We start from the raw sequence: 57,671 nt of genomic DNA on the forward strand, positions 1-57,671 counted from the left end.
GCAGGCCTCCTACCAGTCGAGCTCCTCGGACGAGGGCACCCTGGCCTCTGATGAGGCGCTGGCGGCCCTGCGCGCCAAGCTCACCGGCAACTGATCTGAGCGCCGACTGATCGCTCCCTGAGCATCCCGCTGCGGCCCGGCCCCCACCCAGGGGCCGGGCCGCAGAGCTGTCTTGGGGCGCCCCTCACTCACTCCCCTCTGCGCGTTCTGGCGCCCTGTGTACCAAAACTGGTCCGGAACACCAGAGAACGCGTCGTGGAGAGAAGCGCGTCGTGGAAAACAGCGCGTGGGAGAGCAAGCGCGGGGAGGACAGCGCGCTGTGGAGGACAGCGCGACGCGCACGTCACGGGGCGCGGGGCCCGCTGCGGGCACTGGTCACGTGGCGCAGGGCTCGGGGTGCGGGACGGGGCCGCAGGCCAGGGCGGGAGCGTGAGAGGATCGGGGGCATGTTGCGCTGGCTCACGGCCGGGGAATCCCACGGCCCCTCCCTCATCTCTCTGCTCGACGGCGTCCCCTCCGGCATCGAGCTGACCAGCGAGGACCTTCGACAGGCCCTCGCCCGTCGGCGCCTGGGGCACGGCCGCGGCAGCCGCCAGAAGTTCGAGCAGGACGTCATCGGCATCCACGGCGGCCTGCGCCACGGCAGGACCATCGGCTCCCCCCTCGCCATTGAGATCGCGAACTCGGAGTGGCCCAAATGGGAGAAGGTCATGAGCGCCGATCCGGTGCCGCCGGAGGACCTGCTGATCGACGCCGGTACCGGGGATGAGCGGGAGATCGCCCGTAACCGCCCGCTGACCCGCCCGCGCCCCGGCCATGCGGACCTCGCCGGGATGCTGAAGTACGACCTCACCGAGGCACGCCCCGTGCTGGAGCGGGCGAGCGCCCGCGAGACCGCCGCTCGCGTGGTCGCCGGACGCATCGCCGCCGCCCTGCTCGAGCAGGCCGCTGGGATTCGCCTGGTCTCCCACACCCTGTCCGTCGGCGCGGTGCGGGTGCCGGAGGATGCTGCGCTGCCCACCCCGGATGATGCTCCGCGCCTGGATGAGGACCCGCTGCGGTGCTTCGATGCCGCCACCTCCCCGGCCATGGTGCAGGAGGTCGACGCGGCGAAAGCCGACGGCGACACCCTCGGCGGCGTGGTCGAGGTCCTCGCGTACGGGGTGCCCGTGGGCCTGGGATCCCACACGCAGTGGGACCGGCGCCTGGACGGCCGTCTCGCCCAGGCGATCATGTCGATCCAGGCGATGAAGGGCGTGGAGATCGGCGACGGTTTCGCGACCGCGGCTCGACGCGGCTCTGTGGCGCACGATGAGATCCTTGCCGATCCGGCCGCGGAGCTCGGCACTGCCCGCGCAGCCAACCGAGCCGGGGGCATCGAAGGCGGCATCAGCAACGGGCAGGTGATCCGCGTGCGCGGCGCCTTGAAGCCGATCTCCACCGTGCCGCGCGCCCTGCGCACCATCGACGTCGCCACCGGTGAGCAGGCGAGCGCCAACCACCAGCGCTCGGACACCTGCGCCGTGGCTCCCGCTGCTGTGATCGCCGAGGCTGTCGTGGCCCTGACCCTGGCTGACGCGCTGCTGGAGAAGACCGGCGGTGACAGCGTCGCCGAGATCCGCGAGCACCTCGCCGCGACCGTCCAGCGCCAGCGCCGCATCGTCGGCCCCGGCGAAGCGCCCGCCTCGTGAACGGCCCCCAGATCATCCTGCTGGGGCTCATGGGAGCAGGGAAGACGAGCGTGGGCCGGGAGCTCTCCCGCCGCCTCCAGATCCCCTTCACGGACCTCGACCATCTCATCGAACAGCAGCAGGGCCGGCGCATCCCCGAGATCTTCGCGGTCGATGGAGAGCAGGCCTTCCGAGAGATCGAGCATGCTGCCTTGGAGCGTGCACTGCAGGAATGCCCCGGGGTGCTCGCCCTCGGCGGGGGAGCGGCCATGGACCCGCGCTCCCAGACACTGCTGGCCGGACACCCCGTGGTGTGGCTCGACGTCGACGAGCGCACTGCCCGCCGGCGGATCGGTCACGGCCGCGGCCGCCCCATGCTGACCGGCCCCGATCCCATGGCCCGCTGGCGCGAGCTCGCTGCCCAGCGCGACCCCGTGCACCGAAAGCTGGCCCGCTGGCGGGTCGATGCCGGCCACGGCGCGGCCTCCGCCGTGACCCGGGCGATCATCGAGACCATGGGCCGCAGCACCGCACCCGCTCAAAAGCACAGCGCCGACCACCGCCCCGAGCCCAACAGCGACCCCACGACCGGGCTCCGTATCACGCCCAGCCACGAGGAGGAGACATCGTGAGCATCACCACCATCCCCGTGACCACCCCCACCGGCGGCTATGACGTGCAGGTGGGCCGCGGCCTGCTGGGCCAGGTGCCTGCAGCCATTCCCGATCGCGCCCGCAAGATCCTGATCATCCACCAGCCGAGCCTGCGGGACGTCGCCGAGCAGGTGCGCGCCGCGATCGCGGACACCGGCCGGGAGGCCTTCGCCGCCGAGGTGCCCGATGGAGAGGAAGCCAAGACCGCGCAGGTCGCCGGGTTCCTGTGGGGTGTCTGCGGCCAGGCGGGCCTGGGCCGGCAGGATCTCGTCGTGGGCCTCGGCGGCGGCGCCGCCACGGACCTGGCCGGTTTCGTCGCGGCGACCTGGCTGCGCGGCGTGGACGTGCTGCAGATCCCCACCACCGTGGCGGCGATGGTCGATGCCGCGGTGGGTGGGAAGACCGGCATCAACACGGCCGAGGGCAAGAACCTGGTGGGTGCTTTCCACCCGCCGATCGCGGTTCTCGCGGATCTCGACGTCCTCGCCGGGCTCGGCGGGAACGACATCGCGGCGGGCCTCGCCGAGGCGGTCAAGACCGGTTTCATCGCCGATGAGCGGATTCTCGAGCTTGTCGAGGAGGACCCGGCAGCAGTCCTGGACGTCACCAGCGCGGCGTTCCGCGAGGTGATCGAGCGGGCGATCCGTGTAAAGGCCGAGGTGGTCTCCGCGGATCTCAAGGAGTCGGGGCAGCGCGAGATCCTCAACTACGGCCACACCCTCGCGCACGCGATCGAGCGCAATGAGCGCTACCAGTGGCGCCACGGCGCCGCCGTCGCGGTGGGCATGATGTTCGCCGCGGAGCTGTCCCACCTGGCCGGAAAGCTCTCCGAGACGGAGGTGGACCGGCACCGGGCGGTCCTCACCTCCCTAGGGCTGCCCACCACGTATCGGGATCGCCAGTGGCCCAAGCTCGAGGACGCCATGAAGCGGGACAAGAAAACACGCGCCGGACTGCTGCGCTTCGTGGTGCTGGACCGCATTGGAGCCGTCACGCGGCTCGAGGGACCGGATCCGGCGCTGCTGCTGGCCGCCTATGCCGCGGTCACCGCGGACTGATCGGAGCGCTATGACCGCCCGTTCCACTCCCACAGCGGCTGTGCCCACCGCCGCGGACCGCAGGAACACAGCCGTGAGCGTCCGCGGTCTCGAGCTCGGTGCCGGGCGCCCTCAGATCATCGTCCCGTTGGTGGGAGCCGACGACGACGCGCTGCGCGCGCAGGCTATTGCCACTTGTGCGAGCCCCGCGCGGATCCTGGAATGGCGGGTGGACTGCTTCGCACCGCAGGCCGATGCTGCGGAGCATCGAGAACGGGTGCTCGCGATGCTGCCGCAGCTGCGCGCACAGATGGGGGAGGAGCGGGCGCTGCTGGTCACGGTGCGCACCGCCGCGGAAGGCGGGCAGCGGGAGTTGCCCGACGGTGAGCTTTCCGCGCTGCTGTGCGCTCTCATTGAGGCCAGCACGGCGCAGGATGAGGCCCTCGTAGATCTGGTCGATATCGAGACGGCCCGCGGCGCTGAGACGGTTGCGCAGGTGATCGCGGCAGCGCATGCACGGCACATCCCCGTCGTCGGCTCCTTCCATGACTTCCACGCCACCCCGCCCCTCGGAGAGATCACGCGGATCCTGCGAGAGCAGCGGCGTCGCGGTGCGGACATCCCGAAGATCGCGGTGACGCCGCGCAGCCCGGAAGAGGTGCTGACCCTGCTCGCCGCAAGCAGTGAGATCGCCGCCGACGGGGAGGGCCCCCACATCGCGATCTCCATGGGGACGCTCGGAGCGGTCAGCCGCGTGGCTGCGGAGACCTTCGGCTCCGCCGCGACGTTCGCCCAGGTGGGGGAGGCATCCGCGCCCGGTCAGCTCGACGTCGCGGATGTGGCGCGAATGCTGGAGCTGCTGCGGCCCTGAGCAGGACCGTGGGGACTCAGCGGGGTGCCGTCTGCCCCGCCTCGGGGTCGTCCCCCTCCTCGCGCTCTGGGGACGGTTCCTCGTCCAGGCCCACCACCGGGTCATCCTCATGGAACACGCGGTCTTCGAAATCCATCGCGTCCTCATCCCAGGTCACGGTATCTTCGGCGAGGTCATCGACGGTCGCATCGACCACCGGGATCGCCCCGGTCTCCAGGGCCACACGGTGGCGCTCGTCCCGTCGGGTCCGACGCACCAGCCGTTTGAGCTGGGTGGCGGACATGGTGACCTGCCATTCGCTGTGGGCGGGCAGGCTCCAGCGCCGCCAGGCCGCCACCCCGGCGAGCAGCGAACCGGCCGCCACCGCGATGAGCACCGTGGCCGAGGGGAGCTGCAGCCCTAACACACCCCAGGTCAGCAGGGCGGTGATGAGGGCGCCCGTGGCGTACAGCGGCCCGCCGCCGAAGATCGCGGGGATCCGTCCCACGAGCACGTCGCGGATAACTCCGCCGCCGACGGCGCTGGTGACGCCCAGCAGCACTGCCGGCAGCACATCGAGGCCGAATCCGAAGGACTTCGCGGTGCCCGTCGCTGCCCACAGGCCCATCGCGAGGATGTCCAGGACGGTGATCATGCGTCGCCACCAGGAACTGTCGGCGTTGATGAAGAAGGTGAACATCGCCCCGCCGAGCGCGCAGGCGAGATACCAGGGCCCGGAGAACGCGGCCGGCACCCCATAGTCGAGGATCAGATCGCGCACCAGGCCGCCGCCGAGCCCCGCGGCGATGCCGATGACCGCAAAGCCCACGGCATCGAAGTTCAGGCGGGAGGCCAGCGCCCCCGCGGCCACGCCCATGATGAACACACCCAGCAGGTCCAGCACGCGCAGCAGGTCGTTGTTCACCAGCAGGTCGAGGGGATCCACCTCTTCACGGTAGTGGCTGCACGCCCCGCGGGCACACTGCGCGTCACGGACGTCACGGCAGGTCAGTCACAGGCCAAGGGCACGCACCAGCAGCAGGGCGAGCGCCGTGCAGCACGTGCTGCACCTCGCGGTTCCCTTCGGCTTCGCCCTCAGCGCCGGCATGCTCGCTCTGCGGATGCGCTCAGTGTGGGCGGCCGCCGGGATCCACGGCGGGCTGCACGTGGGCTACACCCTCGCCGCCATCCTCGGCCTGGTCCTTGAAGGGTCAACCATGTGGATCCTGCTCGGAGCCCTGCACGGCCTGCTCGCCCTCATCCTCGCGCTCACCACTCCCGCGGCGCGCTGGCAGGAGGTCTCCGAGTCCGGCCCCTACGCTCGCTGAACCCAGCGCCCACCCATCGACCCCACAAACACCCCGCTCACCCTGGGCACCCCGCGCACCCCATACATCCGGTGCCGGGGTGCCGGGCCGACGGGTACCCGTGGCCGACGGGCCGCGGGGACTACCGTGGACCTGCACCCCGCGATGTGCTTCCCGTGCCCGCATCGCCCGCCCCGAAAGGACCTCGATGGCATCGCCCCGCACCGCATCACCCGCATCCCTGCGGCGCATCGGCCTCACCGGCGGCATCGGGTCCGGGAAATCCACCGTCGCCGAGCTGTGGCGAGAGGCGGGGCTCACCGTCATCGACCTCGACGCATACTCCCGTCGCGTCCTGGATGAGCCCGGTGCGGGCATGGAGGAGGCGGTGGCCCGCTTCGGCGAGCAGTACCGCACGCAGGATGGCACGATCGACCGCCAGGCCCTCGCCCGGCTCGTCTTCGCCGATGCGCAGGCCCGCGCGGACCTCGAACAGATCGTGCTGGGGCGGGTGGACGAGGCCGTGCGCGCTGCCGAGGCCGCGGCGCTCGCCGCGGGGGAGCGGATCATCGTCCACGACAACCCGCTGCTGCTCGAGAAGCACCGCGAACGCGACTACGACCTCGTGGTCGCGGTTCTCGCTCGGCGCGAGGACCGCATCGCCCGCGTCGAGCAGAACCGCGGCCGCGACCGCACCTACACCGAATCTGTCATGGCAGCGCAGGTCACGGACCTGGAGCGGATCCGCCGCGCGGACCTGCTGCTGCACAACACCGGCACCCTGGAGGATCTGCGCCACCGCGCCGCCCGGGCGCTCGAGCGCATCGATGAGCTCACCGTCGGCCCCCGGACGTAGCATCGAGACCATGCGCCCTGTCACCGATCTTGTCCGTGCCGAGCACCCCTTCGAGGTGGTCTCCCAGTACCAACCCTCCGGGGACCAGCCGCAGGCGATCGCCGAGCTCGCCCAGCGTCTGAACGACGGCGAGCAGGACGTGGTGCTGCTGGGCGCCACCGGCACCGGCAAATCCGCCACCACCGCCTGGCTCATCGAACAGGTGCAGCGGCCCACGCTGATCATGGCGCACAACAAGACGCTCGCCGCCCAGCTGGCCGCCGAGTTCCGCGAGCTGCTGCCCCACAACGCGGTCGAATACTTCGTCTCCTACTACGACTACTACCAGCCGGAGGCGTACGTCCCGCAGTCGGATACGTACATCGAGAAGGACTCCTCGATCAACGCCGAGGTGGAGCGACTGCGCCACAGCGCCACCAACTCCCTGCTGACCCGCCGCGACGTCGTGGTGGTCTCCTCGGTCTCCTGTATCTACGGCCTGGGCACCCCGCAGGAGTACGTGGACCGCATGGTGCAGCTCAAGCGCGGTGACGAGCTGGACCGCGATGAGCTGCTCAGCCGCTTCGTCGATATGCAGTACGACCGCAACGACATCGCCTTCGAGCGCGGCACCTTCCGGGTGCGCGGCGACACCGTGGAGATCATCCCGATGTATGAGGAGCTCGCGCTGCGCATCGAGTTCTTCGGCGATGAGATCGATGCCCTGTACACCCTGCACCCGATGACGGGGGAGGTCATCCGGGAGGAGGACCACATCCACGTCTTCCCCGCCTCCCACTACGTGGCCGGCCCCGAACGGCTCGCCCGCGCGATCGGCACCATCGAGGACGAGCTCGCCGAGCGGCTTGCGGAGCTCGAAGGGCAGAACAAGCTGTTGGAGGCCCAGCGGCTGCGCATGCGCACCACGCACGATCTGGAGATGCTGCGCCAGATGGGTACCACCAACGGGGTGGAGAACTATTCCCTCCACCTCGACGGCCGCGGCCCCGGCACCCCGCCGAACACGCTGCTGGACTACTTCCCCGAAGACTTCCTGCTGGTGATCGACGAGTCCCATGTGACCGTCCCGCAGATCGGCGCGATGTACGAGGGAGACCGCTCGCGCAAACGCACCCTGGTGGACTTCGGATTCCGCCTGCCCAGCGCGCTCGACAACCGCCCGCTGACCTTCGAGGAGTTCACCCAGCGCACCGGCCAGACCGTCTACCTCTCGGCCACGCCCGCCCAATACGAGCTGGACCGCTCCCACGGCGTGGTCGAGCAGATCATCCGCCCGACGGGCCTGGTGGACCCCGAGGTGATCGTCAAGCCCGTGAAGGGCCAGATCGATGACCTGCGCGAAGAGATCGAGCAGCGCGTCCAGCGCGATGAACGTGTCCTGGTCACCACTCTCACCAAGCGCATGGCCGAGGACCTCACCGACTTCCTGCTGGAGAACGGGGTGCGCGTGCAGTACCTCCACTCCGATGTGGACACCCTGCGCCGCGTGGAGCTGCTGCGCTCCCTGCGGCTGGGGGAGTTCGACGTCCTGGTGGGCATCAACCTGCTGCGCGAGGGCCTGGACCTGCCGGAGGTGTCCCTCGTGTCGATCCTCGACGCCGACAAGGAAGGCTTCCTGCGCTCGCGCACCTCCCTCATCCAGACCATCGGCCGGGCGGCGCGTAACGTCTCCGGCCAGGTCCACATGTACGCCGACACGATCACCGACTCGATGCAGGAGGCGATCGACGAGACCAACCGCCGCCGCGAGAAGCAGATCGCGTACAACACCGAGCACGGCATCGACCCCACGCCGCTGCGCAAACGCATCGCGGACGTCACCGACATGCTGGCCCGCGAGGACATCGACACCGAAACGCTCATGGCCACCGACTACCGCGCCGGGAAGGAGGGGCGGGACCGGGTGCGCCGCGACGAGGCCCGCGCCCATGCGCTCGATGCGATCAGCGGCCGCGAAGTGGACCTCGGCGATGACCCCGTCGGTGCTCTCACCGGGATGATCGACGAGTTGACCGCCCAGATGCACCAGGCCGCCGAATCCCTGCAGTTCGAGGTTGCGGCGCGGCTGCGCGATGAGGTGCAGGAGCTGAAGAAGGAGCTGCGGGCGGTGCAGCGGTCCTGAGCCGATCACGACGAGGCGCGGGCGGGCTCTGGGCGCCGCGCTGACCGCCGGGCACCGGCTGCGCCGGGTCTGGTGGCGGGTGCGCTGGCCGCGCACCTTCGGAGTGAAGGTGCTGCTGCACCACCCCGAGCTGCGCGAGGCCCGGTGGCTGCGCACCGATCTCGCGGACGTCCCGGATGGGGCGCCCCTCTCGCGCTGGCTGCGGATCGCGCTCAGCCCTCCGGATCCGCCGCGCGCTCCCAGCTCTCGACCGGACCCGGCACCACGGTGAACAGCGGATGCACCGTCGGCGCGGAATGCGCTGCGGTGAGCGCCTCACTCCCGGGACTGCGCTGCGCGAGCTTGGCGAGCAGATGACGCCATTCCAGGTCGACCTGTCCCCGGGTCACGGGGATCCGTGGCACGCCGGCTGCGGCATCCGTCGGCGCGTAGCCGGTGAGCTCCTCGGGGCGGCGGTCGATCCGCGAGAGGTCGAAGCGGTAGCCGCGAGCGGTCGCCTCCCGGGCGAGCACCTCGAGGTAGGTGCCCACGGCATCGAGCGGGGCGGGCTGGGCCCGGAACCGTTCGAGCTGCGGGTGGGAGCGGTACCCGCGAGTGCGCCCGGCGAGCACGGCCTGCGCCAGCAGCGATTCCCGCCAGCAGCCCGTGAGGCCCTGGCGGTCGAGGTGGCGGGGGTGCAGTGACCAGAGGCGCATCGGTCCATCCTCCCTCATCTGCCGAGGCACGGTCGAAGGTCACCCCCGGGCACCGACGATCGTCGTCCGTCGCCCGATAGCGTAGAGGGCACGCCACGCCCCGTGGCGCGCGGCTGGGCCCGCGGCGAGAGAAGGAGGACCCCGTGACACAGTCCCAGCGCTCCCGCATCGTGTCCCTGGTCGTCGGCACGGCTGCCGCGTCCGGCCTCGGGATGATCCCTGTGCACCGTCTCCCGCGCCTGGTGCGCGCTGGCTATGTCGTGCTCCCTGCGGTGCTGACCACCGGCGTCAGCCTCCTGGCGCAGCAACGGCGCCTGGTCCTGTCGGCCGAGGACGAGCCGAGTGCTCACGCCCTGCGGCCGCCGACGGGGCTCGAGACCGCGCTCTCGCTCGCCCTCGGCGGCCTGATGGCCGGGGCGGGTGTGGCGGGTCTGCGACTGGACCGCGGGGCAGAGAGCTTCCTCCGGCGCCGCGGCGTACCCGCGCCGCGCGTCTGGATCGGCCTCGCCACCGGCGCGGTGACCCTGGCCTCGACCCTGCTCGACGAGCGAGGCTCCGCGCCGGGCACCACGTCGACGCAGGCGCGAGTCCTCGCCCTCCTGACCCGCGAGGATCCGATGGGCCTCGCCCCGGGCACGGACGGCATGCCCGAGGACGAGTACGAGCCTGAGGCGCAGTCGATCGCGGAGCTGCTGGACACCGGTGTCGCGCCCACGGCGGCACAGCTCGACGAGCTCTGGGAGCACTGGTTCTCCGAGCCGCTCAGCCCGCTGCTGGGCGCTCGACGCATGGACTCCCTGCTCGAGGAGCTCGCCGCGCTGGCCCCTGAGGATCCCGGCGCGTAGTACCCGCGGCGTCCCGGGGGAGCAGGTCCTCAGCGAAGAGCTCGACGAGGAGCAGATGGTCGAGCGTATCCTCGCAGACCTCGCACGGCACGCATCTCGATCCTGCCGTCATCCCGAGTACGCCGGCGCGCCTCGCGCACCGCGGGCACGTCCAGCGCCGTGACGGTGGGGATCAGCCCGATGGTGAGGGGCCCGCAGATCACCCCGACGGCGGCGGCCTCGGTGGCGGCACGTCCGCACCCGCGTGAAGTCTCCCGGGCAGAACGGTTCACGAGAACGCGGATTCGGATCCCTCAAGTACGAACGGCTCTACCGAGAAGAGATCCACGACGCCCTGGAGCTGACCTGCTACTCCGAGGAGTACAGGCTGGAGTACAACACGGTGCGGCCCCACGAGGCCATCGCCTGGAACCGGCCCCTGGACGTCCACCTCGGGCACGCCAGCCCCGACACCCCCAACTTTGCTGGCCCCATAATCCTGCCAACAACGTGACACGGGACAGCGCCATTGTGCACGGACCCTCACGCCTCGCCCGTGGGTTCGAGGGTGGACGCACCGCCGTGCTCGTGGGCGCTGGTAAGAGGATGCTGAGCATCGACCTCTTGACGTCATGGCGTACAATATTCTGTACGTATGTGATGTGTAGGTGACAGCTGGAAGGAGTCCCCGATGCAGACCATGAGCTATAGCGAGTCTCGGGCACGGTATGCCGAGGTGCTCGATCGAGTCGTCGATGACCGTGAGGAGGTCGTGATCACCCGGTCCGGTCGTGAGTCCGCGGTCATCGTGTCGCTCGAGGACTACCAGTCGCTGCGCGAGACGGCGTATCTCCTTCGCTCGCCCGCCAATGCCCGGCGGCTGCTCACGGCGATGGAGGAGCTCGAGCGCGGCGAGGGGACGGTCCGAGATCTGATCGACGAGGAGTGACATGCCTCTGGTGTGGAGCGAGGCTGCCTGGGAGGACTACCTGTGGTGGCAGGCGCAGGACCGCCGCGTGCTGAAAAGGATCAACCTCCTCCTGCGGGACATCAGCCGTAACGGCAACGAGGGCATCGGAAAGCCGGAACCCCTGAAGCACGACTTCGCCGGGTATTGGTCACGGCGTATTACCGACGAACATCGCCTCGTCTACAAGATCGCGGGCGAAGACATCCGCATCGCCGCCTGCCGCTATCACTACGGCTGAACCGCTCACACCTCGCCGGCGTGCTCGGTGACGGTGAGGTCCAGCGGGAAGTCGATCGCGCTACCGGGGAAGAGCAACCGTCCCGCGGCGTCGGCGCTCTCGCGGATCGCCGCGGCCGCAGCCTCGGCCTGTTCGGCGGGGGCGTGGACGATCACCTCGTCGTGCAGGAAGTACGCCAGGTGTGCGCGGGGGGCGAACACCGGTCCCGAGGCGCCGGCCCGCTCGTCGGGGGCGACCTCAGGGAGCTGCGCGAGCCGCAGCCGCAGCGCCGCCATCCAGGACAGCGCCCATTCCGCGGCGGTGCCCTGCACCACGAAATTGCGGGTGAACCGGCCGCGGTCGCGGGCCGAGCGACGAGCCCGCTCCTGCTCGCCGGCGCCCGCGTCGGGACCGTTCGCGGAGCGCTGCGCCTGCACCCAGCCGGGCTCGGGGGCGGGGGAGGAGCGGCCGAGCCAGGTCGTGACCGTCCCGCCGCGCTCCCCGGTCGCAGCCGCGCCGTCCACGAGCGCCATCGCCTCGGGGAAGGTGCGGCGGAGCCGGGGCACGACGCGACCGCTGTCCCCGGTGGTCCCGCCGTACAGGGCGCCGAGCACCCCGATCTTCGCCTCCTGTCGGCTCGCGACCACTCCCGCCTCGACGATGCCCGAGTAGAGGTCCTTCCCGGCCGCCGCCTCGATCATCGCCGCGTCGCGGGACATGGCGGCGAGCACCCGCGGCTCGAGCTGGGAGACGTCTGCGCTGACCAGCAGCCAGCCAGGATCGGCACGGAGCGCGGGCCGCAGCCGACGCGGGATCTGCAGCGCCCCACCGCCGCTGGAGGTCCAGCGCCCGGTGACCACGCCGCCCGGCACGTAGACGGGCCGGTAGCGGCCCTCCCGCACCCACTCGTCCAGCCACGTCCAGCCGTTGGCGGTCAGCAGGCGGGACATCTTCTTGTACCGCAGCAGCGGCGCGATCGCGGGATGCTCGTGCTCCTGCAGCTCCCACTGGGAGGTGGAGGAGACGTCGATGCCGGCGCGGTGCAGGGCGCGCAGCAGCTTCGGCGGCGAGTCCAGCGACACGGTCGGGTCCCCGAGGGCGGTGCGCACCTCGGCGGCGACCTGCACCATCTGCGCGGGGAGCGTCCCGGGGGAGGGGCGCGGCCCCAGGGCCTCGGTGAGGATCCGGTCGTGCTCGGCCACGTCCCAGGGGATCCCCGCCGCCTGCAGCTCGGCCGCGATCAGTGCCCCGGCGGATTCCGCCGCCAGCAGCAGGCGCAGCCGCGTCGGGTCCTCGGCGCTCGCGATCGCCGAGAGCTGCCGCTCGAGCTCCGCACAGGTCTCTTCGATCCCGTCGGGCACGCCGTGGGCGGCCGATGGCCGGGCGTCGAGGTCGAAGAGGGTCGCGCCGAGGTCGCGTCGCGTCTCCTCCGGCTCGAGCTGTGTGTCCCACCCCGTCGCCTCGCGCAGAGGACCGGGCTCCGTCACCAGCTCGGAATGGCGCAGGATCCGGTGCACCAGGCGCAGGTCGTGGCAGCGCTCGAGGGTGACCCCGGCCCCGAGCAGACGCGGGTACCAGGCGGTGGCGTCGCTCCAGACCCAGCGCGGCCGGTGCGCGGCCTCGAGCTCAGCGACGAGGGAGGGGAGCTCCTGGACGGCGCGGGTCCGCTCGCCGAGGGCGGAGCCGTCGGCCGCGTACTCGCGCAGCACGACCGCTCCGTCCGCCGCGCGGCCGAGCACGCACCGCGCCGGGGCGGGCGCGGCGGCGCCCGACGGGGGAGAGGTCACCATCCCCGCTCGCGCCACGCAGGCAGGGACCCGCGCTCCGCGCCGAGCGTCGTGTCATCCCCGTGCCCCGGATACACCCAGGTCGAGTCCTTCAGACGGTCGAAGATCCGCTGCTCCACATCATCGATGAGCTGCGCGAAGTCCTCGGGGCCGCTCGTCTTGCCCACGCCGCCGGGGAACAGCGAGTCCCCGGTGAACAGGTGATCGCCGTCGGCCCCGCCGCGGTAGAGCACGGCGACCGAGCCCGGGGTGTGGCCGCGCAGCGCGATGATCTCCAGCTCCACCTCGCCGACGCGCAGCACATCCCCGTCGGCCAGCTTTTCGTCGATCCGCACCCCCGTCTGCTCGGTGATCGCCGTCGCGTCCGCGGCGCCCGCTGCCGTGCGCGCCCGCGTCGCCTCCACGATCTCCGCGAGCGCCCCCACATGGTCGTGATGCTGATGCGTGGTCAGCACCATGTCCACGGCATTGTGCTCCGAGCCCGCAGCGATCATCCGCCGCAGTGCATCCGGATCCGCCGCCGCATCGATCAGCAGCTGCGCCCCGCTCGACCGGCAGGTCAGCACATAGGCGTTGTTGTCCATGCTCCCGACGGAGAGCTTGCGGATCTGCAGATGCTCGAGGTCGCGGGCGACGGGCTCGCCGCCCGGCTCAACATGTCCGGTGTACTCGTGATCAGCCATGACCCCAGTATGAGTCGCACCCCACGTCCGAACAACTGTTCGATGTGGGGGCGCGCCCCTAGGATGGCCCGGTGACTGATTCCCTGGTAGTGCGTGGTGCGCGTGAGCACAACCTGCAGAACATCGACATCGACATCCCCCGCGGAAAGCTCGTGGTGTTCTCCGGCCTGTCCGGCTCCGGCAAGAGCTCCCTGGCCTTCGACACCATCTTCGCCGAAGGTCAGCGTCGCTACGTCGAGTCCCTCTCCAGCTACGCCCGCCAGTTCCTGGGGCAGATGGACAAGCCCAGCGTGGACCTCATCGAAGGCCTGTCCCCAGCGGTGTCGATCGACCAGAAGTCCACCAACCGCAACCCGCGCTCCACCGTCGGCACCATCACCGAGATCTACGACTACCTGCGCCTGCTGTTCTCCCGCACCGGCCAGCAGCATTGCCCCACCTGTGGGGAAGCGGTCTCCTCCACCTCCGCTGAGCAGATCGTGGACATCCTCCTCGAAGAGAACGAGGGCACCCGCTTCCAGCTGCTCGCCCCCGTGGTGCAGGGCCGCAAGGGCGAGCACGCGGACCTGCTGAGCTCCCTGCGCTCCCAGGGCTACGCCCGCGCCCGCGTGGACGGCACCAACCGTCGCCTGGATGAGGACATCACCCTCGACAAGCGCTACAAGCACACCATCGAGGTGGTCGTGGATCGCCTGGCCGTCAAGCCCGATGCCCGCCGTCGCCTCACCGACTCCGTGGAGACCGCGCTGCGGCTCGCCGAGGGCATCCTCGTGGCGGACTTCGTGGACCTCGACTCCGAGGACCCCGGCCGGGAACGTCGCTTCTCCGAAAAGCGCGCCTGCCCGAACGGCCATACCCTCGCGATCGACGACATCGAACCGCGCACCTTCTCCTTCAACGCCCCCTACGGCGCCTGCCCGGAATGCACGGGCCTCGGCCAGCGCCTCGAAGTCGACCCCGAACTGGTCATCCCCGATGAGGACCTCTCGCTCGCCGACGGTGCGATCGTCCCCTGGACCATGGGGCACTCCGACCACCACCAGGAGGTCATGGCTGGCCTCGCCGAGGAGCTCAGCTTCTCGATGGACACCCCGTGGCGGGCCCTGCCGCAGCGCGCCCGGCACGCCCTGCTGCATGGCAAGGACTTCAAGGTCCACGTCAAGTACCGCAACCGCTTCGGCCGGGAGCGCACGTACTCCACCGGTTTCGAGGGCGTCATGCACTTCCTCGAGCGTCGCCACAGCGATACCGAGTCCGACTGGGCCAAGGAACGCTACGAACAGTTCATGCGCGAGGTCCCCTGCCCCGCCTGCCAGGGCGCCCGCCTGCGGCCCGAGGTGCTGGCCGTCACCGTCGGCGGGAAGTCCATCGCCGAAGTCTGCGAGATGTCCATCGCCGACGCCCTCGCCTTCGCCGAGAACCTCGAGCTGGGCGTGCGGGAGAAGGTGATCGCCGATGAGGTGCTGCGCGAGATCCGCTCGCGCCTGGGTTTCCTGCTCGACGTGGGCCTGGACTACCTGACGCTCGCGCGCGCCGCCGCGACCCTCTCCGGCGGCGAGGCACAGCGCATCCGGCTCGCCACCCAGATCGGATCGGGCCTGGTGGGCGTGCTGTACGTGCTCGATGAGCCCTCGATCGGCCTCCACCAGCGCGACAACGAACGCCTCATCGCCACTCTCGAGCGGCTGCGGGACCTGGGCAACACCCTCATCGTCGTCGAGCATGACGAGGACACCCTCGAAGCCGCCGACTGGATCGTGGACATCGGCCCCCTGGCCGGCGAGCACGGCGGCCGCGTGGTCCACTCCGGGCCCGTCGCCGAGCTCAAGCGCAACCCCGACTCCCTCACCGGGCGCTACCTCTCCGGGGAGCTCACGATCCCGCTGCCGAAGACGCGCCGCCCGGTCCAGAAGGACCGCATGCTCACCGTGGTGGGTCCGCGCGCCAACAACCTCACCGGACAGGACGTCTCCTTCCCCCTCGGCGTGCTGACGGCCGTCACCGGCGTCTCCGGCTCGGGGAAGTCGTCCCTGGTCAACGAGATCCTTTACAAGGTCCTCGCCAAGGAGCTGAACCGCGCCCGCATCCTCCCGGGCAAGCACAAGCGCGTCACAGGCCTCGAGCACCTGGACAAGGTGGTGCATGTGGACCAGTCGCCCATCGGCCGCACCCCCCGCTCCAACCCCGCCACCTACACCGGCGTGTGGGACCGGGTGCGCACCCTGTTCGCCCAGACCCACGAAGCGAAGGTGCGCGGCTACACCGCCGGACGCTTCTCCTTCAACGTCAAGGGCGGGCGCTGCGAGGCCTGCTCCGGTGACGGCACGTTGAAGATCGAGATGAACTTCCTGCCGGACGTGTACGTCCAGTGCGAGGTGTGCAAGGGACAGCGCTACAACCGCGAGACCCTCGAGGTGCACTTCAAGGACAAGAACGTCGCCCAGGTGCTGGCCATGTCCATCTCCGAGGCCCTCGAGTTCTTCGATGCCGTCCCCGCGATCCGCCGCCAGCTGCAGACCCTCGTGGATGTGGGGCTCGGCTACGTGAAGCTCGGCCAGTCCGCCACCACCCTCTCCGGCGGCGAAGCGCAGCGCGTGAAGCTCTCCTCCGAACTGCACAAGCGCTCGAACGGCCGCACCATCTATGTGCTCGATGAGCCCACCACGGGCCTGCACTTCGAGGACGTGCGCAAACTGCTCGAGGTCCTCGGCGGGCTCGTGGACAAGGGCAACTCTGTGATCGTCATCGAGCACAACCTCGATGTCATCAAATCCGCCGACCACGTCATCGACCTGGGCCCCGAGGGCGGCGCCGGCGGCGGGCAGATCGTCGCCACCGGCACCCCCGAGCAGGTGGCAGCGGTGGAGGGCTCCTACACCGGCCAGTTCCTGGCCCGTATGCTCGCCGGGCGCGGCGCTGAGGGCTGACCGCACCCATGGCAGATCCCGCGACCTACCGTCCCGCGACCGGCTCCATCCCCACCCGCCCGGGGGTGTACCGGTTCCGCGACGAGCACGGCCGCGTCATCTACGTGGGCAAAGCGAAGAGCCTTCGCCAGCGTCTGACCAGCTACTTCCAGGACCTCTCCGCGCTGCATGAGCGCACTCGGCGGATGGTCACCACGGCCGCGAGCGTGGAATGGACCGTGGTGAGCACCGAGGTGGAGGCCCTCACCCTCGAGTACACGTGGATCAAGGAGTACGACCCGCGGTTCAACGTCAAGTTCCGCGACGACAAGTCTTACCCGTACCTCGTGATCACGATGGGGGAGCGGGTGCCGCGGGTGCACATCACCCGTCGGCCCCGCGCCAAGGGTGACCGCACCTTCGGGCCCTACCCGCAGGTGGGCGCGATCCGCGAGACCCTGGACCTCATGCTGCGGGTGTTCCCCATCCGCTCCTGCAGCGCTGGCGTGTACCGCCGGGCCGAACGCTCCGGCCGCCCCTGCCTGCTGGGTTTCATCGGCAAATGCTCCGCTCCCTGCACCGGAGAGATCTCCGAGGACGAGCACCGCCAGCTCGCCGAGCAGTTCGGCGACTTCATGGCCGGGAACACCCAGAAGTACACCCGCCGCATCGAACAGCGCATGCGCGCGGCCGCCGCCGCCCTCGACTTCGAGACCGCCGCGACGCTGCGCGATGACCTGCAGGCCCTCACCACCGTCATGGAGAAGAACTCCGTGGTGCTCTCCGACGCCACGGACGCGGACCTGATTGCTCTCGCCCAGGACGAGCTGGAGGCCTCGATCCAGGTGTTCCACGTGCGCGGCGGCCGGATCCGCGGTCAGCGCGGTTGGACCGCGGAGATCCTCGATGAATCCACCGCCCCGGACCTCATCGAACGTGCCCTGACCGTGCTGTACACCGACGCCGACGCGCCCCGCGAAGTGCTCGTCCCGGTCCTGCCCAGCAACCGCGCACAGCTCCAGGAGCTGCTGGGCCCGCGCGTGGATCTGCGTGTCCCGCAGCGCGGCGAGAAACGAGACCTGCTGGCCACCGTGGGGGAGAACGCCCAGGAGGCACTGCGGCTGCACCGCCTGAAACGCACCGGCGACCTCACCGCCCGCACCAAGGCCCTCGAGGACCTGGGGGAGGCGCTGGGACTGGATGAGCCGCCGCTGCGCATCGAATGCTTCGACATCTCCCACTCCCACGGCACGAACGTCGTCGGCTCCCAGGTGGTGTTCGAGGACGGGCTGCCCAAGAAGAGCGAATACCGCCGCTACTCCGTGCGCGGCGAGGCGGCGCGCGATGACACCGCCTCGATGTACGACGTCATCTCGCGGCGCCTGCGCCACCATCTCGACCCGCCCGAGCAGACCGAAGAGGAATCGCGCCGCTTCGCCTACCCGCCCGCGCTGATCCTCGTCGACGGCGGGCCGCCCCAGGTCGCCGCCGCCCAGCGGGCCTTCGACGAGCTCGGCATCACCGACATCGCCCTGGCCGGGATCGCCAAGCGCCTCGAAGAGATCTGGCTGCCCGGCGAGGACTACCCGATCATCCTGCCGCGCACCAGCGAAGCCCTGTTCCTCGTGCAGCGCCTGCGCGATGAGGCCCACCGTTTCGCCATCACCTACCACCGCACCAAGCGCGGCCGCGCCATGCAGGCCAGCGCCCTGGACGGCATCCCGGGCCTGGGACCGGCCCGGCGCCGCGCCCTCCTGGACCGTTTCGTGACCGTCCGCGCGATCCGCGAGGCCGAGGTCGAAGAGCTCACCGACGTGCCGGGGATCGGGCCTGCGCTCGCCCAGCAGATCAGCACCGCGCTACGATCCCAGCAGGCCCCGGAGGCCACCACCTCCGCGGATACCGCCGCGGACGGGGCGCCCGAGGTCGCGGTCAACACCGCCACTGGCGAGATCCTCGATCCCTGAGCGACCGCACGAGCACCCCGCCATCGAGCCCGCCACCGAGAAGGAGCACACGTGTCCCACGGGAGCGAGAATTCCAGCGCACCGCCGCAGGGCGACGTCGTGATCATCACGGGCCTGGCCGGCGCCGGACGGGAGACCGCCGCGCACGCGCTGGAGGACATGGGCTGGTACGTCAGCTATAACATCGTCCCCCAGCTCATCCCCACCCTCTACGAGCTGCGCGCGAGCGCCGACGGGGAGGACACCCGATTCGCCGTCGTCGTGGACCCGCGCTCCGGACCGTTCTTCTCCGAACTGCCCGACGTCATCGCCGAGCTGCGGCAGGCCGAGGTGCGGCTGCGCGTGCTGTTCCTGACCGCCGATGAACCCACCCTGGTTCGCCGCTTCGACTCGGTGCGCCGCCCCCACCCTCTGCAGGGCGAGGAGGGGGTCCTCGAGGGCATCCGCCGCGAACGCGAGATGCTCGCCCCGTACCGGCGGATGGCAGACCTCGTGGTGGACACCTCCCCGCTGAACGTCCACGAGCTGACCATGAAGCTGCGCGCCGCCTTCGGCAGCCACGACGAGCAGCGCCTGACCGTCACCGTGCTGTCCTTCGGCTTCAAGTACGGCATCCCCCTGGAAGCCGACCACGTGAGCGATGTGCGCTTCATCCCCAACCCGTACTGGGTGCCCGAGCTGCGCCCCCAACGCGGCACCGACCCCGAGGTCGCCCAGTTCGTGCTGGCCGACGCCAACGGCGCGGAGTTCCTCGACCGTTACCTGGAGATGATCACACCCGTCCTGCGCGGCTACAGCGAGGAGAACAAGCACTTCACCACCCTTGCGATCGGCTGCACCGGTGGCAAGCACCGCTCCGTCGCGATCGCCGAACGCCTCGGGGAGGCGCTGCGTGCAGCCGGGCATCCGGTGCGGGTGCGTCACCGAGATCTGGGGCGCGAATGAGCATCGTGCCCCGCCCCCAGCGCCATCCCCGCCCCTCCGGTGAGCGGGCCATCGGCGGGCGCCGCAGCCGCCGGGACGACGCCCATCGGCCACCCCGCGTGGTTGCTCTGGGCGGCGGCCACGGCCTCGCCGCGAACCTGCGGGCCCTACGGCTGCTGACCGACGATCTCACCGCCATTGTCACCGTCGCCGACAACGGCGGCTCCTCCGGACGCATCCGCACCGAGATGCCCGTGCTGCCCCCGGGGGACCTGCGCATGGCCCTCGCGGCCCTGTGCGAAGACTCCGAGTGGGGCACCATCTGGGGCGAGGTCATCCAGCACCGCTTCCGCACCGACGGCCAGCTGAACGGTCACGCCCTCGGGAACCTCCTCATGGTTGCGCTGTGGCAGATCCTCGAGGACCCGGTGGAGGGCCTGGACCAGATGGCTGAGCTGTTGGGCGCCCGCGGACGCGTTCTGCCGATGGCGCTCGAGCCGCTGGACATCGAGGCCACCGTGCGCAATGCGGACGGCACCGAACGCACCGTGAGCGGCCAGTGGCAGGTCGCCACCGCCGATGGGGAGGTCCTCGACGTGCGCCTGGACCCGCCGCGGCCGCGCGTATCCGAGGAGGTCATCGAGGCGCTCGGCCGCGCGGACTGGATCATCGTCGGCCCCGGCTCCTGGTACACCTCCGTGCTGCCCCATCTCATGATCCCCGAGATCGCCGAGGCGATCCGCACCAGCCCTGCCCGGCGCTGCATCACCGCGAACCTGTCCGTCGGCATGCAGGAAGCAGAAGGCATGACCAGCACGGACCTGCTGCGAGTGCTGACCGAGTACGCGCCCGGCTGCCGCTTCGACGCCCTCGTCGCGGACCCCACCGTCCTGCACGACTCCCTGGAGCTCGTCGACTTTGCGACGGAGATGGGAATCCGCACCCTGCTGCGACAGGTCAGCGTCGGCGACGGCCAGCCGCTCCACGATCCGGTGCGCCTGGCCGCCGCGTACCGTGACCTGTTCGACGACGTCTACGGCGATGTCCCCTCCGTTGCCCCCGCCACGGAGGACCGTCCCGCCGGGACCACCGACCCCGCATCCGAGGAGGACACCCATGGCGCTGACCGGTGAGGCCAAGGAGGAGCTCAGCCATCTGGAGATCACCCGGCCCTCGGCCCGCAAGGCCGAGGCCGCTGCGATGCTGCGCTTCGCCGGCGGGCTGCAGCTGGTGGCGGGCAAGATCGTGGTGGAGGCCGAGCTGGACTCCGCGGCGGTGGCTCGGCGCCTGCACGCTGTGATCGCCGAGATGTACGGGCACCGCGCCGAGCTCGCGGTTATGCAGCCCTCCGGCATCCGCCGCACCACCCGCTACATCGTGCGGGTCGAGCGCGAAGGCGGAATGCTGGCCCGGCAGACCGGGCTGCTGGATGCCCGCGGCCGACCCGTGCGCGGCATGCCGCCCGTCGTCGTCGGCGGGGCGATGGTCGATGCGGAAGCCGCCTGGCGCGGCGCCTTCCTGGCCCGCGGCACGCTCACCGAACCGGGTCGCTCCTCCGCCCTTGAGCTGTCCTGCCCCGGCCCCGAGGTGGCGCTCGCGATGGTCGGCGCCGCCCGCCGACTGGGCGTCGCCTCCAAGGCCCGCGAGGCCCGCGGGGCGGACCGTGTGGTCCTGCGCGACGGCGATGCGATCTCCCTGCTGCTGACCCGGATGGGGGCGGTGCAGACGGCCCGCACCTGGGAAGAGCGCCGCTCCCGCCGCGAGGTCAAGGCCACTGCGCACCGGCTCGCGAACTTCGACGACGCGAACCTGCGCCGCTCCGCCCGAGCGGCGGTCGCCGCCGGACAGCGGGTCCAGCGGGCGCTGGAGATCCTCGGCGATGACGTGCCCGACCACCTGCGTGCCGCGGGGAATCTGCGCCTCGAGCACCGACAGGCCTCGCTCGAGGAGTTGGGGCGCCTGGCCGATCCGCCGCTGACCAAGGACGCTGTCGCAGGGCGGATCCGCCGCCTGCTCGCCATGGCGGACAAGCGCGCGGAGGAGATGGGGATCCCAGGCACCGAAGACGGGGTGGATGAGGACCATCTTCCTCCGTCGCCCGATCCGCATCATTGATAGGCTTTTGCAGGACGCCGGTCCGACCGGCGCCGTCCGAGCGTACGAGGGCGTGCGCGCCATATCCATAATTCCGCAACACCACTGCGGATCGAGGAGGAACTCGTGACCATCAAGGTCGGAATCAACGGATTCGGTCGTATCGGCCGTAACTTCCTGCGCGCCGCGCTCGAGCAGAAGGCTGACATCGAGATCGTCGGCGTCAATGACCTCACCGACAACAAGACCCTCGCGCACCTGCTGAAGTACGACTCCATCTCGGGTCGTCTGGCGGAGGAGGTCACCTACTCCGAGGACTCCATCACTGTCGGCGACATGACCTTCAAGGCCCTGGCCGAGAAGGATCCCGCCAAGCTGCCGTGGGGCGAGCTCGGTGCCGATGTCGTCGTGGAGTCCACCGGCCGCTTCACCGACGCGACCGCCGCCAAGGCCCACATCGAGGCCGGCGCCAAGAAGGTCATCATCTCCGCTCCGGCGAAGAATGAGGACGCCACCTTCGTGATCGGCGTGAACGACGGCGACTACGACGCCGAGAAGCACCACATCGTCTCCAACGCGTCCTGCACCACCAACTGCCTGGCGCCGCTGGCGAAGGTCCTCAACGACGAGTTCGGCATCGTCAAGGGCCTCATGACCACCGTCCACGCCTACACCGCGGACCAGAACCTGCAGGACGGCCCGCACAAGGACCTGCGTCGCGCCCGCGCCGCCGCCCTGAACATCATCCCCACCAAGACCGGTGCCGCCGCCGCCGTGGCCCTGGTGCTGCCGGAGCTGAAGGGCAAGTTCGACGGCTACGCCCTGCGCGTCCCGGTCCCCACCGGCTCCGCCACCGACCTCACCTTCGAGGCCTCCCGTGAGGTCACCGTGGAGGAGGTCAACGCTGCGGTGAAGAAGGCTGCTGAAGGCCCGCTCAAGGGTGTTCTCACCTACACCGAGGACCCGATCGTCTCCGCCGACATCGTCGGCGACCCGGCCAGCTCGATCTTCGACGCCGGCTGCACCAAGGTGATCGGCAACCAGGTGAAGGTCGTCTCCTGGTACGACAACGAGTGGGGCTACTCCAACCGCCTGGTGGACCTCGCCGCCCTGGTGGGCAAGTCCCTCTGATTCCCGCCTCGTCGCCCGCGACGACACGGATCATCCCGGAGCCCGTCGGACGCCACCTGCGAGGTCGGCCTCCGGCGGGCTCCGGCCCGTTCCACCGCAGGCCGCGCACAGCGCGGCCCCCATGTCAGCTGACAGCTAGGAGCACCCGGTGCTGAAGACCATCGATTCCCTCGGCGACCTGCGCGGCAAACGCGTCCTGGTCCGCGCCGATCTCAACGTCCCCCTGGACGGGACCACCATCACCGACGACGGCCGCATCCGCGCCGCCCTGCCCACCCTGACCCGTCTGGTCGAGGCCGGCGCCCGCGTCGTCGTCATCTCCCACCTGGGACGCCCCAAGGGTGCTCCTGAGGAGAAGTACTCCCTGCGCCCCGTCGTGGCGCGCCTGGGCGAACTGCTGGGCCAGGACGTCGCCTTCGCGACCGACACCGTCGGCGCCTCCGCGAAGGAGACCGTCGCGGCGCTGGCCGATGGCCAGGTCGCGATCCTCGAGAACCTGCGCTTCAACCCGGGGGAGACCTCGAAGGATGAGGCCGAGCGCCGCGCCTTCGCCGCCGAGCTCGCCGCCCTGGGCGATGCGTACGTCTCCGACGGCTTCGGCGTGGTCCACCGCAAGCAGGCCTCCGTCTACGAGCTCGCCACCGAGCTGCCGGCCGCGGCCGGAGAGCTGGTGCTGCGCGAGGTCGAGTCCCTGCGCAAGGTCACCGATGATCCGGCCCGCCCCTTCGTGGTGGTGCTCGGAGGCGCGAAGGTCGCCGACAAGCTCGCCGTGATCGACAACCTGCTGAGCAAGGCCGACCGCATCCTCATCGGCGGCGGCATGGCCTACACCTTCCAGAAGGCCCTCGGCCACGAGGTCGGCAACTCTCTGCTGGATGAGTCGAAGGTCGAGGTCGTCGCCGAGTACATGGAGCGTGCCAAGCAGCAGGGCGTGGACCTGGTGCTGCCGGTGGACACCCTGGTGGCCCCCGAGTTCTCCGCCGATGCGCCGGCCACCGCGGTCCCCGTGGATCAGATGCCCGCGGACCAGGAGGGCATGGACATCGGCCCGGAGACCGCGAAGCTCTTCGGCGAGAAGATCGCCGATGCCGCGACCGTGTTCTGGAACGGCCCGATGGGCGTGTTCGAGTTCGAGGCGTTCGCCGGCGGCACCAAGGCTGTGGCCGAGCACCTCTCGCAGGCCGAGGGGTACACCGTGGTCGGCGGCGGCGACTCCGCCTCCGCGGTCCGCAACCTGGGCTTCGACGAGTCCCTGTTCTCGCACATCTCCACCGGCGGCGGTGCGAGCCTCGAGCTGATCGAGGGCAAGGAGCTGCCGGGCATCGCGATCCTTGAGGAGGGCACCAAGTGAGCACCCGCACCCCGCTGATGGCGGGCAACTGGAAGATGAACCTCGACTGGAAGCAGGGACTGGCCCTGGTCGAGGAGCTCGGCGAGCAGCTGAAGGACGTCGACACCAGCAAGGTCGAGACCGTCGTGCTACCCCCGTTCGTGGACATCCGCACCGTGCAGACCGCGGTCGAGGCCGGCAAGCTGCCGATCGCCTACGGCGCGCAGGACATCTCCGAGCACGAGTCCGGGGCGTACACCGGTGAGGTCTCCGGGCCGATGCTGTCGGCGCTCGGCTGCACATACGTGGCCGTCGGCCATTCGGAGCGCCGCCAGTACCACGGCGAGACCGAGCAGATCACCAACAACAAGGTCAAGGCTGCTTTCGCGGCGGGCCTCACCCCGATCCTGTGCGTCGGCGAGCCGCTCGAGGAGCGCAAGGCCGGCAAGCACGTCGAGTACACCCTCGCGCAGCTTGAGGGCGGCATCGAGGGCCTGGACGCGGAGCAGGCGAAGCAGATCGTCATCGCCTACGAGCCGGTGTGGGCCATCGGCACCGGTGAGGTCGCCACCCCGGATGACGCCCAGGAGGTGTGCGCCGCGATCCGTGAAGCGCTGCAGGCGATCTACGGCGCGGAGGTCGCCGGGGCGGTGCGCGTGCTGTACGGCGGCTCCGTGAAGTCCGCGAACGTTGCGGAGCTCATGGAGAAGCAGGATGTGGACGGCGCCCTCGTGGGCGGCGCCTCGCTCAAGGCCGAAGAGTTCGCGAAGATCGCGGGCTTCCAGGGCTGAGCTCCCTGACCCCGACGGGGCGGGCACGGCACACGCCGCGCCCGCCCTGTTTGTGTGCGCAGGGGTGCTGCGCCCCGCGCTCGCGGTGCCCTGCGCCCGGCCCCCTGCGTCACGCCGCCCCCGCGGTGCCCTGCGCCCGCTACCCCGGCGAATCCGCCGTTTTGTTCCACTTTCTGGAACAGAACGGCGGAGGCGCTGGAACGGAAAGGCGGGTTGGCGGGGAGAGGCGCGCCAGGGTCACTGGACCAGCGTGGCGGGTCGGCCCGGCCGACGTGGGGGATCTCGCCTCGAGCGAGGTCGGGGGAGCGGGCCTGCGTGACGTATGCTGGATCGGTCCGTGCCCGCTCTGAGGAAGGTGACCCCGCCCGTGGATCTGTCCTTGCTGAAGACCATCCTGCAGGTGCTTCTGGCCGTGCTGGGCCTGATCACGATCCTGCTGGTGCTGCTGCACAAGGGCCGCGGCGGCGGCCTGTCGGACATGTTCGGCGGCGGCGTGTCCTCCTCTGCGAGCGCCTCCGGTGTGGCCGAGCGCAACCTCAACCGCCTGACCGTCGGCTTCGCCGTCGGCTGGGGCGCCTGCGCCATCGGCCTCGGCATCCTCGAGACCATGCTCTGAGCACACTGCTCTCACGCAGCAACTTGCTCTGACGCACCGACGCCCGGTGACCAGGACGGTCACCGGGCGCCGTCGCGTTCAGGCCCCGTTCTACAGCTGCGCGGCCGCCGCTTCATCGAGGAACCAGGTGGTGCTCTCCAGGCCCCGCACCGCGGAGGCCGGCACCCGGCGCGGGTCGATCTTCCCATGCCCGGCCGCGACGGCCTCAGCCTTCTCGCCGCCGGCCACCAGCAGACCCACATGCCGCGAGGAGTTCAGCACCGGCCAGGTCAGCGAGATTCGCTCCGGCGGGGGCTTGGGGGAGTTGCGCACCGGGATCGCGCTGGCGGCGACATCCTCCTGATCCGGGTGATTCGGGAACAGGGAGGCCACGTGAGCATCGGGTCCCACGCCCAGCCACACCACGTCGAAGAACGCCTGCCCCCGGGTGCGGAAGGGCTCATCGCCGCCCATCTGGTCCAGCTGCTGCCCGTACCACGCGGCGGCGTCCTCGAGGGACATGCCATCGGCGGGGGAGGGCATCGGGTGCACGTTGCGCAGCGGCAGCCCCGCATCGACCAGCTCGCTGAGCAGCCCCTCCCGCACCTGCTCATCATTGCGGTCCTCGCTGGCGGGCGCCACGAACCGCTCATCGCCCCACCACAGGTGCAGATGCTCGAGCTCCACATCCGCGGCGGCAAGGGCCGACGGCAGCGCGAGAGCCGCCTTCGTGCCGACGGTGCCGCCGGTGAGCACCAGATGCGCCTGCGCCCGCTCCTTCAGGGCAGCGGCGAGCTTCGCGGCGGCGTCCTCGGCGGCGGCTTGAGCGACCGCATCGGCGTCGGGGCGCACCACATCGGTGGGCTCTGGCTTGTCCTGCGCGTAGGTGGCGTTGCCGTCCACGGAGGAGAAGGCCGCGGCGAGCACCTCGCCGTACACCTCATCGGGGTCCAGGCGCCGCAGCTCCTCGGTGATGAGCTCGGCGAGGGTGCGGCGCGGCATCGTCACATGCTGGCCCTCCTCGTCCCCGGGCAGGGACATGCGGATCGAGGTGTCATCCACGCGCTGCAGGGAGATGGTGCCGTCCTCGCGGGTGAGCGTCACCCCCTGCACGCCGGGCCCCTCGTGGTCCTTGCTCTCGACCGCGGTGATGGTCGGTTTCACGCCGAGGGTCAGGTGCAACCAGGCCGCCATGAGCGTCACCGAGGGATTCCCGGGGGCGCCGCTGACCTCGATCGCCGTGGGCACACTGACCGGTGGCACCTCGTAGGCGCTCGCCATGAGCCCACGCCAGCGTGTCAGGCGCGCCCACGCGAAGTCACTGTCTCCGCTGACGTAGCCGTGGCGCAGCCGCTTGAGGGTCCCGGTGGGATCCGGGCAGGCAGCCGAGTCGGTGATGCGACGCTGGGACATCGAGCCCAGCACATCGTGCACGGGGGAGGACGGGGCGTTCTCCGGCCACCAGGTGACGATCGGTGCATCCGGCAGCAGCAGTGCCATCACCAGGGTGTCCAGTGAGAACATGACGTCCCCGCGCGCGTGCAGGATGACGATCTCCCCGGCCCCGGCGTCGCGGCCCACCCGGATCTCGGCATCCAGGCCCGAGGTCTCCGCCTCCGGCTCGGCATCGACCACGAGCACCCGGGCGGGATGCTCATGGCTCGCCGCGACCGCCGCCTCGAGCGGCTTCTCGATATCGCCGGTGGCCACGATGATCAGGGTGAGGACGCGGCCGATGGTGTTCGCGCCGAACGTCTCCCGCATCTCGATCATCGTCTTGTCGATCGCCGATGCGGTGGTGTCGGTCAGGGTGGTGATCACGGTCGCCTCCAGGTACGCCCATCACGGGCGAGCATTTCGTGCGCGGTCTCGGGGCCCCAGGTGCCGGGCCGGTAGGGGGCGGGGTCCAGGTGCTCGGCCCAGAACTCGATGACCGGATCCAGGATCTGCCAGGACAGCTCCACCTCCTTCTGGCGGGGGAACAGCGGCGGATCGCCCAGCAGCATGTCCAGGATCAGCCGCTCGTACGCTTCAGGGGACTCCTCGGTGAAGTTCATGCCGTAGGCGAAGTCCATCGTCACGTCCCGCACCTCCATCTGGGTGCCGGGCACCTTGGAGCCGAAGCGCATGGTCACGCCCTCATCGGGCTGGACCCGGATGACGATCGCGTTCTGCCCCAGATCCGCGGTGTCGGTCGAGCGGAACGGCAGGAACGGCGCGCGCTTGAACACCACCGCGATCTCGGTGACGCGGCGCCCCAGACGCTTGCCGGCCCGCAGGTAGAACGGCACCCCGGCCCAGCGGCGGGTGGCGATGTCCAGGCGCATCGCCGCGAAGGTCTCCGTGGTGGAGTCCTCCTCGATGCCGTCCTCCTCGAGGTAGGAGCGCACCTCGGTGCCGCCCTGCCAGCCGGCCACGTACTGGCCACGCGCGGTATGGGCCGCGAGATCATCGGGCAGCTGCACCGCGGAGAGGACCTTCTCCTTCTCCGCCCGCAGATCCGCGGCCTCGAAGCTGATCGGCTCCTCCATTGCGGTCAGCGCCAGCAGCTGCAGCAGGTGGTTCTGGATGACGTCCCGGGCGGTGCCGATCCCGTCGTAGTACCCGGCGCGGGAGCCGATGCCGATGTCCTCAGCCATCGTGATCTGCACGTGGTCCACGTAGCTGGCGTTCCAGATCGGCTCGAACAGCTGGTTGGAGAAGCGCAGCGCCAGGATGTTCTGCACCGTCTCCTTGCCCAGGTAATGATCGATGCGGAACACGTCTTCGGGGCGGAACACCTGCTCCACCACGTCATTGAGCTCGCGCGCGGAGGCGAGGTCATGCCCGAAGGGCTTCTCGATGACGACGCGCCGCCAGGACCCGTCCTGGGCGGTGTTCAGCCCGGACTCCGCCAGCTGTGAGCACACCTGCGGGAACGCGGCCGGGGGGATCGAGAGGTAGAAGGCGTGGTTGCCGCCGGTGCCGCGGGTGCGGTCCAGCTCGCCCACCACCTCGGTGAGCTTCTCGAAAGCAGCGGAGTCATCGAAGGTGCCCTTGACGAACCGAAGGCCGCCGCGCAGCTGCTCGAAGACGGATTCGTCGAAGCCGGTGCGCGTGTGCTCGGATACGGACTCCTTCACGTACTGCGCGAAGTCCTCGTCGGACCAGTCACGCCGCCCGTAGCCCACCAGACCGAAGCTCGGCGGCAGCAGCCCGCGGTGGGTGAGGTCGTAGATCGCCGGCAGCAGCTTCTTCTTCGCCAGGTCGCCGGTGACGCCGAACATCACCATCGAGGACGGTCCGGCGATCAGCGGCAGGCGTCGGTCCCGGGGGTCGCGCAGCGGATTGGCCGCGCCGTCCGGGGCCGACGGGGTGGTCGTGTCGGTCACGAGGGTCCTTCCAGGACAGGGGACCCGCAGGTCCGGGCAGGAGGGGGAAGCGCGCGGCGTCGGCCCGCCCGCTGGGGGCGAGCCGCCGCCGGGCGGTCAGGCGCGAGCGGCCTCGACGGAGGCGGTGACGGTCTCGATGAGCTCCAGCCACGCCTTCTCGAACTTCTGCACACCCTCGGTCTCGAGGACGGCGAACACGTCGGCGAGATCCACGCCGGCATCAGCGATCGCCAGCAGACGCTCCTCCGCCTCCTGGGCGGCCCCGGTATCCAGGGCGGCGGCGGGGGAGGAATGTTCGGCGACGGCCTCGAGCGTCTTCTCCGGCATGGTGTTCACGCACGGATCGGCGACGAGCTGGTCCACGTACAGGGTGTCGGCGTACTCGGGGTTCTTCACCCCGGTGGAGGCCCACAGCGGGCGCTGCACGTTCGCGCCCTGGTCCTTGAGCGCCGTGAAGCGTTCGGAGCTGAAGACCTCGAGGTACTCGCCGAAGGCGGCGCGAGCGTTGGCCACCCCGGCCTGTCCGCGCAGCTGCAGGGCCTGGCCGCCGATCTGCTCGAGACGGGCATCGATCTCCGTGTCCACTCGAGAGACGAAGAAGGAGGCGACCGAGTGGATGCGCGAGAGGTCCTTGCCCGCCGCGGCAGCCTGCTCGAGGCCGTCGAGGTAGGCCTCCATGACGGCCTGGTAGCGCTCGACGGAGAAGATCAGGGTGACGTTCACGCTGATGCCCTCGGCGATGACCGCGGTGATGGCCGGCAGCCCCTCCTCGGTGGCGGGGATCTTGATCATCACGTTCTCGCGGCCCACCACCTCGAACAGGTGCTTTGCCTGCTCGATGGTGCGCTCGGTCTCATGGGCCAGACGCGGGTCCACCTCGATAGAGACCCGGCCGTCGTAGCCGTCGGTGGCGGCGTGCACGTCCTGCATCAGCTCCGCGGCGGTGCGCACATCGTCGGTGGTGAGCTTCTCGATGACGGCTTCGACATCGGCCCCGTCGCGGGCGAGCTGGGCGATATCGGCGTCGTAGTCCTCGGCACCGGAGATCGCGGCCTGGAAGATCGATGGGTTCGTGGTCACCCCGACGATGTTGCGGGTGTCCATGAGCTCGCGCAGGTTGCCGGTGGCGAGGCGGGAGCGAGAGAGGTCATCGAGCCAGATGGCCACTCCGGCGTCGGTGAGGGCCTGGGTGCGGGGGTTCTGGGTCATGGGGCGTCCTTCCGTGCAGCGGGGTGTGATGGGCGGTCTGCGGTCCAGGAGCGCAGCGCGGGCGCAGCGGCCGATGGATCGGACCGATGCGCCGCGAAGATCGGGAGCGGACGGCGAAGATCGGGAGCGGACGGTGAACAGCGCCGGAGCGCAGGGCCGACGGGGCGGGGCCGCAGCGGGCGTCCCCGCCCCGTCTCAGCTCAGCCCTGGGCGGCGGCGAGGGATTCCTTCGCCGCGGCGACCACGGCCTCTGGCGTGAAGCCGAACTCGGTGAACAGGGTGTTCGCATCCGCGGAGGCACCGTAGTGCTCGAGGGACACGGCCCGGCCGTGCGCACCCAGCAGCTTGTGCCAGGGCATCGCGATCCCGGCCTCGACGCTGACGCGCGCCGTCACCGCGGCGGGCAGCACGGACTCGCGGTACTCCTCGTCCTGCTCCTCGAACCACTCCATCGACGGCATCGACACCAGGCGCGTGGGAATCCCTTCGGCCTCGAGCGTCTTCTGCGCCGCAGCGGCGTGCTGCACCTCCGAGCCGGTGGCGATGAGGATCAGCTGCGGGTCCGCGGAGGCCTCCTTCATGATGTACGCGCCCTTGGCCAGGCCCTCGGCGCTCGCGTACTCGGAGCGGTCGAAGGTGGGCATGGCCTGGCGGGAGAGGATCAGGCCGACGGGGCCGTGATCGCGCTCCAGCAGCGCCTTCCACGCCTGCGCGGTCTCGTTCGCATCGGCCGGGCGCACGATCGAGAGGTTCGGGATCGCGCGGTAGGCCGCGAGGTGCTCGACCGGCTGGTGGGTGGGGCCATCCTCGCCCAGGCCGATGGAGTCATGCGTCCACACGTAGGTCGACGGGGTCTTCATGAGCGCCGCCAGGCGCACCGCTCCGCGCATGTAGTCCGCGAACTGGAAGAAGGTGCCGCCGTAGGGGCGGGTCAGGCCGTGCAGGGCGATCCCGGAGAGGATCGCGCCCATCCCGTGCTCGCGGATGCCGAAGTGCAGGGTGCGGCCGTAGGGGGTGCCGGAGAACTCCGAGCTGGAGCGGTCCTTGGGCAGGAAGGACGGCTCGCCCTTCATGGTGGTGTTGTTCGAGCCGGCGAGGTCGGCGGAGCCGCCCCACAGTTCGGGCATGACCGGGGCGAGGGCCTCGAGCACCTTCCCGGAGGCGGCGCGGGTGGCGATGCCCTTCTCATCGGCCTCGAAGGTGGGGAACGCTTCGGCGAAGCCCTCCGGCAGCTCGCGGGCCTGCAGACGGTCCAGCAGCGCGGCCTGCTCGGCGTTGGCGCTGCGCCAGGCCTGGTAGGACTCCTCCCACTGCTCCCGCTCGGCCTTCGCCCGCTCGGCGAGAGCGCGAGTGTGCACGAGGACCTTCTCGTCGACTGCGAAGTCCTGTTTCGGATCGAAGCCCAGCAGCTCCTTGAGCGCGGCCACCGCCTCGGTGCCGAGCTTCGCGCCGTGCACGGTGTGGGAGCCGGCCAGCTCCGGGATCGGCCAGCCGATCACGGTGCGCAGACGGATGAAGGTCGGCTTGTCGGTGACCTTCTGGCCTTCCAGGATCGCCTGCTCGAGCGCGGCGACGTCCTCGAGGTACTCCGAGCCGCCCTGGGTCCAGTCCACGGTGCGCACGTCCCAGCCGTAGGCCTCATAGCGCGCAGCGGTGTCCTCGCCGAAGGCGATCGAGGTATCGCCCTCGATGGAGATCTCGTTGTCGTCCCAGATGACGATGAGGTTGCCGAGCTCCTGGGTGCCAGCCAGGGAGCTGGCCTCGGAGCTGACGCCCTCCTGCAGGTCACCATCGGAGGCGATGACGTAGGTGAAGTGGTCGAAGGGGCTCGTGCCGGGGGCCGCCTCGGGGTCCAGCAGGCCGCGCTCGCGGCGCTGCGCCATGGCGAAGCCCACGGCGGAGGAGATGCCCTGCCCGAGCGGGCCGGTGGTCATCTCCACGCCGTCGGTCACAAAGTTCTCGGGGTGGCCGGGGGTCTTGGAACCGAAGGTCCGCAGGGCCTTGAGGTCATCGAGCTCGAGACCGAAGCCGCCCAGGAACAGCTGGATGTACTGGGTCAGGCTCGAGTGTCCGGCGGAGAGGATGAACCGGTCGCGGCCCAGCCAGTTCGCATCGGTCGGGTCGTGGCGCATGATGCGCTGGTAGAGCAGATAGGCGGCGGGAGCGAGGCTCACCGCGGTGCCGGGGTGGCCGTTGCCGACCTTCTCCACGGCGTCGGCTGCGAGCACGCGCGCGGTGTCCACCGCCGTGCGGTCCAGCTCGGTCCAGCCTTCGGGTGCCTTGAACGTGGTGCTCATGAGGTGATGCTTCCTTTCGCCGGTGACGGTTCCACCTTAGTCGTGCGACGGGAGATCGCCAGGATCGCTCCCGTCTGTTGCCGTCGCGCTGTTGCCGTCCCGACTGTGCGGTGCTCACGATCACGGGCAGCGCTGCGACCTGCGGCCGGGACCTTCGCCTAGACTGGCCTGGTCCATGAGGTCTATCGACCGCGACAGCATCTGCGCTTGCTGCCGATGCTGCAGTCTCCGCGATAGCCGGACTGAGACCGACAGTCAGAGGAAGGACGGTGGGCGGTGACCGCCACCGAGGAAGCTCGCCTCCCGGGCACCGGGCAGACGTCGCCCCACCGCAGCGGCGCGAGCGTGCTGCGCGCCTATGTGGCGCTGACCAAGCCGCGCATCATCGAGCTGCTGCTGATCACCACGATCCCCACCATGTTCCTCGCCGCCGGGGGCTTTCCCTCCCCGCTGCTGATCCTCACCACCATCATCGGCGGGTACCTCGCCGCTGGCGGGGCGAACGCGCTGAACATGTACCTGGACCGGGACATCGACGCGAAGATGAAGCGCACGCGGAACCGTCCGCTCGTGACGGGGGAGATCTCCCCGCGCAACGGGCTGATCTTCGGGCTCGTGCTCTCGGCGATCTCCGTGCTGTGGCTGGGCCTGCTGGTGAACTGGATGTCTGCGGCGCTGGCGGCTCTTGCGATCGCGCTGTACGTCGTTTTCTACACGATGATCCTCAAGCGCCGCACCAGCCAGAACATCGTCTGGGGTGGGATCGCCGGATGCATGCCGGTGCTGATCGGCTGGTCGTCCGTCACCGGCTCCGTCTCCTGGACCGCGGTGCTGCTGTTCGCCGTCATCTTCTTCTGGACCCCGCCGCACTATTGGCCGCTCGCGGAGAAGTTCTCCCGCGACTATGAGCGCGCCGGGGTGCCGATGCTCCCGGTCGTCTCGACCCGCCGGAATGTCGCGCTGCAGATGATCGGCCACACCGCCGCGATGATCGCCGCGAGCCTGGCGATCATCCCGCTGGGCCACACCGGCTGGGTGTACGGCACCGTTGCGGTGCTGGCCGGTGCCTGGTTCGCCTACCTCGTGGTGCGCTACGCCCTGCGGGTGCGCCGCGGTCTGGTCGGCAAGGCGCTCGGTCCGATGACCGTCTTCCACGGCTCCATCACCTACCTCACAATCCTGTTCGTCGCCCTCGCGATCGACCCCTTCGTCCAGCTGTGAGCCGGACCGGCGCCTCCTCCGGGCCGCCGGATCCCCTGCGCCCGCTGGACCGGCGCCTCCTTGAGCAGTACCTCGGGCATCTGCGCGTCGAACGGGGGCTGTCCGACAACACCCTGGCCGCCTACCGCCGGGACCTGACCCGGTACTTCACGCACCTCGCCACCGAGGACCTCGACGTCAGCACGGTGGATCCCGGGGCGCTCGGCAGCTGGGTGCAGGTGCTGCGCAGCGGGGGAGACGGGCGTCCGGCCCTCGCCGCCGCGTCGGCCGCGCGGAATCTTGCAGCGGTGCGCGGCCTGCATGCCTTCCTCGATGCTGAACGGGTCTCCTCCACCGGCGACCCCTCCCGGCTCGTGCCCAGTCCCGCGCTGCCCCGTCGGCTCCCGCATCCGCTGACCATCGACCAGGTCGAGGCGCTGCTGGAGGCCGCGGGACGGCCGGGCACCGGACGCGATGCGACCGAGCGGGCGCTGCGCGACCGGGCCCTGCTGGAGCTGCTGTACGGCACGGGCGCCCGGATCTCCGAGGCCACCGGCCTGGACGTCGATGATGTCGACCATGCCGCCCGCTCCGCGGTGCTGCACGGCAAGGGGGATAAGCAGCGCGTGGTCCCCGTGGGCAGCTACGCCCTCGACGCGCTCGAGGCGTATCTGACCCGAGGGCGCCCGGCGCTGGCCGCGCACGGGAAGGGCACCCCCGCGGTGTTCCTCGGCTCCCGCGGCACCCGGCTGACCCGCCAGGCCGCCTGGCAGGTGGTGCAGCGCGCCGCCCGCGACGCCGAGCTCACCGACCTGCCTGAGCCGATCAGCCCCCACACCCTGCGCCATTCCTATGCCACGCATCTGCTGCACGGCGGCGCCGATGTGCGCAGCGTGCAGGAGCTGCTGGGTCACGCCTCGGTGACCACCACGCAGCTGTACACGCAGGTGACCGTTGACAGCCTGCGCGAAGCCCACGCGGCCGCTCATCCGCGTGCCCGGTGAGGGGCGTAGACTTGCCCGGCACGACGATGCGCCCCGGCCGCCAGCCGGAGCTCCCGGGCTGGGACCGCAGATCCGCCGGCCCCCGGGACACGGCGCACGTGCTCGCATCACCGAACGCCGACGACAGGACAACCTCGTGAGAGAGACCTCCTCCCAGCAGCTGGACATCGACCTCGGCCCCACCGGCCGTCCGATGCCGGAGCTCCCGGAGCCGGCGCCCCTGGACTCCCACGGTCCCGCGCGTGTGATCTCGATGGTCAACCAGAAGGGCGGGGTCGGGAAGACCACGAGCGTCATCAACCTCGGGGCCGCCCTCGCGGAGCTCGGGCGCAAGGTGCTGCTGGTGGACCTCGATCCTCAGGGCGCCCTGAGCGCCGGAACGGGCATCAACCCCTACGACCTCGAGGTCACCGTCTACAACCTGCTCATGGAGCGCGGGCATGACGTGCGCGAGGTGATCCAGGAGACCTCCACCGAGCGTCTGGACGTGCTGCCGGCCAACATCGACCTCTCCGCCGCGGAGGTCACCCTCGTCAACGAGGTGGCGCGCGAGATGGCGCTCGCCCGGGTGCTGCGCCCGGTCACCGATGACTATGACGTCATCATCATCGACTGCCAGCCTTCGCTGGGCCTGCTGACCGTCAATGCCCTGGCCGCGAGCCACGGTGTGATCATCCCGTTGGAGGCGGAGTACTTCGCGCTGCGCGGTGTGGCACTGCTGGTGGAGACCATCGAGAAGGTGCAGGACCGCATCAATCCGCGGCTGGATCTCGACGGCATCCTCATCACGATGTTCGACCCGCGTACCCTGCACGCCCGCGAGGTGTGCCAGCGCGTCGTGGAGGCGTTCCCGGACAAGGTCTTCCACACCACGATCAACCGCACGGTGAAGTTCCCCGACGCCTCGGTGGCTGCGGAGCCGATCATCTCCTACGCCTCCTCCACCAAGGGCGCCGACGCCTACCGCCAGCTCGCCCGCGAGCTCATCTCCCGCGGCGCCGCAGCCTGATGTCCTCCGAGCAGGGACGCCGACGCGGACGCGGGCGCAGCAGCGGAGCCGGCAAGAGCAGCAGCGGCGCGGGCACGGGCGGCAGCCCTCGCGCCGGGGCGTCGGGGCCTCGCACGGGGGCCGACGGGAGCGCTCGTCCCGCGAAGCAGCGTCACAGCCGCCGCCGCAGCGCTTTCACGCCGCCGCGCCGTGTGCAGCTGCGCGATGGGGACGGCGCGCCGCGACCGGCCGCCGCACGCGACGCGGACGGCATGGCCGATGTTCACGTCGAGGACGGGGAGCGGCTGCAGAAGGTGCTGGCCCGCGCGGGCTTCGGCTCCCGCCGCGCCTGCGAGGCCCTGATCGCGACGGGCCGTGTGCGCGTGGACGGTGCCGTGGTGCGTGAGCAGGGTGTGCGGATCGACCCGGCGCAGCAGGTTATCCACGTCGATGGGCGGCGTCTGCAGCTGGATGACACCAAGCTCACCGTCGCCCTCAACAAGCCCCGCCATGTCGTCTCGGCGATGAGCGACCCGGAGGGACGGCGCGACCTCACCGAGTTCACCGCCGCCTATGACCAGCGGCTCTACCATGTGGGGCGCCTGGACTATGAGACCGAAGGGCTGTTGCTGCTGACCAATGACGGCGAGCTCGCGCATCGTCTGACCCACCCCAGCTTCGAGGTCGAGAAGACCTACGTGTGCCGCTTCGACGCCCCCGGCGGGCCGCCCCGCTCGCTGGTGCGCTCCCTCAAGGACGGCATCGAGCTCGAGGACGGTCCCGCACGTGCCGATCGTGCCCGCGTCATCGCCCAGGATGGTCAGGAGGCCATCGTCGAGGTGACGCTGCACGAAGGCCGCAACCGCATCGTGCGACGCATGTTCTCCGCCCTCGGCTTCGAACTGACCGCCCTCGTGCGCACCCGCATCGGCCCCGTCCTGCTCGCGGATCTCGCCCCCGGCGACACCCGGGAGCTGAGCAGCAAGGAGCTCGGCACCCTCATGGCGGAGGTGGGGATGTGAGCACCGGCGGCCTGGTCCCGCAGACGGTGCGGATCATCGGCACCGGCCTCATCGGCGGCAGCCTCGGGATGGCCCTCGGGGCCGCCGGAGCGAACGTCCAGGTGGAGGACATCTCCCCGGGCACCACCGCGCTCGCGGTCGAGCTCGGCGTGGGACATGCCGCTGCCGATGACGAGGCCGAGCCGGACCTCGTCATCGTCGCCGCGCCCCCGGATGCCACCGCGCAGCTGGTCAGCCGGGCCCTCACCACCTGGCCGACGGCACTGGTCACCGATGTCGCGAGCGTCAAGAGCGTCGTCCTCGACGCAGTGGCGCGCGCGGTCGAGCCCGCGCAGCTCACCCGTTACATCGGCGCTCATCCCATGGCCGGACGCGAGATCTCCGGGGTGATCGCCGCCCGCGGCGACCTGTTCCGCGGCCGCCCCCTGGTCGTCGTCCCGCACCCCACCACCGCGCCGGAGGCCATCGGCGTGCTGCAGGGCCTCGCGACCGCCATCGGCTCCGTGCCGGTGACGATGTCTGCCGCCCAGCATGATGCCGCCGTCGCGCATGTCTCCCACGTCCCGCAGGTGCTCTCGAGCCTGCTCGCGACCACGCTGCTTCAGCCGGATGACGCGGCTCTTGCCCTGGCCGGTCAGGGGCTGCGGGACACCACCCGCATCGCCGACTCCGATCCGCGCCTGTGGATGGAGATCCTGGGGGCGAACGCCGAGGCCGTCGGCCAGGTGCTGGGGCAGGTCCGCGACCGGCTCGAGGAGATCCTCGCCGCCCTCGAGACCCTGCCGGGGGACCCCGATCCGGCGATCGGCTCCCGGCGCGCCCTCGCAGCACTGGTCGCCGATGGGAACCGTGGCGTGCGCCGCATCCCCGGCAAGCACGGCGGTGCCTCCGATGCCTTCGCGACCGTCACCGTGCTCGTCCCAGACCGGCCCGGTGAGCTCGGTCGACTGTTCACTGAGATGGGCGAGATCGGCGTGAACCTCGAGGATTTCCGGCTCGAGCACAATCTGGGCCGCCAAGTGGGCCTGGGGCACCTCGCGGTGGACAGCGCCCGTGAGGAGCTGCTCACGCGAGAGCTCACGGCGCGCGGCTGGAGCGTCGTCGGATCCTGATCCGCCGCACTCGGCACGTATCCTGGAGGAATGCACAGCACCGCGCCCCTGACCGCCCCCGCGGGCATCACCATCGCGATCGACGGCCCGGCCGGCTCCGGCAAGTCCACCGTCTCCCGCCTGGTCGCCGAGGCTCTGGACGGCGGCATCCTCGACACCGGCGCCATGTACCGCGCGGTGACCTGGTACTGCCTGGATCGTGACGTGCCGCTCGAGGACCGGGAGGCCGTCGCCGACGTCGCCGAGCATCTGGACCTCGAGCTCGGCACCGACCCGTCGGGCGCCACCGTGGTGGTCGCGGGCACCGATATCACCGAGCAGATCCGCACCGAGCGCATCAGCCAGCAGGTCTCCGCCGTCGCCACCAACACGCTGGTGCGGGCGATCCTGCAGCGCCGCCAGCGCGAGCTGCTGTTCGCCACCGCTGCCGAGCGCGGATTCTGCGTCGCCGAAGGCCGGGACATCACCACCGTCGTCGCTCCCGACGCCTCCCTGCGGATCCTGCTGACCGCCTCCGATGAAGAGCGCATGCGCCGCCGTGCCGCCGAGCTGCAGCTCGAGGACAGCCCGGAGACCCGCGAGCGCATGGCCGACCAGGTGCTGCGGCGCGACCGGGATGATGCGACGGTCTCCGAGTTCCACACCGCCGCTGATGGCGTGCACACCCTGGACACGACGGGCCTGGATCTGCCCGATGTCGTCGAGGCGGTGCTCGCGCTCGTCGCCGCGGCAGAAGCAGAGCTCGACGACCGCACCGCCGAGGAGCAGGAGACGATGGCCGATGAGGAGGCGCCGACGCTGGCACCCTCCGCGGCCCCGGCGGATCCCGCCCCCGCCGAGGGGCCGACGGATGCGGAGATCGAGGCGGCGCTGCGCGCGGGCCTGGACGACTACGACCTCGACGAAGAGGACCTCGCGCTGCTGGCCGAGGAGCTCGGGGAGGAGCAGCTGCACGCCCCCGAGCGCAAGCTTCCCGTCGTCGCCGTCGTGGGCCGACCGAACGTCGGCAAATCCACCCTGGTGAACCGGATCATCGGTCGCCGCGAGGCCGTCGTCGAGGACGTGCCGGGCGTGACCCGCGACCGCGTGTTCTATGAGGCCGAATGGGCGGGGCAGGACTTCTGGCTGGTGGACACCGGTGGCTGGGAGGACCGTGTGCAGGGCATCGCCTACCGGGTAGCCGAGCAGGCCGAGGCAGCCGTGGGCCTGGCTGATGTGGTCATGTTCGTGGTCGACGCGAACGTCGGCATCACCACCACCGATGAGCAGCTGCTGAAGGTGCTGCGCCGCGCCCAGGTCCCGATCGTGCTGGTCGCCAACAAAGTCGATGATGAGCGCGGCGAGCTCGAGGCCGCGGCCCTGTGGAATCTCGGACTCGGGCAGCCGCACCCCGTCTCCGCCCTGCACGGCCGCGGCTCCGGTGACCTGCTGGATGCCGTGCTCGAAGCCCTCCCGGAAGAGGGCAGCGGCAAGCCCGTGGATCACGGTCCGCGACGCGTGGCGCTCGTCGGCCGCCCCAATGTGGGCAAATCCTCGCTGCTGAACCGGCTGGCGAAGGAGACCCGCGTGGTGGTCGACGATGTGGCCGGCACCACCCGTGATCCGGTGGACGAGAAGATCACCCTCGGCGGCAAGGAATGGACCTTCGTGGACACCGCGGGGATCCGCCGCCGCGTCGGCCAGTCCCAGGGCGCGGACTACTACGCCTCTTTGCGCACCCGCGCAGCGCTGGATCGCGCGGAGGTCGCGGTGGTGCTGCTGGAAGCCCAGGAGCCGCTGTCCACGCAGGACCTGAAGATCATCGACATGGTCCTCGAGTCCGGGCGCGCCCTCGTGCTGGCCTTCAACAAGTGGGATCTGCTGGATGAGGACCGACGGGCCGCACTCGAGCGCGAGATCGAACGGGACCTGGGGCATGTGGCCTGGGCGCCGCGGGTGAACCTCTCCGCCCTCACCGGACGCCACGCCGACAAGCTGGTGCCAGCGCTCGAGACCGCCCTCGAATCCTGGGACCGCCGCATCCCCACGGGCCGACTCAACGCCTTTTTGGGGCAACTCGTGGCGGCGCATCCGCATCCGCTGCGCGGCGGCAAGCAGTCCCGCATCCTGTTCGCCACGCAGGCCCGCACCCGCCCGCCGCGGTTCGTGATCTTCGCCAGCGGCTTCTTGGAGCACGGCTACCGCCGCTTCATCGAGCGGCGCCTGCGGGAGGACTTCTCCTTCCCGGGCTCGCCGATCGTCATCGGGGTGCGGATCCGCGAGAAACGCCGCCGCTGAACCGCCGCACGACACCTCGCTCAGCGCGGTGACGGCACCGGGTGGAGCGGCCGATGGGCGCGGTGTGCGCGCAGGCGAGCGCACCCCGTATCGTGGGGCCTATGAGCAACCCCGGTGACAGCACCAACTGGAACGACGCCCAGCCCTCCCAAGATCCGTGGGCCCAGCCTCCTGGTGAGCAGGAGAGCCAGGCACCGCAGGATGCCGCGGACCAGCAGGCCGCCGCAGACCCGTATGGCCAGCAGTCCTACCCCGATCCCTACGGGCTCCAGTCCACCGGACAGGACTTCGCCGAGCAGCCGTCCTCTTCCGACCCGTACGGTCAGAGCTCTGCGCTGCAGCCGCCCGCCGCGGATCCGTATGGTCAGCAGCCAGCCGGGCAGGACGCTGCCAGCCAGCAGCCGTCCGCCGATCCGTACGGGCAGGGCTCCGCGCCGCAGCAGCCGTCCGCCGATCCGTTCGGCCAGCAGCCATCCGCGGATTCCTACGGGCAGAGCTCCGCATCGCAGCCGTCGGCCGCAGACCCCTATGGTCAGCAGCCCTCCGATCCGTACAATCAGGGCGGCCAGCAGTGGTCGCCGGCCTCCGGTGCCTCCGCCGCGACGCCCTACGGCGCCCCAGCCGGTCAGCCCGCCGGCGCAGCGCCCGGTGCCCCGGCCAGCCAGCCCGCCGGTGGACCCGGGGAGCCGCAGAGCCGACTGGTGGTGGGTCTGCTCGGCATCTTCCTGGGCGGCTTCGGTGTGCACCGCTTCCTGCTGGGATACACCACCATCGGCATCATCCAGATCGTCGTCACCCTGGTGACGTGCGGTGTCGGCACCTGGTGGGGGCTGATCGAAGGCATCATGATCCTCGCCAAGGCGGATGCCTTCCGGACCGACGCCCACGGGCGCGAGCTCAGGGACTGACGTCCAGCGTCAGGGGAGAGGGGACAGCAGACGATGACCTATCCGGCGGGGGGCTATGCGCCCGACCGTAGCGCGATCCAGCGCAGTGCGATCACGCTGATCGTCGTGGGATTCCTGTGCGGTGGGACGATTCCTGCCGTGATGGGGATCATCGCGCTCGTGCTGATGGACTCGGACCCGGCGTCCGCACGGACGATGAACAAGGTGGGGTGGATCCTCTTCTGGGTGATCTTCGGCCTGCTGCTGCTGTTCCTCCTCGTGTACTTCGGGTTCTTCGTGCTCATCATGGGGGCCGCGTTCATCCCCCTGCTGGGCACCTGAACGGAGGCCCGTCATCTCGACCCCGGAGTTCATCCTTTCCCTGCGCGAGCACATCGGCCACGCCCCGCTGTGGCTCACCGGCGTGAGCGCGATGGTGGTGGACCCCGCACGCACCCAGCTGCTCGTGGTGCGTCGCGCGGACAACGGCGCCTGGACCCCGGTGACCGGCATTCTGGACCCCGGGGAGGAGCCCGCCCGCGCCGCAGCCCGGGAGGTCACCGAGGAGACCGGCATCGTGTGCACCCCACTGCGCCTGGCCGATGTCCGCACGCTCCCGATGGTCACCTACACCAATGGTGACCAGGCCCAGTACCTGGACCTGTGCTTCCTGTGCGAGGCGGACCCGGCCCAGGAGCCGTATCCCGCAGATGGCGAGAACACCGCGGCACGCTGGGCGCCGCTGACAGACCTGCCGCCGTTGAATCCTCGTTTCCGCGAGCAGCTGCAGATCGCGCTGTCCGACGACCCGGCGGCACGATTTCGGTGGTGAACGGCCTGCCCTTGCCGGGCACCCGCGTGCGGATCCCCCTGTCCGATCGCCCCGGCGATGAGGCTGTCGTACGGGTGCTCGCGGCACCGCGGCGGGACCTCGTGCGCGCCGGTCAGCTCCCTGGCCCGCTGCTGCCCTTCGCTGACGCTGTGCTGGTGGATGTGAGCTGCGGGGGACGGATGCTGCTGCCGGGTGCCTGGGTGGATGCCGAGGTGCTGCAGCGCGGCACCCCGATCGCCCCTGCCCCCGTCGGCCCCGCGGATCTGCGCTTGCCCGCGGTGATCATCGGCAGCCCCGAGGATTGTGCCCTGCACTGGGGCGAGACGGTCTGGCCCTTGGACCTCGGCGGCACCCTGACGATCCCGGATGCCGCGCGCCCCTCACCGCACCCGCTGTCGCGGCTGCGCCGGCTCGCCCTCGTCGCGGCGGGGCGCCGTGAGGAGATCGCCCTGACCCTGTGGCAGGGGGAGGACTTTGAGATCCCCTGGCAGGACGTGCGGCTGCTGCCGCGGGCCGCGGCCTGGTTCGAGCTCGCCCAGGTCCCCGCCGGGATGCGCTACGCCGATGCCGAGCGTGCTCAGGGCGTCGGCCGCGCCGCCCGACGCGACTGACCGACCGCTCTGCCAGATCGCCCCCCGCCGAGAGGATCACCTCGCCCCTGCCGCGCTGTCGGCGTCCATACGCCGTCCCCTCCGCTGTGACCGGCGTCTCATGACGTAGGGTGCAACGTACCCGATCCCAGGAGGTGCTCGTGCATCCCGCTACGCCACCCCGGTCCGGCCCGGACCGTCGCTCCTTCCTCCGCTTCACCGCGGGGGCAGCGGCACTGCTGCCGCTCACGGCGCTGGCCGGCTGCAGCGGCAGCCGCGATGCGAACACGATCCGCATCGCGTTCCAGCAATTCGGCTCCGGCACCATCAAGCAGGAATGGATCTCCACCGCCGCCCAGGAGTTCTCTGCCGAGAACCCCGAGCTGGTCGTCGATCTGGTGCCCATCGTCGCCGCCGAGAATGACTACTTCACGAAGAACGAGCTGCTCATGAGCTCGCCGCGCACCAGCCCGGACCTCGTCTACGAGGACTCCTTCATCCTGCTGTCCGACGTCGGCGCCGGATACCTCCAGCCCATCACCGACCTCGTGGAGGGCTTCGAGAACTGGGATGACATCGCCGATGCCTCCAAGGAAGCCGTCACGGGGGAGGACGGCGAGATCTACGGCATCCCGATCACCACCGACACCCGCGCCCTGTGGTTCCAACGCGAGGTGTTCGAGCAGGTCGGCCTGCCCGATGACTGGCAGCCCACCAGCTGGGAGGAGATCCTCGAGGCCGCCCGAGCCATCCGCGACTCCGACTCCGAGGCGATCCCGCTGTTCATCTTCGCCGGGACCCCGCAGGGCGAGAAAGCCTCCATGCAGGGCTTCGAGATGCTGCTGTACGGCACCGGAGACGGCACCGGCCTCTACGACAAGGACGCCGAGAAATGGGTCCTGGGCAGCCAGGGCTTCATCGACTCCCTGACCTTCCTGAAGACCCTCTTCGAGGAGGACCTCACCGCGAGCACCGCCCAGCACCTGGACCCCAACATCTCCGAGAGCATCTACACCTCGCTGCTGCCGGACGCCAAGCTCGGCATCCTCCTCGATGGCTCGTGGATCTCCCAGAACTGGGGTGAGGGCGCCGGTCGGCCCTGGCCCGAATGGACCGACGTGATGGGGCTCGCCGACATGCCCACCCAGGACGGCGGCGGTACGAAGACCGTCACCCTCGCCGGCGGCTGGGGCCTGTCCATCCCCGAGCACGTCACCGATCGCGAGGTCGCCTTCCGCTTCCTCGAGAAGCTGGTCTCCACCGAGACCCTCGTGAACTATGCGATCGCCGACAACCACATCACCGTGCGGGCCGACGTCGCCGAGGACGAGCGTTACCGCTCCTACTCCCCGGCGGTCGAGTACTTCACAGAGCTGCTTGAGACCGCGTACTACCGCCCGGCCCTGCCCGCCTACCCCGAGGTGTCCTCCGCCATCCAGGAGGCGATGGAGGCGGTCATGACCGGCAGCACCCCTGAGCAGGCCGCGGCGGAGTACGACGCCAAGGTCACCGACATCGTCGGCCCCGAGAACGTGCAGGAGGCCAGCTGATGAGCACCGCCTACGCCGAGGCTCCGAACCGGACCGCCCCGCAGCGGCGCAGCCGGCTCGGCGACCGTCTGACCCCGATCCGGGCCCTGCCCATGCTGCCGGCGGCCCTGCTGCTGCTCGGCTTCATGCTGGGCCCGATCCTGTACTCCCTCTACCTCGCCTTCACCGACTCCGCGATCCGCGGCGACGGCGCCGCGAACACCTCCTTCGTCGGCTTCCAGAACTTCACCGACGCCCTGACCGATGGGGACTTCTGGAACTCGGTGCTGCTGACCCTGATGTTCACCATCATCTCTGCGGTGATCGGCCAGAACGTGCTGGGCATGCTGCTGGCCCTGCTCATGGAACGCGCGAACCGTGTGGTGACCTTCGTGGTGACCTCCATCGTGATCGCCGCCTGGATCCTGCCCGAGGTCGTGGCCGGCTACCTGCTGTACACGTTCTTCGCCGACGAGGGCAGTCTGAACCTGATCCTCACCTCGGTGGGACTGCCCGCGCAGGATCTGCTGTTCAGCGCCCCGATCATCGCGGTCTCCTTCGCGAACATCTGGCGCGGGGCCGCGTTCTCCATGCTGGTGTACTCCGCGGCGCTGAGCTCCGTGCCCGGGGACGTGTATGAATCGGCGGCCCTGGACGGCGCTGGGCCCGTGCGGCGCTTCCGCTCCGTGACCGTGCCGCTGCTGCGGCCCGCGATCGCCACCAACCTGATGCTGACCACGCTGCAGACCCTGTCGGTCTTCGGGCTGATCTTCATCATGACCGGCGGCGGACCGGCCCGGCAGTCCCAGACCCTGCCGCTGTACATGTACGAGCAGGCCTTCTCCTACGGCCAGCTGGGCTACGGCACCGCCGTGGCGCTCCTGCTGCTGCTGATCGGGGCCGCGGCCTCGCTGGTGTACCTGCGCCTGCTGCCGGAGGAGGACAAGCGATGAGCACCGCCACCACACCGGAGACCCCGACGACGAACACCTCGAGCTCCACGACCCTGCGCTCGCACCGCGGCGGGCGGGCGAGTGGGGCGGCGCTCGCGAGCACGATCGCGATGCTCGTGATCGGCCTGAGCTTCCTCATCCCGCTGCTGTGGGTGGTGCTCGCGAGCTTCGACACTGAAGCTTCGCTGGCCATCTCCTGGCCGACAAGCTGGAGCCTGGGGAACTTCCAGGCGATCTGGAACGCCGAGACGACGTTCCGCCCGCTGCTGAACTCGCTGATCCTGTGCGGCGGCGCGACGCTCGTGACGATGAGCGCGGCGATCCTGTGCGCCTACCCGATGTCCCGCTACCGCTTCCGGGCCAAGCGGCCGCTGCTGCTGACGATCATCTTCTCCACCGGCCTGCCGATCACGGCGATCATGATCCCCGTCTACTCCCTGTTCGTGCAGGTGAACCTGATCGACTCGATGCCCGGGGCGATCCTGTTCCTGGGCGCGAGCTCCCTGCCATACGCCATCTTCCTCACCAAGGGGCTCATGGACGGTGTGCCGGTGGAGATCGAGGAATCCGCGTGGACCGAGGGAGCCGGCGTGCTCCGGGCCCTGTGGTCGGTGGTGATCCCGCTGATGCGCTCCGGCTTGGCGGTCGCGACGATCTTCACCTTCGTGAGCATGTGGGGGAACTTCTTCGTCCCCTTCATGCTGCTGCTGAGCCCGGAGAACCTGCCCGCGGCGGTGACGCTGTACACGTTCTCCTCGCAGTACGGGCAGGTGGCTTACGGGCAGCTCGCCGCGTTCTCCATCTTCTATTCGATCCCCGTGGTGGCGCTGTACCTGTTCTTGGGCCGGAGTCTCGGCCAGGGCTTCGCCGCCGCCGGCGGTGTCAAGGGCTGAGCATCCCGTCTCGGACCCCGCAGGGCCGGTGACGTCGCACGACGTCACCGGCCCTTACTGCATAAACCGACCAGTCGATCGCGAGCGATGGTGACAGGGCGCTGCGGTGCTCCTAGCGTGGGAGGTCCACCCCGAGATTCACGGAGGCCCCGCATGATGACCCCTCAGGACTCATCGCACCCCGCCCCTCAGTCCGACGACCCCGCCTCGGTGCTGCACCCTGCCGTGCAGGAGAGCGCAGTGGCCTTGGGCACCGAGCAGGGAGAGCCCTCCTTCCCCGCCCAGAACCAGGATCCGCCCGGCTCCACGGCCGCCATGATCCCCGTCCCCGACCACGGCGAGAGCTCCTACCGCGGACATGGGCGGCTGCAAGGACTGGTCGCTCTGATCACCGGCGGCGACTCCGGCATCGGCCGGGCCGTCGCGATCGCGTATGCCCGCGAGGGCGCCGATGTCGCGATCTCCTATCTCCCTGATGAGCAGGACGATGCCGAGGAGACCCGGCGCTGGGTCGAAGACGCCGGGCGTCGCGCTCTTCTGCTGCCCGGCGACATCCAGGACGAGGAGCTCGCCCGCTCCCTGGTCCGCGAGACGGTCGAACGGCTGGGACGGCTCGACATCCTCGTCAACAATGCCGCGTTCCAGTGGGGGCGTGGGGAGCCGCAGGGCATCGACGGCATCGATTCGGTGCGCCTGCACCGCACGCTCACCACGAACCTTGAGGCGCTGTTCTGGATCACCCAGGAGGCGGCGCGGCATCTGCCCGCCGGGGGATCGGTCATCAACTGCACCTCGATCCAGTCCTACGACCCCTCGGTCCCGTTGATGGACTACGCGGCGACGAAGGCGGCGATCAACAACGTCACCGTCAACCTCGCAGCTGACCTCGGCCCGCGCGGGATCCGCGTCAACGCGGTGGCTCCAGGGCCGATCTGGACGCCGCTGAACGTCGCCACGCGCACGGCCGAGGACTACACGGCATTCGGCGGGAACACGCCGCTTGGTCGCGCCGGGCAGCCCGCGGAGGTGGCGGGCGCCTTCGTGTTCCTCGCGTGCCCCGCGGAGGCCAGCTACGTCTCCGGCACGGTGCTGGGGGTCACCGGTGGGCGGCCCGTCTTCTGACCTGCCGACGGCAGGCGGCGCGGCACGTCACCGGTCACGGCTCGCCGCGCCGCCACAGTGCTGAGGGCGACCACACCACCTTGCCGAAGTCCAGCACCAGAGCAGGGACCAGCAGGGTGCGCACCACGAAGGTGTCCAACAGCACGCCGAAAGCGACGATGAACGCCAGCTGCACGAGGAACAGGATCGGGATCACGCTGAGTGCCGCGAAGGTCGCGGCCAGCACGATCCCGGCCGAGGAGATCACCCCGCCGGTCACCGCGAGACCGCGGATCACGCCCTCGCGGGTGCCATGGATGAGCGATTCCTCCCGGACCCGGGTCATGAGGAAGATGTTGTAGTCGATCCCGAGGGCCACCAGGAATACAAAACCGTACAGCGGCACCGCCGGATCCGCGCCCGGGAAGTCCAGCAGGTGGTTGAACACGAGGGCGGAGACGCCCATCGCGGTGCCGAAGGACAGCACCGTGGTGGCGATCAGCAGCAGCGGCGCCAGGATTGAGCGCAGCAGCAGCATGAGGATCAGCGTGATGACCACCAGCACCACCGGGATGATGAGCGCCCGGTCCGCTGCGGAGGTGTCATTGGTGTCCACCCCGGTGGCTGTCTCCCCGCCCACCAGGGCGTCATGGCCCTGGGACGCGAGCTCGGTGCGAGTGCTGCGGACGACGTCCTCCGCTGCCGCGGAGTCGGGCGCAGCGTCGAGCGTGGCCTGCAGCAGCACGTGTCCGTCGACGACGGTCGGCTCCGGGGCCGGGGTGCCGGGCGGGCCGAGCGGCTGGATCCCATCGGCGGTCACAGGGGCCGCTCCGCTGGGGGAGTCCGCCGCGGTCACGGACACATCGCTCACGCCGTCCATCTCCCGCAGCAGATCCGCGATCTCCTGCAGCTCCTCCTTCGGGGCGATGACCTGCATGGGCGAGCCGGCACCGCCTGGGAAGTGCTCGGACAGGGCCGCCTGTCCCTCGCGGGCCGCTGAGCTGCCGAGCACGAACTCGGACTGCGGGACCCCGTCGGCCTTCAGCTGCAGCGCCCCGGCGCAGCCGATCGCGAGGACCAGCGCGGTGAGGATCCACAGGGGGCGGGGGCGCCGAGGCACCCACTGGGCGATCCTGCCCCAGATCCCGTGCTCGGCCGGGTCGGTGGAATCGGACCCGAGCTCCGGATCGAAGCGGGGCCGACGGGGCCAGAACGCCACCCGCCCGGTGACATAAAGCAAAGCGGGCAGGAAGGTGAGCGCCGATGCCATCGCGAAGACGATCCCGATCGCGGCCACCGGGCCCAGGGTGGAGTTGGAGCGCAGATCGGACAGCAGCAGACACAGCAGGCCCGCGATGACTGTCCCACCGGAGGCGAGGATCGGCTCGAGCACGCCCTTGATGGACCGGTTCGTGGCGGTGAACCGATCACGGGCGTGCCGCAGCTCGTCGCGGTAGCGCGCCACATACAGCAGCGAGTAGTCCGTGGCCGCGCCGATCACCAGGATGAACAGGATGCCCTGGGTCTGCCCGGACAGCAGCAGGACGTCCCGCGCAGCGAGCTGCCACACCACGAGCAGCGCCACGCACAGGGCGAACATCGAGGTGGACAGCACGAGGATCGGCAGCAGCACCGAGCGGTAGACGATCACGAGGATGATCCCGACCGCTACCAGCGCCACCACGAGCAGCAGCCCGTCGATACCGGCGAAGGCATCGGAGAGGTCTGCGCTGAGCGCCGCGGGCCCGGCGACGTGCACCGCGAGGGACGTCGGCAGGTCCTCGGCGAGAGATCCCTGCACCGCCTCGATGCCCTCGCCCGGATCAGCCTCGGCATCCAGCGGCACGATGATCTGCGCCGCGAGGGCGTCCTCGGAGGGCAGCGGCGGGGAGACGTCCTCGGTCACGAGCTCGAGATCCGCGAGGTTCTCCGCGGCCGCAGCGAGCTCCTCGAGGATCTGCTCATCCAGCTCCTGGTCGCTGGTGATCACGACGAACAGCGGCAGGGCATCGCTGTCTCGGAAGTCATCGGCCAGCTCCTGCACCTGGGTGGCCTCTGCCGACTCGGGCAGGTAGGTGGTGCGGTCATCGCTCGAGACCTCGCCGACGCGGCCGAACAGGGGGCCACCGAGGGAGGCGCCGATCAGCCACACGAGGATCAGGACAGTGGGGATGACGATCCGCAGCCAGCGAGGGGGAGCGAGTTTCTGCACCCGGTGGGTGGGCCCGTCGGGGCGGGTGCGCTTGGACATCGGGGCCTCCTGGAACGGCGGGGGAGCGGCCCCAGTCTCCCATAGGTCTCTCTCCCGGCGAGAGAACTTACCGGGCTGGTAGGCCTGGGTAGGATCCCGCCATGATGACCCCCTCCGCTGGCGCCGATGAGGACCGTGCCCCGACGGCGCCCGCGGAGTACACCCTGGGCGGAAGTGACCCGGCGGGCCTGCTGAGTGCAGCCCATGGGCTGCGGCCCAAGGACATCGAGAGCGTGGACCGCCTCATGGGCGCGATGGCGCAGCTGCGGGACGCCGAACGCGAGCTCAGCGAAGCCTCCTCGCGCTACATGCAGCTCGGCTCGACGGATATGCGCGCCCTGCACTTCCTCATCATGTGCGAGAACACCCGTCAGCTCGCCACGCCCGGTGCGATCTCGCGGCGCCTGGAGCTTTCGAGCGCAGCGACCACCAAGCTTCTGGACCGCCTCGAGGCGGCTGGCCATGTGGCGCGTGAGCCGCACCCCTCGGATCGGCGAACCGTGGTAGTGCGGATCAGTCCCTCCACCCGCGCGGCCGCGGAGCGGACCGTCGGCGCCGTGCAGTCCCGACGGGTGGAAGCCGTCAGTCGCTTGACCCCTGCCGAGCGCGAGACCGTCACCGCGTTCCTCCTGGACCTCGCACGCCTGCTCGACGTGAGCGATGTCGACTGGGCGCAGGGGCCGACGGCGCCGTCGCCCACGGATCCCTGAGCGGCACCAGACGACAAAGGCCGCCGACCAGTATTTCAACTGGTCAGCGGCCTTCTTTTGCGTCGGGCTGGCGGGATTTGAACCCACGACCCCTTGACCCCCAGTCAAGTGCGCTACCAAACTGCGCCACAGCCCGCGGATTCTCCGTCGCCGGAGAACCAGGGGATACCTTACCCCCGCAGCGACGCGAAAAGCGAATCGACGAGCGCGTGACCTGCGGCACCTGTGTCGTCCCCAGCGGCGCGGGGCGCGGTGCGATAGTGAGGTTCGTGAGCCCGGTGCACATCCCGTGCGCCGCACGCCACCGCAGGAGGAGCCGATGGTCGACGAGAACGCACTGCAGCACTGGCGGGACGCTCTCGCCGAGCAGCCCTCGGGCTGGGACTTCTCGAGCATCACCGGCTACCGGGAGGGCCAGCTGCCCTGGCGCTGGGAGACCCAGGTGGAGAACCTCGCCGCAATGGCGGATCGCGTACTGGACCTGGGAACCGGCGGGGGAGAGATGCTCGCGCAGCTGGCCCCGCTGCTGCCCGACGGCACACTCGCCACGGAAGGCTGGGAGCCGAACCTCCCCATCGCCCGCGAGCGTCTCGCGCCGCTCGGCATCGAGGTGGCGCGCTATGACGCCGACCAGCCCGGCGCGCTGCTGCCGGTCGAAGCGGGGGCATTCGACCTCATCCTCGCGCGGCATGAGCCCTACGACCCCGCCGAGATCGCCCGCGTCCTGCGGGCCGACGGCGTGCTGCTGACCCAGCAGGTCGGCGCCGATGACCTCCATGAGATCCGCGCAGCCTTCGGAATGCCGCCGCACGAACAGGAGGTGAGCCTCGAGAGCGCGGTGCGCGAGCTCACCGCGGCAGGACTGCGCGTGGACCGGGCCGAGCCGTTCCATGGCCACTACGAGTTCGACGATGTGGCGAGCCTGCTCGCCTATCTGCGGCGCGTGCCCTGGGATGCTCCCGCGGACCTTGATGTCGACCGCCACCGCGAAGTCCTCGAATCCCTCCATGAACAGATGCGGCACGGCCCGCTCACCGCAACGCTGTCCCGCTTCCAGATCCTGGCCCGGGCGCCGCAGGCGCCCGATGAAGGGCGCACGGACTTCTCGATGCTGCTTGGGGAGGACCTCGATGTCCCGCAGGTGTGATGTCCGGCGGCGTGGACCTCTGCCCGCGGTTCGACCCACGCTGCTGCGCATCCCGGCCTAGTCTGCTGGTATGCGCGCAACTGGGTGGAGGTCGCGGCCGACGCGGACCACATTGCACGGTGAGACGCCGTACTCGCCGACGTCGCTGCTGCGCGCCCTTACCGCCGACCCCTACCAGGTCGATCCGCTGCGCGCGCAGAACGATCCCGCCGCGGAGCCGACGCCTCCGGACACGCCCGCTACTCGCACGGTGACGTTGCTGCTGGCCATCGCCCTGGGATTCACCGTCGTCATCGCGGTGGCCGATCTGCGGGCCGAGGCCACCTCCGCCGATGGGCCGCGGGCCCTGCTCGAGCAGGAAGTGCGCGACAGCCGCGCCGAGGTGGCGGAGCTCGAGACGCTGCAGGAAGAGCTCGAAGGGCAGATCGCTGAGCACCAGCAGACCGTGCTCGAACGGGAGGACTCCGGTTCCGCCGAACGACTCGCCGAGGCCGAGGGCTCCGGCGCGGCCGTCGCCATGGAAGGCCCCGGCGCCGTCCTCGTGCTCGAGGACTCCGCACCGCTGCCCTCAGCCTCCGGCTCCGGGGTGATCAATCGCGTCATGGACGCCGATGTGCAGGTCGCGGTGAACGGCCTGTGGGCAGCGGGGGCGGAAGCGATCGCAGTCAACGGCCAGCGGATCTCTGCCACGAGCGCGATCCGCACCGCAGGGTCCGCGATCCTCGTGGACTTCCGCCCCTTATCCCCGCCGTACCGCATCACCGCCCTCGGCGAGACGACCGCGCTGCAGGAGGCCTTTACCGCCGGCGAAGCGGGCGCGTACTTCGATGAGCTCACCACGCGCTACGGCATCTCCGTCAGCTGGGAGACACCGGACCAGCTGACCGTTCCCGCCCGCCCCATCGGGACGCTGCGCGAAGCTGCGCGGGTCCCGGAGGCCGGGGATCAGCCCGCCCCCGACCAGACTCAGGAGGACCCCTCGTGATCGCCATCATCGGATTGGTGCTGGGTGTGCTGCTCGGCATCTGGCTGCAGCCGGATGTACCGGTCTTCCTGCAGCCGTACCTGCCGATCGCCGTGGTCGCCGCCCTCGACACTTTGGCCGGGGGTCTGCGCGCGAGCCTGGACGGCGCCTTCGACGCGCACGTGTTCATCACCTCGTTCCTGTTCAACGTCCTCATCGCAGCATTCCTGGTGTTCCTCGGCGACCAGCTGGGGGTGGGACCGCAGCTGTCCACCGCCGTGATCGTAGTGCTGGGCATCCGCATCTTCTCCAACGCTGCGGCGATCCGCCGACAGCTGTTCCGGTCATGAGCGACGGGACGCGGATCCCGGCGGACCGGGAACAGCAGCGGCTGGTGTGGCGGCGCCTGCGCGGCACCCTGGCGCCGCGTGCGAACTGGTCGCAGGCCATCGTGGGAATCCTCTGCCTGCTGCTGGGGATGACGTTCGCGGTGCAGGTCAGTCAGGATGATGACTCCCTCGAAGGGGTCTCCCAGCAGGAGCTCGTGCGATTGCTGGACGAGTCCGGGCGGCACGTCTCCGACCTCGAGGTGGAGAATGCGGAGCTCGACAGCACCTTGCGCACCCTGCAGAGCGATGACGAAGGGGCCGTGGCCGCCCGCGAGGCCGCTCGCAAACGCCTGGACGATCTCGAGATCCTCGCCGGCACAGTGCCTGCCCAGGGCCGCGGCGTGATGGTCTCCATCGCGGACCCCGAGCGGGCCGTGAAGGCCTCAACGCTGCTGGGTGTCGTGCAGGAGCTGCGCAATGCCGGTGCGGAGGTGATCCAGATCGGCGAGGTCCGGGTGATCGCCTCGACCTCCATCACCACCTCACCGGATGGCGCGCTGCTGGTGGATGGGGTCTCTATCGCATCGCCGTACACGGTGCTCGCCATCGGTGATCCGGCCGTGATGGAGCCCGCCCTGCGCATTCCAGGTGGCGCCGCGGACTCCGTGGCCTCCGACGGGGGGACCCTCGCCGTGGCGGCCGAGGAGGAGATCCAGATCGACGCCGTGGTGACTCCCCAAAAACCGGAGCACGCCAGCCCGGTCAAATGATCGTCAAGGCTTGGCCTGTCCTCGCTGTTGAGGGACCAATGCCCGGGCCCGACATGCGAGGATAGAGGGGCTCGACCCCGCGGTGAGGATGACCCGGGCGCGTGGCGATGAAGGAAAGGGGTGCGCGGTGGCAGACAACACCGAGTGGAACGACGCGAATCTCGACCACACGTCGAAGCTCAGCGCGATCTCCCCCAGCGACCCGCTGGAGGAGCAGGAGCCGAGCCTGTCGGCGCAGGATCACCGCGCCATCGACAACCTCCCCCCGCGCACCGCCCTGCTGATCGTGCGCAAGGGCCCGAACCTGGGCGCACGGTTCCTCCTGGACTCCGACACCACCGTGGCCGGGCGGCACCCCAAGAGCGAGATCTTCCTCGATGACGTGACGGTCTCTCGCAAGCATGCCGCCTTCGTGCGCGATGGCGAGGGCTTCGTCGTGCGGGACCTGGGCTCCCTCAACGGCACCTATGTGCACGGTGAGCGCGTGGATGAGGCTCGCCTGGAGTCCGGTCAGGATGTCCAGATCGGCAAGTACCGGCTGACGTACCACCCGTTCCACGGGACGGCCTGAGCCGGTGGCGGCATCCGCCTCGCGGCAGAGCGCGGCCGGTGGTGCCCGGCTGAGCATCGGCCAGGTGCTGCAGCTGCTGCGCGATGAGTTCCCCGACCTCGCGCACTCCAAGCTCCACTACCTGGAGTCCGAGGGCCTGATCCAGCCCTCGCGCACCCCATCGGGCTACCGCAAGTACTCGCGCGAGGACGTGGAGCGCCTGCAGTTCGTGCTGCGGGCCCAGCGGGATCGCTTCTGGCCGCTCAAGGTCATCAAGGAGCATCTGCTCGAGCACGGCGTGGACAGCGAGGTCACCTCGATCGCCTCCCGTCCCGGCCCCAGCGCCACCCTGCAGCCTGTGCGGTTGGACCGGCGCGGTCTGCTGCGTGAGGCCGCCGTGGAGGATGATTTCCTCACCGAGCTCGAACAGTTCGGGATGCTTCAGGCCGATGCCCTCTTCTACGGCGCGGCCGAGCTGGAGATCGTGCGGGCGGCTCGCGCGCTGGCCGACGTCGGGCTGCATCCCCGGCATCTGGTGATGGTGCGCACCTCCGCGGAGCGCGAGGCCCATATGATCCGCTCGGTGGCCCGGCCGCGCAGCCGTTCCGGTGACGCTGCGGCCCGCGGGGAGGCGGAGGACCTCGCGCGTGACCTCGCCGAATCGATGAACTCCCTGCATGCCGCACTACTGCGCACTACGCTGCGACAGCCCTGACCCGCCGCGCGCCGTCCCGGAGGATCCGGTGTCAAGCTGCCTGCCCGTCATCTGTCCGTGACCTTCAGTGGGCGTGCCGCGCCCCCGCGCCTGCCTGCGCGCGCTACCCTGGCCTGAGTGCTCTCATCCTTCCCCCTCGGAGAGCCCAGACCCGGAGGTAGCTGTGAACACCACTCGCGGTGACGAACGCACCGAGCAGTCCACTGTGCCCGCGGAACCCGCACAGGGTGTGCTCTTCGACGATGTCGTGGACACCCCCGGCGAGCTCGGCTACCGCGGCCCCGCCGCCTGCAAGGCCGCGGGCATCACCTACCGCCAGCTCGACTACTGGGCACGCACCGGCCTGGTGGAGCCGAGCGTCCGCGCCGCCCATGGTTCCGGCAGCCAGCGCCTCTACGGCTTCCGCGACATCCTCGTGCTGAAGGTCGTCAAGCGTCTGCTCGACACGGGCGTGTCCCTGCAGCAGATCCGTGTCGCCGTCGGCGCACTGCGCGAGCGCGGCATCGATGACCTCGCCGCGATCACCCTCATGAGCGATGGCGCCTCCGTCTACGAATGTACCTCCGCCGAGGACGTCTTCGACCTGGTCCAGGGCGGCCAGGGCGTGTTCGGCATCGCCGTGGGTCGCGTGTGGCGCGAGGTCGAGAACGACCTGCTGTCGCTGCCCGGTGTCAACCCGGCCGATGACGCGGCCCTGGCGCTGCAGGACGAGCTCGCCGCCCGCCGCCGCTCCCGCCAGGCCGGCTGAGCACCACCCGCATCACTCGCCGACGCGGCCCGTCCCGGGGAAGGGACGGGCCGCGTCGCTGTTGTCGATGTTGTCGGCGCCGTGCCTGGGCGGCGCCGCGTCTGCGTGGTGCCGTGTCTGGTGCCGCGACGCCACCTCAGGAGTGCTGTCGCGAGTCCAGCACCGTGCGCAGCAACGCATCGAAGTCCGCGGTGAGCCGCTTGCCCGATGCCCCCTCGTAGCGGTGCAGGGGAACGGCGCCGCCCTGCGCCTGCTGCAGGCCCACGCGCTCCTCGATCACCGGCTCCAGCACGGCATCGCCGAACAGCTCCCGCAGCTCCGCCAGACGGTACTGGTGCTCGACCGACCGCGGCCGGTACCGGTTGACGACGATTCCCAGCGGCAGCAGGCGCGGCGCAATGCCGTCCTCCCGCATCTCTCGGGTTAGCTTGAGCGCCCGATCCGCCGCGGTGACGGCAAAGAAGCCGGGCTCCGAGACGACCATCGACCGGTCCGAGGCAGCCAGCGCCGTCTGCGTCAGCCCATTCAACGACGGCGGGCAGTCGATGATCACGAGGTCGTACTGGTGCGTGCGCTTATCCAGTGCCTGGTGCAGGCGCAGCAGCTCCTTCGTGGTGGGCGTGGGGGAGTCCAGCACCGCCGAGCGCCCGCTGCCGGGAATGATGTCCAGGTGGCTCGCCGCATCATCCGCCCACGGGGTGGATTGGATCGCGCGATCCACGGTCTCGGTGCGCGGCGAGGAGAGCACCTCGGCGACATCCAGGCCCGTGGCCGGCTCGCCCATCAGACCGAGGGTCGAATCGCCCTGCGGGTCCAGGTCGATCACCAGGGTGTTCACCTCCTGGTGCAGCGCAGCGGACGCCAGGCCCAGGGTGACGGACGTCTTGCCGACCCCGCCCTTGAGAGAACACACACTCACGATGAACACACCGCGAGTCTACCGACCCCGAGGACCTCGCCGGACCGCCGTGACGATAGGGTGCCCACGCGGGGCCCGGCAGCCCCCGGAACGGAGGGAAGATGCGCCACGACCTGGTGCTCGAGGTGCTCGACGGCTGCGGAGACAGCGCCCTCACCGAAGCGGAGCAGCTCGGACCGGCGCAGAGCATCGGCCCCACCGAACTCACACTCAGCGCGGAGGACCTCGACGCGGTGCGCACCCTGCGCCGCGTGGTCGCCGCGTACAGCACCCTGAGCATTCCGGCCAGGCGCCCCCGGGAGCTGCTGGAGACCTCCGTGCAGCAGCGTCTGGGAGAGATTCTGCAGGACATCGCCCGGCAGCGACCCCGCCAGCGCTTCCACGGCCTGCGTCTGGAGGCCGCCGGGGCGGACACTCCGGACATGCAGCGCCTCGTCGCAGCCCTCACCGAGCGGGCTGGTATCCCTCAGGATCCCGATGACGGGGACCTGGTGGCGCGCGTTCGCCGTGGGCCGACGGGCGATACCTGGCAGGTGCTGCTGCGCACCACGCCGCGGCCGCTCGCGACCAGGGCCTGGCGGACCGTGAATTACCCGGGCGCGGTCAACGCCACCATCGCCGCGACGGTTCTGGATCTGCTGCACGTGGGCGCCGACGATGACCTGCTGGACCTGACCTGCGGCTCGGGGACGTTCCTCATCGAGCAGCTGCACCAGGTGGCCCCGGCCAGGGCGGTCGGCGTGGACCTGGAGGCGGTGGCGCTCGATGCCGCCCGGACCCATCAGCGCGCCGCTCGGCGCAAGGGCCGGATCGACTGGATCGAGGGCGACGTGCGCGAGGTGCCGCTCGAGGGCGGTTTCACGCGCCTGGTGACGAACCCGCCCTGGGGAACGCTGCACGGTGAGCACGCCACGAATGAAGATCTGCTCGCGGATCTGCTCGAGCGCGCCGCGCAGCTGGCCGCCCCGACCGCGCGCCTGGGGGTGCTCACCCACGAGATCACCCGCATGCACCGGGTGCTCGAGGAACGCGCCGCGGGATGGCGGTCGCTCCGCGAACACCGCTTCTTCCAGAAGGGCCACCATCCCCGGCTGTTCCTGCTCGAGCGCCCGTGAGGTGCCGTAGGCGTTCGTGAGGCTCTGCTTGAACGCCTGTGCGGCACAGAACGCGCCCGTGCCGCTCCGGGCGCGCCCGCGACCGCTGAGCCACCCGAGCTCTCAGCAGCTCCAGCCGCCCCGGAATGCCCAGACCTTCACGCTCCCCGTCGGCCCTCCGTGAGCGCCTGCAGACCCACCGGATCCCCGTGGATGCGCACCCGCGCGACCTCATCGCGCCCGCTGACCCACAGCAGCAGCTCCATCACGTCCCCGTGCACCCGCAGCGACCCGTCCCGCCAGCGAGATCCCAGACGCAGACCGCCAAGCGGAGAGACGAGCGTCACCTGAGCCGGGATATGCGCCATGACCGGCGCCATCCGCCGGACCGTCCGCCACACGTCGGCGCTGCGCCGAGCAGACAGGCGGCGCGGCTCCCAGCCGCTCTGCGCGCGTCGCAGATCCTCGTGGTGGATCAGCAGCTCCCCATCCCCGGTGAGCTGATCGATCCGCCCGGTGGGGGAGAGGGGCCCGGGGCCCTCGCGCAGCAGCTGCACCCGCTCGCTGAAGGACAGCTCCGCCAGCTGCCGCCGACGGCGCTGCAGCGCGAAGCCGGTCAGCGGCCCGGGCACAAGAGAGCCGGCGAGCGCCAGGGCATGCCGCTCACGCAGCAGCAGATGCTCGAGCAGCTCGCTCGCACCCCAGCCCGGCAGGATCGTCGGCGCCTCGGGGCCGAGCTGCTCGAACGAGTCGGCGATCTGCTGGCGCTCCGTCGGTTCCTCCTGGCGCTCTGTCGGTTC

The 57,671-nt window shown here is 70.3% G+C and carries 54 protein-coding genes, 1 tRNA gene and 1 pseudogene (2 of these 56 running past the window's edge); 44 read left to right on the forward strand and 12 right to left on the reverse strand.

The window, feature by feature from the left end:
* The 5 genes from rpsA to aroD all read left to right on the forward strand — a co-directional run.
* A protein-coding gene (gene rpsA / locus CJ197_RS06470; RefSeq protein WP_102235923.1) for a 30S ribosomal protein S1 crosses the window boundary here: on the forward strand, positions 1-94 show its 3' end. It extends 1,379 nt beyond the left edge of the window; the window shows 94 of its 1,473 coding nt (coding positions 1,380-1,473); the start codon falls outside the window, past its left edge; the stop codon is at positions 92-94.
* Positions 95-446: 352 nt separating this feature from the next.
* Complete coding sequence (gene aroC / locus CJ197_RS06475; protein WP_102235924.1) at positions 447-1,691, forward strand: chorismate synthase; 1,245 nt, start codon at positions 447-449, stop codon at positions 1,689-1,691.
* A complete protein-coding gene (locus CJ197_RS06480) occupies positions 1,688-2,302 on the forward strand; it encodes a shikimate kinase (RefSeq protein ID WP_102235925.1) in 615 nt (204 codons plus the stop codon). The genes aroC and CJ197_RS06480 overlap by 4 nt, the downstream gene beginning before the upstream one ends.
* Positions 2,299-3,381, forward strand: coding sequence for a 3-dehydroquinate synthase (gene aroB, locus CJ197_RS06485; RefSeq protein ID WP_102235926.1), 1,083 nt, complete (start codon positions 2,299-2,301; stop codon positions 3,379-3,381). Before CJ197_RS06480 ends, aroB begins: the two co-directional genes overlap by 4 nt.
* A 73-nt stretch (positions 3,382-3,454) precedes the next feature.
* Positions 3,455-4,231 carry a type I 3-dehydroquinate dehydratase gene (gene aroD / locus CJ197_RS06490; protein WP_233190679.1) on the forward strand — a complete coding sequence of 259 codons (777 nt, stop codon included), beginning with the start codon at positions 3,455-3,457 and terminating at the stop codon, positions 4,229-4,231.
* A 16-nt stretch (positions 4,232-4,247) separates the two neighbouring features.
* Here the strand turns inward: aroD and CJ197_RS06495 are convergent, their stop codons facing one another.
* Positions 4,248-5,156, reverse strand: a complete 909-nt coding sequence (locus tag CJ197_RS06495) for a trimeric intracellular cation channel family protein (protein ID WP_102235928.1) — start codon at positions 5,154-5,156, stop codon at positions 4,248-4,250.
* A gap of 106 nt (positions 5,157-5,262) precedes the next feature.
* On the opposite strand from CJ197_RS06495, the gene CJ197_RS06500 reads away from it, so the two are divergent.
* From CJ197_RS06500 to uvrB, 3 genes are all read left to right on the forward strand, one after another.
* Entirely contained in the window at positions 5,263-5,538 is a 276-nt protein-coding gene (locus CJ197_RS06500) for a hypothetical protein (RefSeq protein ID WP_102235929.1), read from the forward strand.
* A 187-nt stretch (positions 5,539-5,725) separates the two neighbouring features.
* On the forward strand, positions 5,726-6,373 hold the full coding sequence (coaE, locus tag CJ197_RS06505; protein WP_102235930.1) for a dephospho-CoA kinase: 648 nt from the start codon (positions 5,726-5,728) through the stop codon (positions 6,371-6,373).
* Between the two features lie 10 nt (positions 6,374-6,383).
* Complete coding sequence (uvrB, locus tag CJ197_RS06510; RefSeq protein WP_102235931.1) at positions 6,384-8,495, forward strand: excinuclease ABC subunit UvrB; 2,112 nt, start codon at positions 6,384-6,386, stop codon at positions 8,493-8,495.
* Between the two features lie 212 nt (positions 8,496-8,707).
* Here the strand turns inward: uvrB and CJ197_RS06520 are convergent, their stop codons facing one another.
* Positions 8,708-9,190 (reverse strand): pyrimidine dimer DNA glycosylase/endonuclease V, encoded by a 483-nt coding sequence (locus CJ197_RS06520; RefSeq protein WP_102235933.1) that lies wholly within the window; start codon positions 9,188-9,190, stop codon positions 8,708-8,710.
* Positions 9,191-9,333: 143 nt separating this feature from the next.
* On the opposite strand from CJ197_RS06520, the gene CJ197_RS06525 reads away from it, so the two are divergent.
* The 4 genes and pseudogenes from CJ197_RS06525 (at position 9,334) to CJ197_RS06545 (ending at position 11,222) form a co-directional block, all read left to right on the forward strand.
* A complete protein-coding gene (locus tag CJ197_RS06525; protein ID WP_102235934.1) occupies positions 9,334-10,035 on the forward strand; it encodes a hypothetical protein in 702 nt (233 codons plus the stop codon).
* A gap of 238 nt (positions 10,036-10,273) precedes the next feature.
* A pseudogene (locus CJ197_RS06535) lies at positions 10,274-10,528 on the forward strand (integrase core domain-containing protein); the annotation flags it as partial.
* 177 nt (positions 10,529-10,705) lie between these two features.
* Positions 10,706-10,963, forward strand: a complete 258-nt coding sequence (locus CJ197_RS06540) for a type II toxin-antitoxin system Phd/YefM family antitoxin (RefSeq protein WP_102235935.1) — start codon at positions 10,706-10,708, stop codon at positions 10,961-10,963.
* Position 10,964: 1 nt separating this feature from the next.
* Positions 10,965-11,222, forward strand: coding sequence for a Txe/YoeB family addiction module toxin (locus CJ197_RS06545; RefSeq protein WP_102235936.1), 258 nt, complete (start codon positions 10,965-10,967; stop codon positions 11,220-11,222).
* Positions 11,223-11,227: 5 nt separating this feature from the next.
* Here the strand turns inward: CJ197_RS06545 and CJ197_RS06550 are convergent, their stop codons facing one another.
* Entirely contained in the window at positions 11,228-12,991 is a 1,764-nt protein-coding gene (locus CJ197_RS06550; RefSeq protein ID WP_102235937.1) for a bifunctional 3'-5' exonuclease/DNA polymerase, read from the reverse strand.
* Positions 12,985-13,671, reverse strand: coding sequence for an MBL fold metallo-hydrolase (locus tag CJ197_RS06555; RefSeq protein ID WP_102235938.1), 687 nt, complete (start codon positions 13,669-13,671; stop codon positions 12,985-12,987). The genes CJ197_RS06550 and CJ197_RS06555 overlap by 7 nt, the downstream gene beginning before the upstream one ends.
* 71 nt (positions 13,672-13,742) lie before the next feature.
* On the opposite strand from CJ197_RS06555, the gene uvrA reads away from it, so the two are divergent.
* The 9 genes from uvrA to secG all read left to right on the forward strand — a co-directional run bounded on the left by uvrA (position 13,743) and on the right by secG (position 25,430).
* Complete coding sequence (gene uvrA, locus CJ197_RS06560; RefSeq protein WP_102235939.1) at positions 13,743-16,598, forward strand: excinuclease ABC subunit UvrA; 2,856 nt, start codon at positions 13,743-13,745, stop codon at positions 16,596-16,598.
* Between the two features lie 8 nt (positions 16,599-16,606).
* Positions 16,607-18,544, forward strand: coding sequence for an excinuclease ABC subunit UvrC (gene uvrC, locus CJ197_RS06565; protein ID WP_102235940.1), 1,938 nt, complete (start codon positions 16,607-16,609; stop codon positions 18,542-18,544).
* Between the two features lie 51 nt (positions 18,545-18,595).
* A complete protein-coding gene (rapZ, locus tag CJ197_RS06570) occupies positions 18,596-19,489 on the forward strand; it encodes an RNase adapter RapZ (RefSeq protein WP_102235941.1) in 894 nt (297 codons plus the stop codon).
* Positions 19,486-20,601: a gluconeogenesis factor YvcK family protein gene (yvcK, locus tag CJ197_RS06575; RefSeq protein WP_102235942.1), complete on the forward strand. Its 1,116-nt coding sequence runs from the start codon at positions 19,486-19,488 to the stop codon at positions 20,599-20,601. Before rapZ ends, yvcK begins: the two co-directional genes overlap by 4 nt.
* The gene (whiA, locus tag CJ197_RS06580) at positions 20,585-21,583 is read left to right on the forward strand and encodes a DNA-binding protein WhiA (RefSeq protein WP_102235943.1); all 999 of its coding nucleotides are present in this window, start codon (positions 20,585-20,587) and stop codon (positions 21,581-21,583) included. The genes yvcK and whiA overlap by 17 nt, the downstream gene beginning before the upstream one ends.
* Before the next feature lie 105 nt (positions 21,584-21,688).
* A complete protein-coding gene (gene gap / locus CJ197_RS06585) occupies positions 21,689-22,693 on the forward strand; it encodes a type I glyceraldehyde-3-phosphate dehydrogenase (RefSeq protein WP_102235944.1) in 1,005 nt (334 codons plus the stop codon).
* Between the two features lie 148 nt (positions 22,694-22,841).
* Positions 22,842-24,044, forward strand: coding sequence for a phosphoglycerate kinase (gene pgk / locus CJ197_RS06590; protein ID WP_102235945.1), 1,203 nt, complete (start codon positions 22,842-22,844; stop codon positions 24,042-24,044).
* Positions 24,041-24,814, forward strand: a complete 774-nt coding sequence (gene tpiA / locus CJ197_RS06595; protein ID WP_102235946.1) for a triose-phosphate isomerase — start codon at positions 24,041-24,043, stop codon at positions 24,812-24,814. Before pgk ends, tpiA begins: the two co-directional genes overlap by 4 nt.
* Positions 24,815-25,187: 373 nt before the next feature.
* Positions 25,188-25,430 (forward strand): preprotein translocase subunit SecG, encoded by a 243-nt coding sequence (gene secG, locus CJ197_RS06600; RefSeq protein WP_102236009.1) that lies wholly within the window; start codon positions 25,188-25,190, stop codon positions 25,428-25,430.
* Positions 25,431-25,520: 90 nt separating this feature from the next.
* Here secG and pgl read toward each other — a convergent pair whose 3' ends face one another.
* The 4 genes from pgl to tkt all read right to left on the reverse strand — a co-directional run bounded on the left by pgl (position 25,521) and on the right by tkt (position 32,286).
* Positions 25,521-27,230 (reverse strand): 6-phosphogluconolactonase, encoded by a 1,710-nt coding sequence (pgl, locus tag CJ197_RS06605; protein WP_102235947.1) that lies wholly within the window; start codon positions 27,228-27,230, stop codon positions 25,521-25,523.
* A complete protein-coding gene (gene zwf / locus CJ197_RS06610; protein ID WP_102235948.1) occupies positions 27,227-28,780 on the reverse strand; it encodes a glucose-6-phosphate dehydrogenase in 1,554 nt (517 codons plus the stop codon). Before zwf ends, pgl begins: the two co-directional genes overlap by 4 nt.
* A gap of 96 nt (positions 28,781-28,876) precedes the next feature.
* A complete protein-coding gene (tal, locus tag CJ197_RS06615) occupies positions 28,877-29,989 on the reverse strand; it encodes a transaldolase (RefSeq protein WP_102235949.1) in 1,113 nt (370 codons plus the stop codon).
* 200 nt (positions 29,990-30,189) lie between these two features.
* Positions 30,190-32,286: a transketolase gene (tkt, locus tag CJ197_RS06620; RefSeq protein WP_102235950.1), complete on the reverse strand. Its 2,097-nt coding sequence runs from the start codon at positions 32,284-32,286 to the stop codon at positions 30,190-30,192.
* A gap of 276 nt (positions 32,287-32,562) precedes the next feature.
* Here tkt and CJ197_RS06625 point away from each other — a divergent pair, with 276 nt between their 5' ends.
* From CJ197_RS06625 to CJ197_RS06690, 14 genes are all read left to right on the forward strand, one after another.
* The gene (locus CJ197_RS06625) at positions 32,563-33,507 is read left to right on the forward strand and encodes a heme o synthase (protein WP_102235951.1); all 945 of its coding nucleotides are present in this window, start codon (positions 32,563-32,565) and stop codon (positions 33,505-33,507) included.
* Positions 33,504-34,490, forward strand: coding sequence for a site-specific tyrosine recombinase XerD (locus CJ197_RS06630; protein ID WP_102235952.1), 987 nt, complete (start codon positions 33,504-33,506; stop codon positions 34,488-34,490). Before CJ197_RS06625 ends, CJ197_RS06630 begins: the two co-directional genes overlap by 4 nt.
* Positions 34,491-34,626: 136 nt before the next feature.
* Positions 34,627-35,499, forward strand: coding sequence for a ParA family protein (locus tag CJ197_RS06635; protein ID WP_102235953.1), 873 nt, complete (start codon positions 34,627-34,629; stop codon positions 35,497-35,499).
* A complete protein-coding gene (locus tag CJ197_RS06640; protein WP_102235954.1) occupies positions 35,499-36,500 on the forward strand; it encodes a pseudouridine synthase in 1,002 nt (333 codons plus the stop codon). The genes CJ197_RS06635 and CJ197_RS06640 overlap by 1 nt, the downstream gene beginning before the upstream one ends.
* Entirely contained in the window at positions 36,497-37,612 is a 1,116-nt protein-coding gene (locus tag CJ197_RS06645; RefSeq protein WP_102235955.1) for a prephenate dehydrogenase, read from the forward strand. Before CJ197_RS06640 ends, CJ197_RS06645 begins: the two co-directional genes overlap by 4 nt.
* 30 nt (positions 37,613-37,642) lie before the next feature.
* Positions 37,643-39,889, forward strand: a complete 2,247-nt coding sequence (gene der, locus CJ197_RS06650) for a bifunctional cytidylate kinase/GTPase Der (RefSeq protein WP_102235956.1) — start codon at positions 37,643-37,645, stop codon at positions 39,887-39,889.
* A gap of 101 nt (positions 39,890-39,990) precedes the next feature.
* Positions 39,991-40,797: a TM2 domain-containing protein gene (locus tag CJ197_RS15340; protein ID WP_102236010.1), complete on the forward strand. Its 807-nt coding sequence runs from the start codon at positions 39,991-39,993 to the stop codon at positions 40,795-40,797.
* A gap of 33 nt (positions 40,798-40,830) precedes the next feature.
* Positions 40,831-41,118 carry a hypothetical protein gene (locus CJ197_RS06660; RefSeq protein ID WP_102235957.1) on the forward strand — a complete coding sequence of 96 codons (288 nt, stop codon included), beginning with the start codon at positions 40,831-40,833 and terminating at the stop codon, positions 41,116-41,118.
* Between the two features lie 91 nt (positions 41,119-41,209).
* A complete protein-coding gene (locus CJ197_RS06665) occupies positions 41,210-41,608 on the forward strand; it encodes an NUDIX domain-containing protein (protein ID WP_369801499.1) in 399 nt (132 codons plus the stop codon).
* Complete coding sequence (locus CJ197_RS06670; RefSeq protein WP_233190682.1) at positions 41,605-42,219, forward strand: hypothetical protein; 615 nt, start codon at positions 41,605-41,607, stop codon at positions 42,217-42,219. The genes CJ197_RS06665 and CJ197_RS06670 overlap by 4 nt, the downstream gene beginning before the upstream one ends.
* 110 nt (positions 42,220-42,329) lie before the next feature.
* Positions 42,330-43,748, forward strand: a complete 1,419-nt coding sequence (locus CJ197_RS06675; RefSeq protein WP_233190683.1) for an extracellular solute-binding protein — start codon at positions 42,330-42,332, stop codon at positions 43,746-43,748.
* Positions 43,748-44,680: a carbohydrate ABC transporter permease gene (locus CJ197_RS06680; RefSeq protein WP_102235961.1), complete on the forward strand. Its 933-nt coding sequence runs from the start codon at positions 43,748-43,750 to the stop codon at positions 44,678-44,680. The genes CJ197_RS06675 and CJ197_RS06680 overlap by 1 nt, the downstream gene beginning before the upstream one ends.
* A gap of 110 nt (positions 44,681-44,790) precedes the next feature.
* Positions 44,791-45,573, forward strand: coding sequence for a carbohydrate ABC transporter permease (locus CJ197_RS06685; RefSeq protein WP_233190694.1), 783 nt, complete (start codon positions 44,791-44,793; stop codon positions 45,571-45,573).
* Between the two features lie 156 nt (positions 45,574-45,729).
* Positions 45,730-46,695, forward strand: a complete 966-nt coding sequence (locus CJ197_RS06690) for an SDR family oxidoreductase (RefSeq protein ID WP_102236012.1) — start codon at positions 45,730-45,732, stop codon at positions 46,693-46,695.
* Positions 46,696-46,729: 34 nt separating this feature from the next.
* On the opposite strand, the gene CJ197_RS06695 is transcribed toward CJ197_RS06690, so the two are convergent.
* Positions 46,730-48,925 carry an MMPL family transporter gene (locus CJ197_RS06695; RefSeq protein WP_102235962.1) on the reverse strand — a complete coding sequence of 732 codons (2,196 nt, stop codon included), beginning with the start codon at positions 48,923-48,925 and terminating at the stop codon, positions 46,730-46,732.
* A 101-nt stretch (positions 48,926-49,026) separates the two neighbouring features.
* Between CJ197_RS06695 and CJ197_RS06700 the strand changes: the two genes are divergently transcribed.
* A complete protein-coding gene (locus tag CJ197_RS06700; protein ID WP_102235963.1) occupies positions 49,027-49,635 on the forward strand; it encodes a MarR family winged helix-turn-helix transcriptional regulator in 609 nt (202 codons plus the stop codon).
* A gap of 62 nt (positions 49,636-49,697) precedes the next feature.
* Here the strand turns inward: CJ197_RS06700 and CJ197_RS06705 are convergent.
* Positions 49,698-49,771: transfer RNA gene (locus CJ197_RS06705), tRNA-Pro, on the reverse strand.
* Positions 49,772-49,954: 183 nt separating this feature from the next.
* On the opposite strand from CJ197_RS06705, the gene CJ197_RS06710 reads away from it, so the two are divergent.
* The 7 genes from CJ197_RS06710 (at position 49,955) to CJ197_RS06740 (ending at position 54,858) form a co-directional block, all read left to right on the forward strand.
* Positions 49,955-50,782 carry a class I SAM-dependent methyltransferase gene (locus CJ197_RS06710; RefSeq protein ID WP_102235964.1) on the forward strand — a complete coding sequence of 276 codons (828 nt, stop codon included), beginning with the start codon at positions 49,955-49,957 and terminating at the stop codon, positions 50,780-50,782.
* A gap of 70 nt (positions 50,783-50,852) precedes the next feature.
* Positions 50,853-51,767 carry a DUF881 domain-containing protein gene (locus CJ197_RS06715; RefSeq protein ID WP_102235965.1) on the forward strand — a complete coding sequence of 305 codons (915 nt, stop codon included), beginning with the start codon at positions 50,853-50,855 and terminating at the stop codon, positions 51,765-51,767.
* Positions 51,764-52,096, forward strand: a complete 333-nt coding sequence (locus CJ197_RS06720) for a small basic family protein (protein WP_102235966.1) — start codon at positions 51,764-51,766, stop codon at positions 52,094-52,096. The genes CJ197_RS06715 and CJ197_RS06720 overlap by 4 nt, the downstream gene beginning before the upstream one ends.
* A complete protein-coding gene (locus tag CJ197_RS06725) occupies positions 52,093-52,845 on the forward strand; it encodes a DUF881 domain-containing protein (protein WP_102235967.1) in 753 nt (250 codons plus the stop codon). Before CJ197_RS06720 ends, CJ197_RS06725 begins: the two co-directional genes overlap by 4 nt.
* Positions 52,846-52,972: 127 nt before the next feature.
* Complete coding sequence (locus tag CJ197_RS06730) at positions 52,973-53,416, forward strand: FHA domain-containing protein (protein WP_102235968.1); 444 nt, start codon at positions 52,973-52,975, stop codon at positions 53,414-53,416.
* A 4-nt stretch (positions 53,417-53,420) separates the two neighbouring features.
* Entirely contained in the window at positions 53,421-54,110 is a 690-nt protein-coding gene (locus CJ197_RS06735; protein ID WP_102235969.1) for a MerR family transcriptional regulator, read from the forward strand.
* Positions 54,111-54,273: 163 nt separating this feature from the next.
* The gene (locus tag CJ197_RS06740; protein ID WP_102235970.1) at positions 54,274-54,858 is read left to right on the forward strand and encodes a MerR family transcriptional regulator; all 585 of its coding nucleotides are present in this window, start codon (positions 54,274-54,276) and stop codon (positions 54,856-54,858) included.
* Positions 54,859-54,994: 136 nt separating this feature from the next.
* Here CJ197_RS06740 and CJ197_RS06745 read toward each other — a convergent pair whose 3' ends face one another.
* A complete protein-coding gene (locus CJ197_RS06745) occupies positions 54,995-55,786 on the reverse strand; it encodes a ParA family protein (RefSeq protein WP_102235971.1) in 792 nt (263 codons plus the stop codon).
* Positions 55,787-55,878: 92 nt separating this feature from the next.
* On the opposite strand from CJ197_RS06745, the gene CJ197_RS06750 reads away from it, so the two are divergent.
* Complete coding sequence (locus CJ197_RS06750) at positions 55,879-56,892, forward strand: methyltransferase (protein ID WP_102235972.1); 1,014 nt, start codon at positions 55,879-55,881, stop codon at positions 56,890-56,892.
* A gap of 137 nt (positions 56,893-57,029) precedes the next feature.
* Here CJ197_RS06750 and CJ197_RS06755 read toward each other — a convergent pair whose 3' ends face one another.
* Positions 57,030-57,671, reverse strand: the 3' portion of a protein-coding gene (locus CJ197_RS06755; protein ID WP_102235973.1) for a TIGR03085 family metal-binding protein. Its footprint extends 12 nt past the window's final position; 642 of the gene's 654 nt are visible here — the last part of the coding sequence; its start codon lies beyond the right edge, outside the window; it ends in the stop codon at positions 57,030-57,032.

Source organism: Brachybacterium sp. UMB0905 (assembly GCF_002871795.1).
GTDB lineage: Bacteria > Actinomycetota > Actinomycetes > Actinomycetales > Dermabacteraceae > Brachybacterium.

What these genes read in the sequence shown, in the direction of transcription:
- CJ197_RS06710 (WP_102235964.1), top strand. Translation starts at nt 49,955, where the DNA reads ATGGTCGACGAGAACGCACTGCAGCACTGGCGGGACGCTCTCGCCGAG.
- der (WP_102235956.1), top strand. Translation starts at nt 37,643, where the DNA reads ATGCACAGCACCGCGCCCCTGACCGCCCCCGCGGGCATCACCATCGCG.
- uvrB (WP_102235931.1), top strand. Translation starts at nt 6,384, where the DNA reads ATGCGCCCTGTCACCGATCTTGTCCGTGCCGAGCACCCCTTCGAGGTG.
- tal (WP_102235949.1), bottom strand. Translation starts at nt 29,989, where the DNA reads ATGACCCAGAACCCCCGCACCCAGGCCCTCACCGACGCCGGAGTGGCC.
- CJ197_RS06665 (WP_369801499.1), top strand. Translation starts at nt 41,210, where the DNA reads ATGGTGGTGGACCCCGCACGCACCCAGCTGCTCGTGGTGCGTCGCGCG.
- tkt (WP_102235950.1), bottom strand. Translation starts at nt 32,286, where the DNA reads ATGAGCACCACGTTCAAGGCACCCGAAGGCTGGACCGAGCTGGACCGC.
- CJ197_RS06660 (WP_102235957.1), top strand. Translation starts at nt 40,831, where the DNA reads ATGACCTATCCGGCGGGGGGCTATGCGCCCGACCGTAGCGCGATCCAG.
- uvrC (WP_102235940.1), top strand. Translation starts at nt 16,607, where the DNA reads ATGGCAGATCCCGCGACCTACCGTCCCGCGACCGGCTCCATCCCCACC.
- CJ197_RS06685 (WP_233190694.1), top strand. Translation starts at nt 44,791, where the DNA reads ATGCTCGTGATCGGCCTGAGCTTCCTCATCCCGCTGCTGTGGGTGGTG.
- CJ197_RS06690 (WP_102236012.1), top strand. Translation starts at nt 45,730, where the DNA reads ATGACCCCTCAGGACTCATCGCACCCCGCCCCTCAGTCCGACGACCCC.
- coaE (WP_102235930.1), top strand. Translation starts at nt 5,726, where the DNA reads ATGGCATCGCCCCGCACCGCATCACCCGCATCCCTGCGGCGCATCGGC.
- whiA (WP_102235943.1), top strand. Translation starts at nt 20,585, where the DNA reads ATGGCGCTGACCGGTGAGGCCAAGGAGGAGCTCAGCCATCTGGAGATC.
- CJ197_RS06695 (WP_102235962.1), bottom strand. Translation starts at nt 48,925, where the DNA reads ATGTCCAAGCGCACCCGCCCCGACGGGCCCACCCACCGGGTGCAGAAA.
- CJ197_RS06540 (WP_102235935.1), top strand. Translation starts at nt 10,706, where the DNA reads ATGCAGACCATGAGCTATAGCGAGTCTCGGGCACGGTATGCCGAGGTG.
- yvcK (WP_102235942.1), top strand. Translation starts at nt 19,486, where the DNA reads ATGAGCATCGTGCCCCGCCCCCAGCGCCATCCCCGCCCCTCCGGTGAG.
- CJ197_RS06550 (WP_102235937.1), bottom strand. Translation starts at nt 12,991, where the DNA reads ATGGTGACCTCTCCCCCGTCGGGCGCCGCCGCGCCCGCCCCGGCGCGG.
- CJ197_RS06750 (WP_102235972.1), top strand. Translation starts at nt 55,879, where the DNA reads ATGCGCCACGACCTGGTGCTCGAGGTGCTCGACGGCTGCGGAGACAGC.
- CJ197_RS06555 (WP_102235938.1), bottom strand. Translation starts at nt 13,671, where the DNA reads ATGGCTGATCACGAGTACACCGGACATGTTGAGCCGGGCGGCGAGCCC.
- CJ197_RS06715 (WP_102235965.1), top strand. Translation starts at nt 50,853, where the DNA reads ATGCGCGCAACTGGGTGGAGGTCGCGGCCGACGCGGACCACATTGCAC.
- CJ197_RS15340 (WP_102236010.1), top strand. Translation starts at nt 39,991, where the DNA reads ATGAGCAACCCCGGTGACAGCACCAACTGGAACGACGCCCAGCCCTCC.
- aroC (WP_102235924.1), top strand. Translation starts at nt 447, where the DNA reads ATGTTGCGCTGGCTCACGGCCGGGGAATCCCACGGCCCCTCCCTCATC.
- CJ197_RS06725 (WP_102235967.1), top strand. Translation starts at nt 52,093, where the DNA reads ATGAGCGACGGGACGCGGATCCCGGCGGACCGGGAACAGCAGCGGCTG.
- CJ197_RS06520 (WP_102235933.1), bottom strand. Translation starts at nt 9,190, where the DNA reads ATGCGCCTCTGGTCACTGCACCCCCGCCACCTCGACCGCCAGGGCCTC.
- CJ197_RS06640 (WP_102235954.1), top strand. Translation starts at nt 35,499, where the DNA reads ATGTCCTCCGAGCAGGGACGCCGACGCGGACGCGGGCGCAGCAGCGGA.
- CJ197_RS06680 (WP_102235961.1), top strand. Translation starts at nt 43,748, where the DNA reads ATGAGCACCGCCTACGCCGAGGCTCCGAACCGGACCGCCCCGCAGCGG.
- CJ197_RS06545 (WP_102235936.1), top strand. Translation starts at nt 10,965, where the DNA reads ATGCCTCTGGTGTGGAGCGAGGCTGCCTGGGAGGACTACCTGTGGTGG.
- CJ197_RS06700 (WP_102235963.1), top strand. Translation starts at nt 49,027, where the DNA reads ATGATGACCCCCTCCGCTGGCGCCGATGAGGACCGTGCCCCGACGGCG.